This window comes from Myroides sp., assembly GCF_032073645.1.
Taxonomy (GTDB): Bacteria; Bacteroidota; Bacteroidia; order Flavobacteriales; family Flavobacteriaceae; genus Flavobacterium; species Flavobacterium odoratimimum.
Genome location: NZ_DAMANB010000021.1, coordinates 1 through 57,671, shown reverse-complemented (window position 1 = coordinate 57,671; position 57,671 = coordinate 1). Strand labels below are relative to the sequence as shown.

Below are 57,671 nucleotides of genomic sequence, written 5' to 3'. Positions count from 1 at the left end.
GTCTTGGATAACAGATCGGTTATTTGAGAATTCGCATGGGTATCTAAAGAAAGAGGATACACATATCTATGTCAGTTCTGGTGTAGGAATATGGGGAGGTAGATATAGAATAGGTACTGTGTCAGAATACGTCGTAATCAGAGTACAAGGAATATAATAAAATAAAGGCTATTTTTGTAAAAAATATTAGATTGTGAATTATTTATCGGTTGAGAATATAGCGAAATCATTTGGTGCGAGAACATTGTTCGAGGATGTATCATTTGGAATTAATAAAGATCAGAAAATTGCTTTCGTAGCAAAGAATGGAACAGGTAAAACAACCATTTTAAAAATCCTAACAGGAGAAGATTTTCCGGATGCAGGACAAGTAGTTATGCGCAAGGGAATCCGTATGGCCTTTTTGCCTCAGGAGCCTGTACTTCAGGATGAATTGACAATAGAAGAAAGTATTTTTGCCTCAGACAATGATACTTTAAAAATCATAGAAGAATACGAGAAGGCATTAGAGAATCCGGAAGATGCAGATGCTTATCAGAAGGCATTCGAGAAGATGGATGCTCATAATGCTTGGGATTTTGAGACGCAGTATAAACAGATCTTGTTTAAGCTGAAGTTAGAGGATCTAAAGGTAAAAGTAAAAACGCTATCTGGTGGACAACGCAAAAGGTTAGCATTGGCTATTATCTTAATTAATAGACCAGACTTGTTAATTCTAGATGAGCCTACCAACCACTTAGATCTAGAGATGATCGAATGGTTAGAGAATTACTTCGCTAAGGAAAATATTACGTTGTTTATGGTGACGCACGACCGTTTCTTTTTAGAAAGGGTTTGTAATGAAATTATTGAACTAGATAATGGTAAGATTTATCAGTATAAAGGAAACTACTCTTATTATCTAGAGAAAAAAGAGGAACGTCTAGCGATAGAGAATGCAAGTATAGACAAGGCGCAGAACTTGTTTGTAAAAGAGTTGTCTTGGATGAGAAGACAGCCTAAGGCACGTACGACTAAGTCTAAGTCTCGTATTGATGACTTCTATGTGATTAAAGAAAAAGCACATAGTAGAAGACGTGAACACCAAGTAGAGTTAGAAATCAATATGGAGCGTATCGGTAGTAAGATCGTGGAGCTTCATAAATTACATAAGAAGTTTAAGGATAAGGTCATCTTAAATGACTTTAGTTATAATTTCAATAAAGGTGAGCGTATTGGTATTATCGGAAAGAATGGTAGTGGAAAGTCTACTTTCTTAAATATCCTTACTCAAGGTATACTACCAGATGCTGGTAAAGTAGTGGTAGGAGAAACTATAAAAATAGGATACTATACACAAGGAGGGATTAATATAAAACCAGAACAGAAGGTAATCGATGTGATTAAAGAGTTCGGTGAGTATATTCCATTGGCGAAAGGTAGATCTATATCGGCAGGACAGCTTCTAGAGCGTTTTTTATTTGATAGAAAGAAACAACATGACTTCGTAGAGAAATTAAGTGGAGGGGAGCTAAAACGTCTTTATTTATGTACAGTATTGATTCAGAACCCTAATTTCTTGATTCTGGATGAGCCTACGAATGATTTGGATATCGTGACTTTAAATGTCTTAGAAAGCTTCTTATTAGACTATCCAGGTTGTTTAGTGGTAGTTTCTCACGATAGATACTTTATGGATAAGATCGTGGATCACTTATTTGTATTTAGAGGAGAGGGAGAAATAGAAGATTTCCCTGGTAACTATTCTGACTTTAGAACGTATGAAGATAGTATAGAACCAGTAAAAGAAGAGTCAGTAAAAGAGAAGGTAAACTGGAAAGAAAGTCAAGTTAAAAAAGGATTGACATTTCAGGAGCAAAAAGAGTTTCAAAAAATAGAAAGAGAGATTGCTAATCTGGAGCAAAAGAAAGTAGAAATAGAGAAATTATTTTCTGATGGAAAAGTAGGAGATGATGAGATCGAATCTAAAGCGAATGAACTACAGAAAGTGTTAGCAGAATTAGAGGATAGAGAAGAGAAATGGTTTGAACTTTCTTCTAAAATGGAAGAATAAAAAACACCATAATTAAGAAAAATAAGAAAGGTACAATATTGAGCAATATTGTACCTTTTTTTTCGTTTAATAGCCTATTTTAGTGATGTGAGCTCCTTTAATTTAGGATTTATTTATGAAACAGACAAGATTTTAAAAGTTAATTATTTATTTTGTAATTTGTTGTTTTTTAGGCAGTTGTGTTATTGATTAGTGTTAAAGATTGAAAAGTGATATTAAAAAAATAGGAGAATGTGAAAAATGAAGTAACTTTGCAAACAGAAATTTCAAGTGGTGACAGGGCTTGAGAAATTAGTTTTAATGAGAAAAAAATGTTCTTTTTTTATTGGTATTGTCCTATTAACAGGGGTAGGAGTTTCAGGTTTTAAACAGTATGAGACTATGCTTTTAGAGGAATATAAAATAGTTCCAGAAGGCCCCCTATCTTATGAATTTCCATATAGTGATTTAGCTATGGAGGAGTCAGGAGAGTTATTAGCAATACCATTTATCGGAAAGACTTATGTCGGTTTTAAACAGGCATTGGCAGTACGCGAATCTTATGGATTGTACAGAATAGTAAATTCATATGGTTACATGGGCAAATACCAGTTTGGTAAAGTGGCATTACGTTCAATAGGAGTAACGGATACGACTAATTTTTTACATGATCCACTAATGCAAGAGAAAGCTTTTGATGCTTTGGTTGCGAAAAACAAATGGATCTTGAGAAAAGAGATTGAAAAATTTGATGGTAAACGCATCGGAGGAATTGCAATTACAGAGTCAGGAATCTTAGCAGCAGCTCACTTAGGTGGAGCAGGTTCTATAAAGAAATTCTTGAACAGTAATGGAGCAAACGGTTTCCAAGATGGATACGGTACTTCGATACGTACATATCTAAAAAGTTTTAGTGGATACGATGTATCTGATATTACAGCAGAAAAAGATGCTGTAGTGATGCTATAACTCTTTAGAAAAGAAAAACTAAAGGATATCATTTAAAAAATGGTATCCTTTTTTTATTGTTTATTGAAAATAAGTTTTTACATTTGCAATTCAATAAGTTGAAAAACGAAATGAATTTAATTCTAACAAATACTTGGTGGTGGACTAAACTTACGTCGAATGTCGTGAGCAGTCCTTGCTATGTATATATGAATTAAGAGAAATAATATATAATACCTAGAAGAGGCTTGTCAAACGACAAGCCTCTTTTTTTTGTGCCTTATCGAAAGTAAAATTGAAAACAATATATAAAATGAAATATCAAGTTAATCAAGATGGCTATTATGGAAATTATGGAGGAGCATTTATTCCTGAAGCATTAGCTCCAATTATTGGCCAATTACAGAGCGAGTATATCTCTATTATTGAACAAGAGGATTTTCAACAAGAAATGAATCAGTTATTAGAAGATTATGTAGGTCGTCCTACTCCTTTATATTTTGCAAAGGGGTTATCAGAGAAGTATAATGCTAAAGTGTATTTAAAGAGAGAAGATCTATGTCATACAGGAGCTCATAAGATTAATAACACTATCGGTCAGATATTATTAGCAAAACGCTTAGGAAAGAATAAAATAGTAGCAGAGACAGGCGCAGGACAACATGGAGTAGCTACCGCTACAGTATGTGCTCTTATGGGCATGGAGTGTATCGTATATATGGGGGCTTTGGATATAGAAAGACAAGCACCTAACGTGGCACGTATGAAAATGCTAGGTGCTGAGGTGAGAGCAGCGAAGTCTGGTGCAAAGACATTAAAAGAGGCTGTAGATGAGGCTTTACTATACTGGATAGAGAATCCTGATGATACATTCTATTTGATAGGATCAGCAGTAGGCCCACACCCTTATCCTGATATGGTGAGTAGATTCCAATCTATTATATCTAAAGAAATTAGAAAGCAATTATTAGCAAAAGAAGGAAGAGAAGAACCTGATTATATAGTAGCTTGTGTTGGTGGAGGTAGTAATGCAGTAGGAGCTTTTTACCATTTCTTAGAAGATGAACAAGTGAAGTTAATTGTAGCAGAAGGTGGAGGAGAAGGAGCTGATAGTCCAAAAACAGCGGCTACTTCTTTTGTAGGAAAAGAAGGAGTGTTACACGGAAGTAAAACGTTGTTTATGCAAGATGAAAATGGAGAACCTCTAGAAGCATATTCAGTATCAGCAGGTTTAGATTATCCAGGTTTTGGACCTTTATATGCACATATGAAAGAATTGGGAAGAGCAGAGTTTTATGCGATTAAGGATGATGAGGCAATGGCAGCAGGGTTAGCCTTGTGTAAAGTAGAAGGAATTATTCCTGCGATAGAAAGTTCTCATGCTTTAGCGGTATTAGAACAACGTAAATTTAAACCAGAGGATATTGTTGTAATCAATTTATCAGGAAGAGGAGATAAAGATTTAGATAATTATCGCAGTTATTTTAACTTCTAAAATAGATAAGGTATGTATTTAAGAATTGTTATCTGAAGAGAACTGTTTAGAAGGTAAAAAGCCAATAACATATTATATGCTATTGGCTTTTCTATTTAAGGTTCAGTATGTTTTAATCTTCGATGTTACCGATCATTAACTTAGGATCAACCCACTTGTCAAAATCTTCAGGTGTAACATATCCTAAGCGAACAGCTTCTTCTTTTAGCGTTGTGCCATTAGCATGAGCAGTTTGCGCTATTTCGGCTGCTTTGTAATAACCAATTTTGGTATTTAAAGCAGTTACTAGCATTAATGAACTATCTAGTAATTCTTTAATACGTTTGTCGTTTGCTTCAATTCCTTGTGCACAATGCTCATCAAAAGAAATACAAGCTTCTCCTATCAGTCTAGCAGATTGTAAGAAGTTGGCTGCCATAACAGGTTTGAATACGTTTAGTTCGAAATGACCCTGAGTACCAGCAAAAGATATTGTTGTATCATTACCTATCACTTGTGCAGCTACCATAGTAAGTGCTTCACATTGTGTAGGGTTTACTTTACCAGGCATAATAGAAGACCCTGGTTCATTTGCAGGAATAATGATTTCGCCAATTCCAGAGCGTGGTCCAGAAGCTAGTAGTCTGATATCATTAGCTATTTTATAAAGAGAAACAGCAAGTTGTTTTAATGCTCCATGTGTTTCTACAATTGCATCATGAGCGGCTAGAGCTTCAAATTTGTTTGGAGCCGTTACAAAAGGTAGTTTCGTGAATTTAGCAATATACTCTGCTACTTTTACATCATATCCTTTAGGAGTATTTAAGCCTGTACCTACAGCAGTACCTCCTAGAGCTAATTCAGCAAGATGAGGTAAAGTGTGATTTAATGCTTTTAGTCCATAATCTAATTGTGCGACGTAACCTGATATTTCTTGACCTAGTGTAAGAGGGGTAGCATCCATAAGGTGTGTACGGCCTATCTTTACTACATCTTTTAGTTCTTTAGCTTTTTTGTCTAATGTGTTTCTCAATGCAGTCACACCTGGGATAGTATATTCTACGACAGCTTTATAAGCAGCAATGTGCATTGCAGTAGGGTAGGTATCATTAGAGGATTGAGATTTGTTTACATCATCATTTGCTTTAAGTACTGGTTCGCCTTCACCTATTTGAAGACCAGCTAATACTTGAGCTCTATTAGCAATTACTTCATTCACATTCATATTAGACTGTGTACCAGAACCTGTTTGCCAAATAACTAAAGGAAAATGAGCATCTAGTTTGCCTTCTAGTATTTCGTCACATACTTTAGCGATATGATCTCTTTTTTCTGAAGGTAAAACATTTAAATCAGCATTCGTAAAAGCTGCTGCTTTTTTAAGATAAGCAAAAGCTTCTATGATTTCGTGTGGCATAGATGCTTCAGGACCTATTTTAAAGTTGTTTTTAGAGCGTTCCGTTTGTGCTCCCCAATATTTGTCTTTAGCAACTTTTATTTCTCCTATAGTGTCTTTTTCTATTCTGTATTCCATTATTAATTTATTTAGAATGATTGTTCTCTAAAGATAAGGATAATTATTTAGTTTCATTCTAAAGAAAGATTAAAAGTTAGAGTAGGTTAGGTAGAAAAAATAAAAGTGAGTATATTTACGGCGTATATACAAAAATTAATCCGGAGAAAACATGTTTGAATTTCAACAGTATTTAGGTTTCATCGTTGCCATGACTGTAGTTACTATGGCATTTTGGCTTATGATGTTCTTAGTTGGTTTCGTATCTTACTGGGCAGTAGGTGGAGCTAGAGAACTAATCAAAGAGAAGAAAGCTAAAAGACAGCAATTAGAAGACAATCAGATCTAGTATTTGGTTTAAGAAATAAAGAGTCATAATATGTATTATGGCTCTTTTTTTATGCCTATTTATGAGGGTTGATAGATTCGAAAAATATGGGGATAAAAAAAGGGACTACCCAATGGTAGCCCCCTAACAAATAATAAATTTATAATAGTTTAGTAAAGGTTTCTTTGTTTGATTACATCATTTCTCCTTCTCCTTGTTCTTCGCCACCACCAGCATTTCTTTGTTGTTTCTGTCTATCCATTTTAGTTTGGTTAAAACGATAAGTAAATGATAAGTTTACTTGTCTTCCTCTCCACTGCATTTCACTATGTGAAATAGATGTTGGTAAATAAGTGTCTGTTTCTCTTTTTCTAGAGTCGAAGATATCACTAACATTTAATGTAATGGTAGCTTTGTCTTTTAAGATATCTTTACTTATAGAGGTATTAGCAGATAGGTTTCCTAATGCTTTTCCTTGTGATGTATCATAAGGTGCTCTGTACATTCCGTTTACTTGCCAATCTATTTTATAAGGCAATGATATCTTAGATGATAATCTAGTAAACCAAGCATAAGAGTTTTGGTCAAAGTTTTGCGTTTCTACTGTTCCATCTAGTTTAGTGAAAGTATAGTCTCCTTTTGTTTCTGTTCTAAAGAAGTTGAAGTTACCATTTAATTTCCACCATTTAAATGGAGTATAGTTTAAGGTAAAATCAAATCCATATCTGTATTCTGTAGCTAAGTTAATTGGTGAACTAACAATAATAGTTGTACCACTTGCATTTGTACCCGCTTCTCTTCTTACGAATTGGAATGTGTCATCCGTTTTATTTAAGTAAGCAGATGCACTAAGAGTGAATCCACTCCATCTCTTCAAATACCCTAAATCAAATGCATTTGTTTTAGCAGGGTTTAAATCAGGGTTTCCTTGAAAGAAGTTGATGTCACTCGTATAATTAGAGAAAGGGTTTAAGAAACGCCCTCTAGGACGCATAATACGTTTACTATAACTAATACTCACATTACTAGATTCATCCAATTCATAGTTTAAAAATAAACTAGGGAAGAAGTCATCATATTTCTTGTTGTTGTAATCGTTGCTAGTTAATTGATTTACGTCAATATTACTTTTTTCCCAACGGAACCCAACCATATAGTTAAGTTTGTCAGTTATTTTATCTCCATATTGAGCATAGAATGCATTAACTTGTTCTTTGTATTCTAGTACGTTAGAAACTCTAGTGTTGTTAATCCATTCATTATTAGTTAGATTATATAATCCAAAGTTATTAGTTGTCGATTTAAATGTACCTAAGTAACCTGCTTCAAAGTTTCCACTCTCTCCTAAAGGTAATGTGTAATCTACTTTTACTAGACCTGACTTATATTTGTCATCACTAAGAGTTCTTTCGTAAGTCATTAGGTTATGCTTATCATTAATGTCAGAGATATTAGCATCGTCATCACTAGTGTCTTTAGAGATACTAGCCTCTGCTGTTAACTTGTGATCTTCTTTAGCGAATTTCTTTTCAAATGATGTTGTATATTCTACACTGTTATAGTTTGACTTACGTCTTTCTTCTCTATATCTATTATAGTCTAAGTTGTGGTTACCATCGTAATATTGGTAATCAACAGAGTTAGGAGAGGTACCATTACTTCTACGTACATTCACACTATTAGACCAAGTTAGAGAAGGAGTAATATAGTAGTCTAGACCGAACATACCGTTGTAGCCTTGTCTTTCTCTATTGTTGTCTTTATATTCATCGATGTACTGTATAGGATTACCATCGTGATCTAGATATTGGTTGTTGTTAACGTTATATCCTTTTGTTTTAGTATCTCTATAAGATAAGGTCGTATAGAAGTTATATTTCTCTCCACGAATATTTACATTACCATTTAATTCATAGTTGCGAGGATCTCCTATTGTACCCGTGATATTTCCATTAATACCTTGTGCTTTACCTTTCTTAAGGACGATATTAATAATACCAGCACCTCCTTCAGCTTCATATCTAGCTGATGGATTAGTGATTACTTCTACTTTTTCGATTGATTCAGCAGATAGAATACGCATTGCTTCTTGGATATTATTAGCAAGACCAGTAGGTTTACCATCGATAAGTACTTTTACATTCTCGTTACCACGTAAACTAACAGCACCTTCACTATCTACAGTTACTGAAGGAACGTTGTCTAATACATCTCCTGCAGTACCTCCTTTTACAATCATATCTTCACCTACATTGTAAACTTTTTTGTCAAGCTTAATATCTACAGTAGATTTTTCTGCAATGACTAGTACTTCGTCTAGCATTTGAGCGTCATCTGTGACTTTCTTAATACCTATATTAGTATTTCCATTGACAGCTACTTTGCGTAGTTCAATAGTTTTAAAACCTAAGTATTCTATACGAATTAAGTATGACCCGTCAGGTACTTCAAAAGAGTATTGTCCTTTTGAGTCGGTCATACCTCCTGAGACAATATTAGCATTGTTCTCATTTTGTGCGAATACACTCGCATATTCTAAGGGAAGATTTGTAGCAGCTTCTACTACAGTACCTGTTACAGTACTTTTTTTAGAGTTCTGTGCTAATGCTGTTACCCCGAACATTAGAGTTAACAGCATTAGAAGAACTTTTGTAGTTTTTAATCTTTTCATTATAGTCGTTAGTTTTATATCTATTAGACTATAATTTGCGGTGAAGGTTTAAAAACAAAATGGTTAATAAATTGTTAATTAGTCTTACAGGATTTCATGAATCTTTTCTGTAGGTCTTGCAATAACAGCTTTAGGGCCATTAACAACAATAGGTCTTTCAATCAGCTTTGGGTTTAAAACCATAGCTTCGATTATCTCGTCATCGCTCAATGTATTACTTCCAAAAGTATCTTTCCAAAATGCATCTTTTGTACGAACTAAATCGATTGGATTGTAATTGAGTTTTGTTAGTATTGTCTTTACATCATTTTCAGTAAGGTCTGCATCCAAATATTTTATAATTTTGTATGCTACACCTTGCTCTTCCATGAAAGCAATACTTTCGCGTGATTTGCTACAACGCGGATTGTGATAAATTGTGATCATAAATAAGGAATTTTATACCAAATATAGTACATTTTTTGAGATATGGGAATTATTGAACAGCTATTGAGAATAAACAAAAGTCAGAAACTTTGGCATTATTTACCTTTTTCGTTATTTTTTTTAGGGATTATGTTCCTGAATTGGATTTCTTTAAGATATTCAGCCCTATCTACTAATGAAATCATAAAAATGAATATTGATAAATTTGGTAAAAATATCAATTTTTTGATAACTATAGGGCCATTAGTATTCATGTTTGTGTTTCTAATAGCTTGGGTATTAGTAGTTCATAAGCAGAGTCTGCTAAGCCTTACTACCTCTAGGGTTAAGGTAGATTGGAAGAGAGTATTATTTGCTTTTTCTTTATGGAGTTCTGTGATTATAGCGTTCTTTATCTATGGATATATAACTTCTCCAGAAGATTATGTGTTTTCGTTTAAACTGTGGCCTTTTTTAGTATTCTTTCTATTTGCGATTGTTTTAATCCCTTTACAGACTAGTTTTGAAGAATACTTTATGCGCTCTTATTTAATGCAAGGAATAGGTCTAGCTACGCGCAGTAGAGCAGTAGCTTTGTTTACAACATCTATTTTATTTGGTTTAATGCACTTAGCTAATCCTGAGGTAGAGAAGATAGGATTCTCTATTATGATTTATTATATCGGAACAGGACTCTTTCTAGGGATTATTACTTTAATGGATGATGGTGTAGAGTTAGCTTTAGGTTTCCATGCTGCGAATAACTTAATAGGAGTGCTATTAGTCACTTCTGATTGGACTGCCTTTCAGACGAACTCTATTTTTACCAATATTAATTCAGAAAGTGTTATTTCACCTTGGGAATATATTATACAGGTGGGAATAGTTTTGCCTTTAGTGATTTTAGTATTCGCTAGAAAGTATAAATGGAAGAATTGGAAACACCAGTTATTAGGTAGGGTAAGATAAAAGAACAAATTATGGAATTAAATTATATACATCCTAACTTTAGATTGAATGGTAACTCTTATACGATAGAGGAGTTGATTACATTGGCTAAAGAATGGGAACTAGGAACTCAAGAATATTTGGTCGATTTAGGAAGGCTTATTATAGAATGGTTTGATACGAATGATTATGTAAGTTTGACTACATCAGGTACTACAGGACCTCCTAAAATTATACATTTAAAGAAAGAAGCTATGATCTGTTCAGCAAAGGCTACTGCTTCTTTTTTTGAAATAACTACTGGTAGTACTGCTCTTTTATGTATGTCTACGAAGTTTGTAGGTGGTAAGTTGATGTTTATTAGATCTTTAATTGTTGGATGGTCTTTAGATGTTAAAGAACCTACAGCAAGACCTTTGGAGCAAAATACAAAGTTATATGACTTTGTAGCGATGGTACCTATGCAAGTAGAGAACTCGATAGAGGAGTTAAATAAAGTAAAGACTCTTATTATTGGAGGTGCTAAAGTGAATCAAGGTTTAGCAGATAAGTTAAAACAAGTTACTACTAAGGTATATGAGACTTATGGGATGACTGAAACAATCACTCATATAGCTGCTAAACGAGTAGGTGTAGCATCTTTCTCAGTGCTTTCTCATGCGACAGTTAGTCAAGATGATAGAGGGTGTTTAGTAATCTCTGCCCCGACTGTTAATCCAGAATTAGTTATTACTAATGATTTAGTAGAAATTATTAATAATAAGGAGTTTAAATGGCTTGGAAGGGTAGATAATGTCATTAATAGTGGTGGAGTAAAACTTTTTCCTGAGCAAATAGAAGAAAAGTTGTCAAAGAGGATTCCTTATCGTTTCTTTGTGGCGAGTAAAGAAGATACTTACTTAGGTAATAAACTAGTGTTAGTTATTGAAAGTGAGCAGTATACTTTACCTGATGATATATACGTGGAGCTTGGTAAATATGAGAAACCTCGTGAAGTACAGTTTGTTTCTAAGTTCGAAGAGACAGAAACAGGCAAAATAATAAGAAAGAAGAATATTCAATAAACTAGATTAATAACATGAAGAAGAATAGTGTAAGTAACATTATCCTAAGCTGGGTTGTAGCATGTTTAGTTTCTTTTGGAGGAACTGCTTATGCTAAGAAGATAATTAGAAATGGTGATAATACCAATCTAATTACCAATGAGATGTTAGAACGTATTTTAGAGAAAAATAGAATACATGTAGGAGAAGGAAAAGTCGCAGACTATATCCCCGAACTGAGCAAGGTTAATGCCAGCGCTATCGCATTCTCTGTAGTGAAGCAGAATGGAGAAGTTGTTAATGTAGGGGATGTATCACAGAAGTTTACGATTCAGAGTATTTCTAAAGTAATAGCTCTGATGGTAGCAGTAGAGGAGTTAGGAGAGAAAGAGGTGTTTTCTAAAGCAGGGTATTATGGAACAGATAAGCCTTTTAATCATTATGCTAACTTAGAGACTAAAGGAAAGCCTTTAAATCCTTTAATGAACGCTGGTGCTATACTTACGACTGCCTTGTTAGGTGGGGATAATGATGAAGCATTTCAGAAGATTTTAGACATGGTTCGTTATATCACGAAGAACGAAGCGATAGGTTATAGCCACTCTGTATATATGTCTGAGAGAGAAACAGGACATAGAAACAGAGGTATATTCCATTTATTAAAGAATAATGGTCTGATCGAAGGAGAAGAGAATAGATTAGACAATTATTTTAAACAATGTTCTATAGAGGTTACAGCAGAAGATTTAGCTAAGATTGGTTATTTCTTTGCTAATCAATGTACTCGTTTTGATGGAGATACGAAGTATAAAAACTCAGAGATGTCTAAGTTAGTACAGTCACAGATGTTAATCGCAGGGATGTATGAGTTTAGTGGAGAGTATGCTCGTACAGTAGGTTTGCCTAGTAAGTCTGGAGTAGGAGGAGGTATTGTTGTTTCTGTGCCGAATAGAATCGGAATAGGGACTTTCAGCCCAGGATTAGATACACAAGGTAACTCTGTAGTAGGGTATCACATGATCTTAGATCTAGTAAATGAATTAAACCTTAGTATCTTTTAATAGATAAGAATAAGTGCTTATAAATAGAAAAAGCCAACTGATATCAGTTGGCTTTCTTTTTGGGTGCAAATAATCTATTGCAAATTCTTAGAATTGCTCTCTTCCTGAGAAGTGGAAAGCAGACTCGATAGCAGCGTTCTCGTCGCTATCAGATCCGTGTACTGCGTTTTCACCGATTGATTTTGCATATTTTTTACGGATAGTACCTTCAGCAGCTTCAGCTGGGTTAGTAGCACCGATTAATTTTCTGAAATCTTCTACAGCGTTCTCTTTTTCTAAGATAGCTGCTACGATTGGACCTCTAGACATGAATTCAACTAATTCTCCGTAGAAAGGTCTTTCACTGTGTACTTCATAGAATTTTTGAGCGTCTCTTACAGTTAATTGAGTTAACTTCATTGAAACGATTTTAAATCCTCCTTCAGTAATCATGTTGATGATTCCACCGATGTTACCTGCTTCTACAGCATCAGGTTTAATCATTGTAAAAGTTCTGTTCGTTGCCATTATTCTTAAATTTAATTTATTGCAAAAATAGTCTTTTAAATATTACAAAAGTGATAATATTTATAAAAAAGTGTGGTTTAAATCACTTTTATTTAGAAACAGGAATCTCTAATAATCTCTGTGCTAATTCTATCATCTCAGGAGTTCCTGTGTGCTTTTTAGGCTCATCTGATAATTTCACTACATCCGTCCAATATCCTCCCTCTGGAAGAGCTTGAGACATCTTGATTACGATATTCATAGCGTCTAGCCCCACATCATTAGTAAAGTCTGTACCGATACCAAATGACATTCCTATTCTTCCTTTACAGTGATTAGCGATGCGCTCTACTTTTTCAGGGTTCAATCCATCAGAGAAGATAATAGTCTTCTGAGTAGGATCTATATTTAATGATTTGTAATGTGCGATGACTTGATCAGCGAAGTCTAGTGGATCCCCACTGTCATGTCTAACTCCGTCAAATAACTTAGCAAATTTTTTATCAAACTGTTCAAAGAAAACTTTACTTGTATACGTATCCGTTAGCGCGATTCCTAGATCTCCTCTATAAGTATCTACCCAATGTTCTAATCCCATTGAGTTTGCCATTTTGAAACCATACTTAGCTGCGTGGAACATAAACCATTCATGAGCATGTGTTCCAATAGGTTTAGTGTTATACTTCATCGCTAAGTGCACATTACTCGTCCCGATGAAGCTTCCGTCGCCATACTGCTTTAAGGTATCTACCACTAATTGGTGTACTGCATAAGAGTGTCTTCTTCTTGTACCAAATTCAGCAATAGTAATCCCTAATTCTTTGTATTTCTCTATTTTGTTACGCGTATTCGCAATCACCTTTTCTGAAGAGTCTCTTTCAGAATTAGTCATTTTATAATATAACTCACAGATAATAGACATTAGAGGTACCTCCCATAAGATAGTTCTATACCAATATCCTTTGATATGTACTTCTAGATCTGGTCCATCTTGTGATATTTCTATTTCTGATGGATCATAGTGATACCCTTGTAAGAAGTCTAGATAAGTAGGGTCTAAGTAAGGACAAGTCTTTTCTAAGAATATCTTCTCTGCTTTTGTTAACTTTAGTTTAGCCATTTCATCTACGGCAGAGCGCAGTACTTCAGCAAAACCTGGGGGGTATTTATGTTGTCCTCTATTGATAAAGATATAGGACGCTTTAGCATAAGGGAATTGTTTAATAGCAGCGTACTGCATCGTAAACTTATAGAAATCGTTATCTAATATAGATACGATAACTTGGTTAGTGTTCATTGCTTCCATAGTTTTTTAGATTAATATATCACTTTCTAAGTCAGATTTCTCCACATGAAATTTGAAGTTTAACTTATGCATTAACTCTAATACTAAGTTTTTATACCAATTCTCTGACTTAGGATGAATATAAATTTTTTCTATTAATTGTTCGATATCCACGTGTATTTTAATACCCTCATTGATTTCTATACCCAGAGGGCTTACATCTGAGATAATACGAACCTCTTTTTCGTATTGAAAACTTTGTCTTTTGAACAAGAAAGGGAAGAACTCATCGTCAAAAGGAATAAACTCTCTTTTGTAATCGATGTAGTTTACTTCTCCTATGTACTGGTCTATTCGGTTTTCTACAGAGACCGCTTTTTGCAGTCGTTCTAGCGTAGATTGAATAGCGATACCTTCTTTGTTTTTTGTGAATATCTGCCACATCGCGAAAGACTCACATTCATTAAGATGCCAACTACTGATGACTATATTCTTTCTTTTCTGTTTATAGTGCTGTAAGAAATCAGGATTGTCTTGACTGATTCTTTTTATCTCTTCAAAAGTTGGCTCGCTAAATGTCCCTTCATACTGATCTTCAAATTTGTCAGATCTAGACATGAATAGTTTATTAGACAGTAATAAATCTAAAAACTTAGATAAGTCTAAGTACTTCCATACAACAGTATTCGGATCGCTAGGGAGTGTTATATTTTTACCGTCTTTATACATTTATTCTAATGATTGTAGTGAAACTAATTTAGAGTAAGTACCATTTAACTGGATTAGCTCTTCATGAGTACCTTGTTCTACTATTTTACCTTTTTGCATGACTACGATTAAGTCTGCCTTTTGGATCGTAGATAGACGGTGAGCTATGATAATAGACGTTCTGTTTTGCATCATATTATCTAAGGCAACCTGTACTAGTTTTTCGCTTTCTGTATCTAATGCAGACGTCGCTTCGTCTAATATCATGATCGGAGGATTCTTAAGCACTGCTCTTGCGATAGACAGACGTTGTTTCTGTCCTCCAGATAATTTGTTTCCAGCATCACCGATATTGGTATCTATACCATGAGGTAGATCTTTGACGAACTCATACGCATTAGCTATTTTAAGTGCTTGCATGATTTCTTCATCTGTAGCATCTTCTTTACCTAGCTTAAGGTTGTTCTTGATTGTATCATTGAATAAGATACTATCCTGAGTTACTAGTCCGATAAGATCACGTAGATCGCTCAGCTCTAAGTTACGAATATCTTCGTTATCTATTTTAATTGCTCCTTCATTGATATCCCAGAATCGAGTCAATAAGTTTGCTATCGTACTCTTACCACTACCAGATTGACCTACTAGTGCTACAGATTTTCCTTTTGGTACTGTAAGTGTAAAGTCTTTTAATACGTACTCTTCTTCGTACTTAAACGAGATATTATCTACCTCTATTTTATCCTCGAAGCTAGACTTAGCTATTGCATTTTCTTTGCTTTCGATAGGGTTATTTTCTTCTAATACCTGTAACACACGCTCTGCAGCAGCATTACCACGTTTTAATGAGTACGAAGCCTTAGACATAGCCTTAGCAGGTGTAAGGATATTATAAGCCATACCGATATAGGCAATAAATGCAGCCCCTGTCAGTGTACCTTCACCTAGTACTAGATGACCACCGTATACTAATAATACAGCGATAGTCACGATACCTAAGAATTCACTAAGTGGAGAAGATAAGTTCTGACGGTTAAGGATAGTATTGTTTAGTTCATAGAAACTATGTGTAGAGTCTTGAAACTTTTTATTGAAGTTTTTTTCTGAATTAAAGCTTTTGATCACTTTTAGTCCAGATAGAGATTCTTCTATAATAGATAAGAAGTACCCTTGTTCTTCAGAAGCTTTTTGTGAACTTTTCTTTAAGGTCTTACCTACTTTAGAAATGATTACACCTGAGATAGGAACAAATATAAATACGAATAAAGTTAGCTCAGTACTGATTGCAAACATGGCTACAATAGTAAATACTATCGTCAATGGCTCTCTTACCACTACTTCTAAGATAGATAAGAAAGAGTGCTGTATCTCTAGTACATCAGAAGTGATTCGAGAGATCACATCCCCTTTTCTTTTTTCAGAGAAGAACGATAGAGGTAACTCTAATGACTTTTTATACATCGCATTACGAATATCTTTTAATACTCCATTTCTCAGGAAGGTAATAAAGTACATCGCCCAATAGTTAAATAAGTTTTTTAGTAAAAACAACGAGATAATTACAGCAGCCATTACCATCAAGGTATCTTGAGCTCCATGCTCTGCAGTATACTGCGTGATGAAGTAAGACATATAGTCTTCTAAGTAATTCTTAATATGTCCTATACCTGTATAGAGAGGTTTCTCTGTAACTTTTTTGGCATCACCAAAAAGTACTGTCAACATCGGGATCAATGCCACAAAAGATAGTGCACTGAATAAAGCGTATAGTATATTAAAAAAAACGTTTAAGTAAGCATAGGTCTTATATGGCTTACCAAAGTGAAGTATCTTCTTAAAGTATTCGTTCATATTTGTTATAATGTAAAAAGCAAAAATAAAGAAAAAAAGACTGGTAGTACTACCAGTCTTTCTTATATGTTCTAATTCAACTTCATTTCGTTGATGATATCTTGAATTTTTTGGTCTAATACTTTCTCCGTTGCCTTCACTTCAGCGATATCGTGTAATGGTTCGTTTACACTAAAGTAGAATTTAATCTTCGGTTCAGTACCACTAGGACGAGCAGCTATCTTCGTACCATCTTCTAGATAATAGATTAGTACATTAGATTTAGGCACTTGGATAGGTTCTATCTCATTAGTGAATAAGTTCTTCGCTTCACTAGACTGATAGTCTTCTACACATACTACTCTCTGCCCGATGATTTCAGTAAGTGGATTTTCTCTTAACTCGATCATCATTTGTTTAATCTCTTCAGCTCCAGAAATTCCTTTTTTCACTAGAGAAATAAGGTATTCTTTATAGAACTTATTGTCGATATATAGATTCATTAACTCTCTATAGAAAGAACTACCTGCTGCTTTAGCTACAGCTGCGATCTCACATACTAATAAAGCAGAAGCTACAGCATCTTTATCACGTACAGCATCACCTACCATATATCCAAAACTCTCTTCACCACCACCGATAAATTTCTGAGTAGGACATTCATTGATAAACTTAGCTATCCATTTAAATCCTGTCAATCCTACTTTACACTCTACACCATAACTTTCTGCTAAGTCTAGCATCATAGGAGTAGAAACGATAGTAGAACCAATAAATTCATTTCCTTTAAAACCGATATTGCGCTTGTACTGTTCTAGTAAGAAACCTGTCATCATCACCATCGTTTGGTTACCATTTAACAGAATCATATTACCATCTAAGTCACGTACACCTATACCGATACGGTCAGAATCAGGGTCAGTACCGATCACGATATCTGCACCTGTCTCATCTGCTAACTGAAGTGCCATAGTCAATGCTTCTGGTTCTTCAGGATTAGGAGATTTTACAGTAGGGAAGTCCCCATCTGGTTCTGCTTGTTCTTTTACGATGAATACATTCTTATATCCAGCAGCTTCGAAGGCTCTAGGGATAAGTTTGATAGAAGTACCGTGTAGAGAAGTATACGCTATTTTTAATTGATCTTTTACAGACTGTGGAGTATCAAAGCTTGCATTCTCTACAGTAGATTGGATAAACGCAGCATCTAGTTCTTCTCCTACATAAGTAATCAGGTTATCATCTCCTTTGAAGTTTACTTCGTTATAGGTTAACCTGTTGATTTCGTCTATAACAGCAGCATCATTAGGAGGAACGATTTGTCCACCATCTTGCCAGTACACTTTATATCCATTGTATTCTGGTGGGTTGTGAGAAGCTGTTAATACGATACCTGCATTACATCCGTAGTGTCTTACCGCGAAAGATAACTCAGGAGTAGGGCGCATCTCTGCGAATAAGTATACTTTAATACCGTTAGCAGTGAATACATCTGCTACTACTTTCGCTAACTCTTGACTGTTGTGACGACAGTCAAAGTTGATAGCTACTTTCCATTCTTGGTTAGGGAATGATTGTTTGATATAGTTTGATAATCCTTGTGTATTTTTACCTAGTGTATATTTGTTGATACGATTTGTACCAATTCCCATTATACCGCGCATACCTCCTGTACCGAACTCTAAGTTTTTATAAAAACTGTCTTTAAGAGTTGCAGGATCAGTATCCATCATTTTTTGAACAGAAGCCTGTGTTTCAGCATCAAAAGGTTCTTTTAACCATAATTCAGCTTTTGCTAAGATTTCTTTTTCTATTTGCATAATATTGATATTTAGTGTGGATTAAAAACCGCTTTGTTCAGCGATTTTATATCTACTAATGTTTGTCTTTGTTTTAAGTATAAGTTCTCCTAAGAATCCCGCTAAGAATAACTGTGTTCCGATGATCATCGTTGTCAGTGATATATAGAACCACGGATCTTGAGTCACTCGGATAGCAGGTAATCCATAATAAAGCTTATACAGCTTATTCGCTCCAATAAAGAAGGCAGCACAGAACCCAATCCCAAAGGTGATAACCCCAAGTGATCCGAATAAGTGCATCGGTCTTTTGCCAAATTTAGAGAGGAACCAAATGGTAATCAAATCTAGAAAACCGTAGATAAATCTACTCATCCCAAACTTGGTAGTACCGTATTTACGTGCTTGGTGGATGACTACTTTTTCACCTATTTTATCAAAGCCTTCATTTTTGGCTAGGACAGGGATGTAGCGGTGCATCTCACCAGATACCTCTATATTTTTAATGACCTCATTTTTATAGGCCTTCAGTCCACAGTTAAAGTCGTTTAGCTGAACACCAGAAGTCTTTCTCGCAGCCCAGTTAAATAGTTTAGAAGGAAGGTTTTTGGATACGACAGAGTCATATCGTTTCTTTTTCCAACCAGATACCATATCATACCCCTCTTTAGTGATCATATCATATAGTACCGGTATCTCATCAGGACTATCTTGAAGATCAGCATCCATAGTGATTACTACATCTCCTAGTGCCTGTGCAAATCCAGCATGTAAAGCCTGTGATTTACCAAAGTTGCGTTGGAAGCGTATTCCTTTAACCTGAGTATCTCTAGCAGCTAGTGCAGTGATTATATTCCACGATTTGTCTTTACTACCATCATCGATAAAGAGAATCTCATAGGTAAAGCCGTTCTCCTGCATAACTTTAGTTATCCACGTATGTAGTTCTGGCAGAGACTCTGCTTCGTTTAGCAGAGGAATTACTATTGATAGATTCATCTAGATTATTTATGATCTTTATTAAAATCAGTATCTACATCATGATTAATTTCAGGATGTGGGTTTACGAATTCTGATTTATTTTTAAATATAGCAGCTAATAATATCCCTAGTATTGAATTTCTAAGTACACTACCTGCCCATAAAAACAATTGTGATTTAGGAGCAAATTGGTTGATATTTCTAGCTTTTTCTAATTGTTCATTGATTTGTTCTTGTGGAAGTCCAGACCCGTCTAATGTTTTGATTAACATATCATAAAGAGATTTGCTAATTTCCTCCTTAGCAGAAGGATCCACGATATTAAAAAGAATATTATAAATGATAATATTCGCAGTCACTCCGATGATGACCATCAAGAAGAATGGAGTAAAACCTTCTCTGAATGTAACATATCCTCCTGCTTTTTTACGAGCAAAATAGATAGTCAGTATCCCTAAGATAACCATCACACCCATATTAAAAAAACCAGCGAAAGTATTGGCAAATAGGGCTTTGTCTGTAAAAAATATTACACTGTTAAATAGTGTGTAATAGATGGCTAATATGATTCCGAAAGTAATACCTACTTTATTTACTGGGTTCTTCATTGGTTATCTATAAATATGATTTACAAATATAATAAAATAACCCTTTTAGAACGGTATGTAATGGGAGTTTGTTAACAGAATGTGCACTAATTGTCTTATTTATCTATTCTTTTTATAAAACAATAAAGTTGTGAAGATACAGAAGGTCTTGTAGCGCTTTAGTTTATCTGTTCTTTCTAGACTAAAAAGAGATCTTATTGAATAGTTTATAAGCATATTGAAAGTGAGTATGTGGAGCGTCTTTTTATCAATGGGAATTAAAATTCATAGTTTGTTTTTTTTATTCTGATCTAAAATGTAGCTGTATACCCCCTTATTTGAGCTATAATCTTCTGTTTTTTTAAAATTTTCGGTTCGAAACGCTGTTTTTAACCCTTTTTATAAAAAAAGTATCCTATTTTTTTTAGAATGCTAAAAAGAGATATTTACTGCTAATCTCTTTATTTATAAGGGATAGAAGCTATATTGATACAAATAATGATATGATGTACCTAATATGATACCCCCTTGTAATCCCTTGCGTACACTGGTGTTGGTTCTTATTTGCTCGACAATTCATGGAGAATAAGCCGAGAATGGTGGAGTAGAGAGGTCATTAGTCGAAGAATGATTCTTGTATTGATAGGGGATCTACGACTAATCTAAAATTTGGGTTCTGTGTGGAGGGAGTTATAGGTTGAGTAATTTAATTTTGAGTAAAGGGGCACTTAAATAGAATGAAGTATAGGGGATGTATAGTAGGGTATAGGTTTGTTTGAAAAGCGTTTTTTTTTGATGTGTTTTTATATTGTATTTTAGTATTCTATTTTTATATAAAATGTTTATGCAAAAGAATAATATAGAGGGATGTGGAGCGTAAAAATGATGAAGTATGTTAGATTTAATTTCAGAGTATTTTCATACTCTTTTTAGAGAACATCCAGAGTATGGAGGTATAGGACTCGTATTGATAGGAGGTGTGCTTTTATTCTGTTCTATTAAAGCATATGAGCACATGTATGATCAGACAGGAGGACCTGTGTTTAATATGGCTTGGATACGAAATACCTTTGGAATTAAAGTAGCTAAGTTTTTGAATATCTGTTTTTCTATACTCTTTATTTTGATTGGTATAGGATTCTATCTCGCTTATAAAAAATAAAGAAGTGACTTATATAATATTTACCTATAAGGAGTGTTAGAAACCAAAAGCGCCTTTCTCTTTTCATTAGAGAAAGGCGCTTTTGGCTTTATTTCTTCAAGTTATTTTAGGGGTTTTAGTCCTGTCATTTTTTCTAACGTAGAGAAGAACTGCGTTCTCATCTCAGGAGTCATATTCTTCACACGCGCTTGTCCATGATCTTTTTTAGGAAGTACGTAAGCTTTAGAGTTGACCTTAGCACTAGGTACTACCATAGAGGCACTCCATGTATCTGTCTCGCCATATACATAGATAATGTTATTCGCATCATTCTCTAACCATGTTTTTACTTTTTGGATTAGTGCATCGTTAAAGTTGTTATATGTAGTTCCTTCAGGCATAAAGGTAGCTAACGGGTTAGACGTAAAGCTCACGTATTTCTTGAATGGAGTGATGTCATATCCGTAGTATCCTAGCTGTGTTCCTGACTGATAATAGTGAGATTCGTATCGCTTGATCGTTTGATCACTAAAGAAGTCTATATTACTCACACTAAGGAAGTGTTCTGTTAGTTCATCAATGTTTTTTGTATTTGGGAATGTAGCACATGAGTGACCACTTTGCCAGAATCCGAAGCTGTATTCTAATACTGCGTATTCAAAAGCTTTTTCTAAAGAACCTAAATAGTTAAAAGACAGTCTAGCTCCTTTAGCATACCATTTAAGCTTTTCTAGAATCTGTGTTTTATTTTCAAATAGTTTTACCTGGATATTGTAGATTTTGTCTCTACATGATTTGTCTCCCACATTTGCTAAAAATGGATATATACGAGGCTCTTCTAACGCTTGGTTAAAAGGAGCTACATACGGAATCGCTACATCTACATCATTAGGATAGAAGTATTTATAGTAGATGCTAGTCTGTCCACCTTTGCTAATACCTGTACTGATCCATTTATTGTTTGTATAGATTTCTCTGAATAGTTGGTTGATCTCATGTAAGTCAGCTGTTACTTGTTCCATAGTAAGATACTGCCATGGTTTGCCTTCAGGAATAGACTCTCCGAAGAATCTGTGTTCTATATTTAAATAGTTACTCTGTAGATAGTTTACCATTTCGCTAGCACGTACATATAGATCATAACCGTTAGTCTCCATAATCATAGGGTGATCAAAATCCTTGTGATAGAAGTGTACCTTTTGATAAAAATAACCTTCAGAAGGATCTGTGTGATCTACTTGTTGTCTTACTCTAAGTTCATACAATAGATATGAGTCATCTTTAGACTCTAGTTGTTTGAATGTTACATTCTTTAAGTTGTACAGAGCCTGTTCTACTTTTTTCTGATCAGGGTGTGCGACTGCCAGCACTGTAATCAATAAGAATACGAGTGTGATTAATTTTTTAAACATAATGTTTTAGTCTTAAATAGGGTTAGTGTTTTCAAAGATAGGATTGTTAAAGCTTCACTAAAATATAAAAATGTTAAAATGCGAAAATTTTTGTATATTTAGTTTCAAAATTAAAAGAGTTATGAGCGATCAAAGTATGAGTATTCGTGTTTTAGAGGTAGGCGGCTTTAAAGCTACTGGAGTGATTAATATGTCTTATGCTAACTTTAGCGACAAGGATAAATATCCTTATGCATTTGTTATAGAATTATCACTTGTAGAGACAGAGCGTGAGTACCCTACATGGGAAGAAAACGAACGATTAGAAGAAATAGAGAATAATATCATAGATATCTTAAGAAGAACTCAGTCAGATATACAATATATAGGTAAAATGACGCGCAGGGGTGTAAGAGATATCTTTTGTTATTTAGCGAGTGATGATGTAGATGGAGAGGCTATAGGAGGATATTGTGATACTATAGAAGATACTATAGATATACATATAGAGATAGAAGAGGATAAGGATTGGGAGATAGTGTCTAAGCTTATTAGTTGATAACGAATAGGATATTATAAGGGATTGATAAAATCAGTAAATAAAGTAAAATAGTTATTTGATTTTTCAAATTATATTGTACATTTGCAATCTGAAATAAAATACATAAGTATAACTAAAAAGTTATCGGAAGTTTACACCTTTCTTGAAAATAGAAAGCTTCGAAATGGAAGGTAGCTCACAATTTAAAATAGAATTTATCATGAGAAAAGGTATTCACCCAGAAAATTACAGATTAGTAGCATTTAAAGATATGTCAAATGATGACGTATTCATCACAAAATCAACAGTAGAGACTAAAGAAACAATCGAAGTTGACGGAGTAGAATACCCAGTGTACAAAATGGAGATCTCTCGTACATCTCACCCATTCTACACAGGTAAATCTAAACTTATCGATACTGCAGGACGTATTGACAAATTCAAAAACAAATACGCTAAATTTGGTAAATAATTTTAGCTTATCATATACGAAAGCCTCTCAATCACTTGAGAGGCTTTTTTTATAGTTTATATACATCTGATGTGGTGAGATATGCGTCTCTAGAGAGTGTGTATAATACTTGCTTTCCTTTGGTTTGTATAAAGGCAATGACATTATTGTTCTTGATCGGGAAGTGTATGTATAGTTCTTTTCCTTCTTCTATCATCCTGATACCGTAGGTCTCAATACTATTTATGGTGTGATGTTCAAATTCGGTGTAGTTATGTGTGCTGACTTGTCCATCTTCACTGGTGATAGTATATTTTCTTTTTTCGAATGTGATGGTGAAGTGTTTATTGTTTTCATCTGTAGCCTTCCATTCACCTTGATAAGTATCAGAGCCACTACAGCTAATTAATAGTGTACATAGGACGAGACCGAATAATAGCAATAGTTTTTTCATAATATTTTTTATTTTAAAGATAAAGGATTTATTTTGAAGTAGATAGGTTGTGGAGTGAATTTGTTATGTATGAATAGAGTATTATTTAATTGATCGTTATCACTGTTTTTTACTGTAGATTCGTTAACTTTAAACCTTTAAAATCTTGAATTATATACTATGAACTATATCTTATTCGATGGAGACGTAAGAACAGCCTTATTGCCGTTTACGTTTACTAGACCAGTAGCAGATATTCGTGTAGGAATATTGACTATCCGCGAAAAATGGGAAAATTACCTGCGTTATACAACTACAACTCTGACAGAGGAATATTTATCTACTAAATATCCAATGATAGAGGTGGAGAATAATGTAATGATTAATGCGGCTTATCTACCTAATCAAGAGGTAGCTGATTTAATTAAGGAATTACAACCTATGCAGGCTGTTATCTATAATGAAGATATAGTGGCGTTCTATACACAAGACTCTCAAGAAGAAGTGAACTTCGATGACTATGAGTTATTGGTATGTGAGAGTGAATTGATGAAGATAGAGCACAAATGGGATATATTCGAGAAGAACGACGCTGCTATTCGTGCAGATTTTGCTTTAATTACAGAAGATAGAATATCAGAAGACATTCCGAAGAGTGTAAATGTAATCGCTCCAGAGAATGTATTTATAGAAGAAGGAGCTAAGTTAGCATTTGTAACATTAAATGCTTCTACAGGGCCTATTTATATCGGTAAGAATGCTGAGATCATGGAAGGTTCGGTTATTAGAGGGCCATTTGCACTATGTGAAGAAGCGCAGGTGAAACTAGCAACTAAGATTTATGGAGCTACTACTGTAGGGCCTCACTGTAGAGTAGGTGGAGAAGTGAGTAACTCTGTGATGTTTGGATATTCTAATAAAGGGCATGACGGATTCTTAGGTAATTCTGTATTAGGAGAGTGGTGTAATCTAGGTGCAGATACAAATAACTCTAATCTAAAGAATAACTATAGTCCTGTGAAATTATGGAGCTATGAGACTCAATCGTATGAAAATACAGGTTTGCAGTTCTGTGGTTTAATGATGGGAGATCACAGTAAGAGTGGTATTAATACCATGTTCAATACAGGAACTGTAGTGGGGGTGGGATGTAGTATCTTCGGAGGAGGATTTCCTAAGACATTTTTACCAAGTTTTACTTGGGGAGGAGGAGAGTCTTCTGAAACATATAAAGTAGAGAAAGCTCTAGAAACGATGAAAATAGTGATGGCTAGACGACATGTAGAATTAACTCCTATAGATGAGGAAATCATGCATAATGTAGCAGCAGAAACAGAGATTTATAGATTTCAACAATATCTAAAGAATAGATAAAAATAATCCCCAAAGTAGACTAACTGCTTTGGGGATTTTATTAATAATACGATACGGTACGAGGCCTATCGTAGTTAAAGTCTGGTAGATTCATATTGTACTGTCTAGAGTTAGCTCTGATGACGCTAGATCCTGTATCAGGCATAGTAGGGTAGAAAACAAGAGAGAGTGCTACTTTACTAAAAACTAGATAATCATTATAAGCAACAAGTCCGATGCTGAATCTAGAATAGAATTTAGAATCAAATAAGTTTTCGCTCTTATTCGTAATAAAGGCACCTTCGAAACTGAAATAAGGGTTAAAACGGAATCCTTTCCACTCATAAGGCGCGTAAGACTGCCATTGGTAAGCGAAGGCTAGACGTTTTGATCCTGTTACTTTCTGGGCACGTATTCCTTGGATTACATTATCCAATCTAAGTTCATCTCCGATGTGATCATAACGATTATATCCATAGATAAACTGAGGAGTAAAGAAGTGTCTAAAACGCCAGTTTCCCATAATAAATAGCTTAGTGAAATAGGTTCCTTCTAATCGTAAAGCGCCTTGCTCTGAATTATTGCCATAGAAGTAGCTTCCCCATTCGACATTGCCAGAGAAATAGCCAAGTCTAGTATATCCTCCCATTGCTAGTTTGGCTCCATAGTAGGCTCTTCGCTTGCCGTACTGATCTCTCATGCCTCCTGTCAGTGCGAATACTTTACCGACTTGGACGTCCTCAATAATATTATAGTTAAAAATGTATTGATCTTGGACGTAGTTGATGGAACTTAAACTAACAGAAGCTAAATAGGTACTCTGATCTCTATAGAATCCATATGGATCATATTGTTCTTGTGGACTTTCTACATAGTTTTGTTTTATATATCGCAGTGAGGTTCTAAGATTGGTAATAACAGGTTTGTCCTTATAGCTTTTAAACAAAGGAATAGAATATCCTGCCCACGTATCTACTGTATTATACTTGCGTGATTCGTAACTGTAATTATTATTAATATCAGGTAGAGAATCTCTTCTAAAATGCTGAGATAAGGTCACGCCTCCTGCCCATTTAGCATAAGGAGAGTAAAAAGGTCTGTCTACTACAATACCTTTTACATAGTCTCCCCAAACTTGTTTATTATATAATAGATTAGCTCTTATGAAGGTATTCTGAATATTGTTAACCGTATAATCGAAGTATACCCCTTGTTTTTTTTCTTTGTATCTATTCGTATACTGAAGAATCACGTCATGTCCTAGACCAGCAAAGTTTCTGTCACGTAGTTTTATCCTATAAGATGAAGTAGAGATAGAGCCGGTTGGGTATATACTCCAAGAGTCTAACTCCCTTATGAGGACATCTACAGAATCTGGATGTGATGTAGGAATAGGATACATTGTTACTTTTCTGACAAAGCTCTGGGTACGCAAAAGACGCTCACTTTCTTTAATCTTTAAAGAGTCAAAACGCTCTCCTTCTTTGAAGATTAGAAAGTTCTTGATGGTAAAGCTTTTTGTTTTGAAGTGGAGCTTATTTCCTATTTCCTCTACTTTGTTTTTAGGTGTCTTTAGAGAGTCCGTATCAGAAAACCCAAAAGGGTCTAATGTCTTGATATAGATATTGCGTATAACTTTTCCTTCGCCTAATTCTAGGTGTTGGTTTGTTTTTATATCGGGAGCATTCGCTATAAGCTTCTTGTTATTCTTATAAACAAGTTTGTTGAAAAAACGTCCTACTTTTGTTTTTTTACTTTTTTGTTCGAAGTTTTTAAAAATTCGAGTGGTGTCTCTCTCTATTAACTTAGGTGCTTCATGTTCAGAGTAATGCACCTTAACATAAGACAAAGAATCTTTCTGATAAGGTTGATTTTCTTGTGCATTACTAGCTGTAAAGCATAGTGTAAATAAGATAATAAAAAAGCTTAGATAACGCATTCTTGTTTAGAAACTTAGATGTATAACGCTAAAATTACGTGTTTATTTCTAAATCTCTTATATAATCTTCGTGTTCGTAGAAAAATAATTCAAAAAGGTTCATTTTATCATTAAAGAAATCATAGATCTCATTCCAGGTTTTTCTGTTATTGATACAAACATTAGGTTGTTCTATCCAAATACGGCTGATTAATTTACCGTTTTCTAGGTAGAAGTTTCTTTCAAAAATAGCTTCAGGAAGATATTCTTCAAGTAAGATTGTTTTTAGAGATTCAATCTTTTCGAAATAGATTTTTCTTTTTTCTTCGTCTTTGTGTTCTATGTCTAATAAAACTTGTGCTTTTTTGTTATCAGCGTAGAATTTAAAAGAGAAATCTTTAATCTTAGTATTGTGTAATAACCATTTGCGAGGATATTCATCTGCAAAAGTTATCCAGAATTCTTTTTTTATTCGTTGTGCTTCTTCTTTGCTAAACATAGATAATAAAATTGTAATTTTAGTAGTTGTAATTTATACGTGTACAAAAATATGACTTTTGATTCTCTTTTACATAGAATACCTGAAATTAAAAGTGTTAATCTACTAGGAGTAGAAGCACAGCAACTGATGGTGCCTGAAGAAAGGCGCCCTTACTTAGCTGTAGATGATTTCATTAAGAAGGATCCGAGATATTCTGCTGTGATGATGCTTTTATACCCTAAAGGAGAGGATACTTCTATCTTATTAATCGAAAGAGCTAGCTGTGGTGGAGTGCATTCAGGACAAATAGGATTCCCAGGAGGGAAGTATGAGGAAGAAGACTTGTCATTAGAGAGGACAGCGCTAAGAGAAACGGATGAAGAAATAGGAGTGTCTCCTAGTAAAATACAAGTGCTAAAAGCGTTTACGAGGGTGTATATACCTCCTAGTAATTTTATCGTACAACCTTATTTAGGAGTGATAGACCATACGCCTAAAATGACATTAAGTGTAGATGAGGTAGCTAGTGTGATAGAGATGCCACTCAAGACTCTGTTAGACGACAGCATTGTCAAAGAGGTAGGGCTACAAACTAGTTATGCTAAGTTTATAGATGTGCCAGCGTATGTATACAAAGATTTTACGATTTGGGGAGCTACGGCGATGATGTTAAGTGAGTTAAAGGAGACAATTAAGCAGATATATAAGTAGGTTATAAAAAAAATATTGATTCTTTATCTGTTCTGTTATTCAGTATATTAGTGTTTATTTAATACTATTTAGTATTTAGAAGTATGACTTATTTCATTTAATTAACAAAGTAGAGGAGTAAAAGTTGTAATTTTGTAGTTCGAACCAATGTGTGTGAATTATGGGATTGTTTAAAAGAAATCCATTTGGTCATATTTTATTTTTAAAGAAGTGGATAATTAGGGTTTTTGGATTTGCAACGCATCAGCGTTTCCGTGGCTTTAATAGCTTACAAATAGAAGGCTCTGAAGTGCTTAGGCAATTGCCAGATAGGCATGTATTATTTATTTCAAATCACCAAACTTACTTTGCTGATGTGGTAGCAATGTACCATGTATTTAATGCAAGTCTTAAAGGACGTGAAGATTCTATCAAGAATATATTTTATATCTGGAAGCCAAAGTTAAATCTGTATTATGTAGCTGCATCTGAAACAATGAAGGCTGGATGGTTACCGCGTATATTAGCTTATGTAGGGGCTGTGACGGTAGATAGAACTTGGAGAAGCCAAGGAAAAGAGTTAGAAGAAAAGAGAGAAGTAAATCAAGATCAAGTAGAGAATATTAAAGTAGCTCTAGATGATGGATGGGTAATCACTTTCCCGCAAGGGACTACTAAGTCTTTTAAACCTATCAGAAAAGGAACTGCTCATATTATTAAGAATTATAAGCCTATTGTAGTTCCTATCGTAATAGATGGTTTTAGAAGGTCTTTTGATAAAAAGGGATTACACCTTAAGAAAAAAGGAATTCTACAGTCTATGGTTATTAAGGAGCCTTTAGATATTGACTACGAGAATGATACTATAGAGCAAATCGTAGAAAAAGTAGAGATGGCGATAGAGCAACACCCTTCTTTCTTAAAAGTGATTCCAGAAGAATTTATAGAAGAGGAGAAGGCATTAAATGAAAAAAGAACTTATAGATATTATAAAAAAGACGAACGATAGTTCGTCTTTTTTTGTTTAGGGTTTAGGGTAAAATGTTTAGGCGTCTTTTTAGGGAATAGGTTAAAGTATTATCTTTATCGTTTATTTATACAAAAAAGGAAAGATGTGCTTTATGGAGCAAAAAGATAAACGATTAGACGAAATAAAAGAATTATATGATCAGTTGGTGATGGGAGATGATTTGTCTAATGCCAATGAAGAGCAAAAAATAGAATTATATCATAAGAATCAGGAGGTATCCGAACAAATATTATCTATTATAGAAGAAATCTTAAGGGAAGATGCTTTAGATAAGGATGCGCTATTCTGGAAGATACGAATCTATAATGGGCCATACTATGACGATGTCTCTGTGATGATGTCTACAGCACAAGAGATTATAGATAAACTGCCTACTGATAAGAAGTCTGTGTTTAGTGCTTTTGATTGGTTATCTTGGATCTATGAGACTAAATTAGAGCTTAAAGAGAAAGCAATTGAGGTGCTACATGATAAGTTAATTGAAATATCGTTATTAAAAGACGATTATAGTCTGCAAGATAAAGAGTTCGGAGAGACTTATTATATGATAGCTTATCTATATCGTGAGTTAGAAGATTATAGTACAGCAGTATCTTTTTATAAGTTAGCTTATGATCACTTCCCAGATCACTATTATGCTACTTATCAAGGAGGACGATTATTTTTAGAAAGAGGGGAGTATAATGAGGCTTATGAACTATTAAACTCTTTCTATATCTTTCATGGAAATGAGTATAGTGTCAATTTTGGAAAAGAAATAGAAGAACTGTATAAAGCAGGTAAATTAGAGGGGTATTGGAATTTAATCTCTTTATTATATCATATCGGTATTGATTATCCTGAAGAATTCGGAGCGAAGAATACACGTGAATATGGAATGAGGTTCGCTGATATAATAGAGGAAGAGTTAAAAACTAACCCTGAGAATGAAATAGTACTTCGTATGAAAATACGTTACTATCTCGTAGTAGAAAAAAATTCAAAGAAGGCTTTCGAAACTTTAGGTAAGTATTATTCAGTGGTAAAGGAAGTGACTAGTTCTCTATTTTTTACTTATTATGAATTAGCAGAGAAATTTGGTGTGTCAATAGAGGATTATCCTATTCGATGTGATAGTTTTTATGGGTACAACTTGATGACTCGTTTTCTAGAAAAAGCTGGAGAACTAAAAGGAGAAGATAATGAAAGGGCATTAAAGTACTATGAACAGGCAAAAGAAATAGGAGGATTAGTCATCCCTCAACTTGATGCTTATTTTGATAGAGGAGAAGGCCCAAAGGTGAATAATAATAGTCATGGCTATGCGATGCTGTGTAATAACCTGGGAATAGCGATCAGAAATGTATCTAAATTAAAGGAAGATACTTATGAGACTGATGACTGTAGATATGCCTTAACCCTTCATCGCAAAGGGTATGAGTTGTCTCCATTTATAGAGAACTTAGACAATGGTTTGTTTTTAGCAGAAACATTAGAAGAGTTTAGAGAAGTTGAGTATTTCTCTCAAGAACTATTAACGTATCACGATGAGTTTAGCAGTGAGTGGATGTCTGTTCAAGGACGTATTTTAAAGAATCATATTAATGCTGATCAATATGAGGAGGCAGAGTTATTTTATTACAGCTTAAAAGAGCGATTTGAACAAAAAGAAATAGAGGATGAGGACATTGTATCAGAGATGATCTATATGGCAGCAGACTTCTTTACTTATGTGAGATATAAGAAGCACGATTTTTATAAAACTATTGAATTAACAGAAGAGTTCTTCAGTAACCCTATGTATTTTGATTTAGTAGATGAGGTAGCGAAGGTTAATTATTGGTTTAGTTTAGCTTGGTCTTATCATGGGTTAAATGATAGAAATAATGCAAGTAAGTATTTTGATATGATAGTCGATGCTTTTGATGGACATGGGCGCTATCAGAGTACAGTAGATGAAATTCCTCAAGAATACAAGTTACCTAGTGAGGAACGTGAAGCTGTTAATCGATTATGGCATTTGGCACAAGTAGAGGTTAATGTTACACAGAATTATTCTTTAATGGACCATACAGCGAATATTAAGTATTTGGCTGATATCGTTGATTATGTACAACAGGGACAAGAGACACCTGCTGAATATTGGGTAAGTGAAGAATACCATTTAAAAGTATGTCCTAAGAATTTAAGAGAAAATACTAAGGAGGTTATTTATGATACATCATTAGATTTTTATTTTAAAGAAGGAAATTATACTATTCGTTTTAATATAGATGAACGCGAAGAGAAAGTAAGGAAGCTATTAGGGTTAATCTCAAAAAAGATTTGGGCAAAAGAAGTTTATACTTATTATTACTTCTATGAAGATGATGAAGAGACTTCTAATGATTATGAAGTCTATGGCGGAGGGAAACGTCCTGATCTTGATAAGGTCGCTCAACAATTATGGAATACCTGGGTAGAGAAGATTAAAGCAGTAAAGTAAAGGAGGCTCCTAGTAAGGTATTAAATAAGTTAAAACGACGTATCAGTACGATGTTCTAATAAAATGAAACATGAGCAGTCATGTATAGTTAATATAGCTATATATGGCTGTTTTTTTTGTTTCATTAAATGTGAAGAAATAGGTTAAAAGGAAGCATAAATAAAGTATTTTAAAAAGAATATGTTTTTTATGACTATTGTGTTTTTTACTTGTTTTTGGTTGTTTTTATGATGGTAAGTTTGTTTTTTAAGTTAAAAAATATTGATTAATGATAGTTGTTTATGTTTGTGTGTATTGTGCTGTGTGACTGTATGCGAAATATTCTTGTTTCATGTTTTTAAATATGTGACTTTTTAGATGTCTTGTTGTCTTATTTACAGAAGTTAACCATTCATTTTTGTGTAAAGTATACTTATAAGGTATATAATATATCTAAAAAATAAAGTATGATATATATCATGTAACAAAAATAGGAGCTTGAATTACCTAATAATCGGATTTTGCGATAATATTTTTAGTAATATTTACAAAATAAGGGTAATTTGGTTTATTATTTTCTTTACTTAAACATGATTGGTAAATAAAGTTTAATAATTTATTGTGTAATGGTTGTTTTTTGTTCGTCATTTTAAGTTTATATATATGATTTTCACAAAACTGATCTTGCATTGTTAAAAAATGTTTTTAAGTAAGAAATAAGTAATAAATTTGCACTGCTTTAGAGAAAAATATGAATATGCGAATATTTATATTTAAGTCCCCACTTATCTAGGCATGTACCACATATTGTATCAATATGTGGCGTATGATCTTGTGCGTTGAGGGCAGCTTCCAAAGCATTGCATTAACACCACCTAACGCATGAAATTTTTGAGTAATCCTTATAACGCAAAAAGTGATAAAGCTATCTTCGAAAAGATAGTGCAGCTAACTATTGTATTAGTGGCTTTGCAGTTTTTATTATCGCTAATCAATATTAATATTACGTTTGGATACTTCATCCTACCTATCATATACGTTATGATAAAATATGACCGTACAGAGGTCAATATCTTTAATAAATTACAATTACATTTTGTAGGTACTTTAGGAGTACTATTATTAGCTTTTAGTGAAATGACAATGCTATATGAGATTGTTAACCTACTTTTTTTGGTAGGATATCTATTTGCTATTTGTAAAAATATAAACTCAGTACACGCAAAGAACTTAAGTTATAAGGCATTTAACTTTATTAGCTTTTTTAGTTTTTATGCTGTTGCTGGTACTGTAATTTGTTTTTTCTATTTCCTAATGGATTTATTTGATAAGAGCTATGGAGTAACAAGTTCTTTCTTATTTGGTGGAATAGATTTCTTTGCTATTTTGTTTTCGACACTTACTTTGATTGTTAGTCGTTCAGAAGAAACTGTTGAAAATGAAATTAAGGAGGTAACAAATAAAATTATAGATGCTCCAGTGTTGAATGTTGTTGTTACTGATGCATTAGAGAAAGAAATGAGTGGTCAAGTAGAGAGCATTATTCAATACTTTGAAAACTCAGAAGAGTATTTGGATACTAATTTCTCTTTAGATCATTTGGCTAAAGAAGTTGAGATGAGTAAACATCACTTGTCAGAAGTTATCAATCACGATATGAATACTAGTTTCTATCAGTTGTTAGCAAAGTATAGAATTAACCATGCGAAATTTTTAATAGAAAAGAAACAGAACTTGACTATTGAGGCGATAGTAGATGAGTGTGGATTCAGTAGTAAGTCAACTTTTAATAAATATTTTAAATATTTCGTTGGCCAGACACCATCAGGGTATAGAAGTTTGGTAGCGTAAGGATAAGTTATGGAAGAATATTTATACATACTTATTTTATCAGCAGCAATCGTTTTCGCATGTATATCTTACTTTATAAATAATAGATTAGTTAGTAAAAGAAGTTCTCAGAGAATTTTAAATTGGTTTTTACTATTTATGATTCTTCATTGTACAGTAACTATTCTAGTGAGATTCTTTTTTGAAGAAGAAACATTTGTTTATTTAGGGATGCCGTTTGGAATATTTTATGCACCATATTTTTACTGTTGTTTTAAAACATTTGCAAAAGAGGTTAAAGAAAATGCTGATACTGGTAAAAGTGCAGTAGCATTTTTTAAAGATGATTATATTCACTTTGTACCAGGGGTTCTTTTTTTTATAGGATATATCATTACCTTATTTAATTTAGGCAGTGTTGATGTAGAATTTTTGATTTACTACTATTTAGTTAATTATGTAGTATTAGGAAGTCAGCTAATTCTTTATGCCATTTTTGGTTATTTAGCAGTCAGTAAGTTAAATATATCTAATTCTGTACGCTTATTAGTATTGCGTGTTATTTGGATTATGGTTTTTGTGGGAATTGTTTCAATAGGATTAGTATTGTACAATGCAATTCCTAATAATGATGGTAATGTATTATATCTAGGGGTGCTGTGTTTAGCAATGACTATTTTTTTCTATTATGTAGAAAAATTGAAAAGCGATGAGGTTTATATTAACCAAAGGGAAGAGGAGAAGTCTGGAGATATAGTTGATGTAGAGCTAAACAAGTATGAGAAATCTAAGTTTGCAAATGAATTTGTAGATGAGTATAAAGAGAAAATAGAAAAAGTAATTCTTAAAGATCAATTGTTTTTAAAAACAAATTGTTCGTTGGATTTAGTAGAGAAATTAACACGTATACAGAGACATCATCTGTCACAGTTCTTCTCTACTGAATATGGTAAGAATTTCAATACTTATATCAATGAGTTGCGAGTAGAATATGCTAAAGAGACATTGAAAGCTAGAGAATACAATGTTTCTGTTAGTGAATTAGGTGAAGAATGCGGGTTTAACTCAAGAACATCTTTCTTTAGAGCATTTAAAAAATATGTGGGAGTATCTCCTTCAGAGTATATTGAGAATCAACAAGTCAGAACGACAAACAACAATAATTAATTATCTCGATTTTACATAGCCAATGTAGAATCAATCGCTACAAAAAAGTCACAACGTTTCGCCAATGTTGTGACTTTTTTTTGTTTTAGCAGATCTGATTTATTCTATAGAATGATATTTTACTTTCTATTTTGTGCGTTAAGAGTGGTGAAATAGTGTCATGATATCATAAAATGTAAGTGGGATTTGTGTTCTTATTTGATAAATATTAAGGGATATTCTAGTTGTAAAATTTACTTTTTTTATTGTAGTATTTATTATTCAAAAAGCTGTTTTTGTTGTTTCAAAAACGCTTTTTATAGGTCTTTTTCTATTTCTTTTTAACATAGCTGTGTTTTTTGGAGATAAATAAAAAAGTGTTTTGTAAGTATCTGTTAGCGTGGTGTTAATGGTTTTTTGTTTCGTGTTTCATTTTGTTGGTACGTCTTTCGAGCTAATGTTTTGGAACATTTTATCTCTTCTTTTAAGAGAAATTTGTAGCATAAATAATGCGCGTATAGAATTAAGGTGTATGCGTGTAAAATGATGCTAATTAAAAACAAAACTAGGCATTGTTAATAATTTAATTATAAAAGACTACTTGATCTAAGATTCATTTGACTAGAACTTTCTTCAGTAGCATTTTTTTAAAATAAGATATTAATCATTATTGTTATGAAAAAAAGATTACTTCCTGTTGCACTTTTATTAGGAACTTTTGCTACTAATGCCCAAGTAGGTATTGGTACAGCAACACCTAATAAATCTGCAGAATTATTAATCGAGTCAAGTAATAGGGGTTTATTGATTCCTAATGTTGCATTAACTAGTGCTACTGACAGAACAACTATCACAAATGGTAATGTTCAAAGCTTGATGGTTTATGCTACAAAAATTTCTGAGAAGAAAGATATTACTCCAGGGTACTACTATTGGGATATCAATAAGTGGGTGCGTTTAACAGCGGATAAAGATATACCTCAGATAGTAGTGAATAATTTCCAAGATATTGTGAATATGGATGGTGATAAAGTACAAACTATCATCAAGAACATCGTTAAGAATACAGAAGGTAATGTTATCTATGAAGGTGATAAGTTTTATACGTTCACTAAAGATGGTGACAAAGTTGTAAAACAAGAGATAAAAGATAAATTGACTTCTATCGTGTATGATGAAGTTACTGGAGACTATATTTATTACAATGAGAATGCTGTAGATCGCAATGGCAAAATCATTGGTGAAGGTATTCGCATTAAAGTAAAAGAGACAGTTATCAATAAGTTTGGTGATATTATCAATAATAAAACTGTTCAAGATCATATCACTAATTATTTAGATGGAACTTATGTAGGTGGTAATGTTTATTATGAAGGTGATAAGCTTACTTATGTAACTAAAGAAGGAGAAAGAAAAGAGGTTTCTATTAATCAAGTTATTACTGCTAATGAAAGTAAGACTGCTATTATCACTGTAAATAAAAAGCAATATTACGTTTCTGAAGAGTATCTAGTAGCTAATAAAGGTGTAGTGCCAACTACAGTAGATGCAGCTAATTTACCAAAAGGAATCTATGCTATTGACGTTGTTGGTGGTGTTGTAAATAACTTAGAAGAGATAGTAAATAAAGGACCTGTTACTGTTGATGGGCGCACATTCAAAACAGTGAATGATTATATTACTTATTTAACAGAGTCTAAAGGTGGATTTACTAAAATTGTTTATGATCAGTCTACAGGGGATGTTATATTCCAAGAATGGGATGAAACTACTCAAAAATATGTGAATGTAGATAACTCTAAGTTTAGTACTATCGTTAAAGGTAATGAGACTTTGACTACATTGTTAGATAAAGGAGATGGTACTTTAGAGTATACTGATGAGAAAGGGAAGACAGTATCATTTGATAGCAATAAAACAACTGTTGAAACACAGAATGGTGTTTATACATTCAAAGATGGTAAAGGTGAAGTGATTACTACTATTGATACCAATGCTAAAGCTATAGGGTATGATAATACTGATTCAGGATTGAGTTCTAAAGATGTACAAAGTGCTATCGATGAAATCGTGAAATCTTTAGGATCTGGTGCAGATGTGTCTATTAAAGATAATAATAACGGAAGTTTCTCAGTAGTATCAAAAGATGGTACTGTATTAGGAACAGTTAATAAAGCAGGATTAATAGATAACACTAATGGTACTTATACATTTACTAATGGTAATGGTAAAGATGTTACTATTGATGTTCCACAATCTGTAATTAACCAGTTTGATAAAATTATCAATGGAGGACCGATTACAGTTAATGGAAATACATATACTACAGTAGAGGAGTATTTAAAAGATTTTGTTGAGAAGAACGAAACTGTAACTACGCTAAAAAACAATAATAATGGTACCTATACTTACACAAGTGAGAATGGAACAGAAACTATTATTGATATTCCATCAAGTGTAGTTAAGCAATTTGAAACTATTGTTAAACAACCTGTAACAGTTGATGGACGTGCATTCACTAATGTTGATGAATATATTAAATATGTAACTGAAACAAAAGGTGGGTTTACTAAGATTGTTTATGATCAGTCTACTGGGGATGTTATATTCCAAGAATGGAATGAGGATAAGAAAGAATGGGTTAATGTAGACAACTCTAAGTTTAGCACTATCGTTAAAGAAAATGAGACTGTTACTACATTAGTTGAAAATGCAGATGGTACTTATACTTACTATAATGAGAAACAAATAGGTGCAGATGGACAACCATTAACAGGTGAGACAGGAGTAACTATTGATCCAAAAGAAGTATCTGTTGCTTTGAATACCACAAAGAATGTGTATGAGTTCAAAAACTCAAAGGGTGATGTAGTTGGTGAAATTGATGCGAATGCTGGTGGTATTGTATATAATGACAATTCAACTCAGTTAGGAGCAACAAATGTTCAAGGAGCGATAGAGAAATTATTAGAAAAAATTACTACAGTAGAAGGTACTAGTGGTGATTTAGTGGTATCAGGTGGTCTTGAATTTATTGCTAAAACAACTGGAGTTAAAGCATTATTAGCAGATGCTAATATCCAAGTAGCAAATAAAGGAATCTCTACTGAGAAATTAGACGATAAAGCAGTTACTAACGAAAAGTTAGATGATAAGTCAGTATCAGCGGATAAGATGACTTCTTTTACTTCAGAAAATGGAACTACTAATCCTGTAGCTGAAGGACAAATCCCTGTTGCTGATGGAAAAGGAGGAGTTACTTATAAAGAAATCTCAGGTGAGACTCTTAAAGGTAAAGCACTTACTTCAGGTTCTATCTCAGTATTTGGTGGAGAAAAAGCTCTTTTAGATGGAACTGTTATCGAAGTTCTAGGTGGAGAGAAAGATGGTCAAGTGTTAGTTACAAAAACAAAAGAAATAGTTGTTGGTAAAAATGCTGACGGTACAGATAAGAAAGAAACTCATAAAGTTACTGAATGGGTAGATCCTAAAGAATTTGTGTCAGGTACTGTAAATGCTAAGAATGGTATTACAGTTGTAAATAACGCAACAGATGGTAGTAGTGAGTTTAAATTAGGAGGTTACTTAACAGAACCAACTGTTATCGATACTAAAGAGAATTCGTTAGCTATTGCTAATATGGATTCAGTAGAGAAAGGAAAAGTATTAGAGAATAATCTAGTTATCGCTGATGCTAATGGTGTGTTAAAACAAACTTCTGCTAAGAACTTGATTGAGGATGCTGTTGAAGTAGGGGATTTAAAAGCAAAAGCTTTAACTACAGATGGAGTTATTGTGATAGGTACTGATAGTACATCAACTACTGTTTTAGCAGATAATTCATTATTAGCTGATGTAAAATTAAACATAGGAAAAGATAAAATAACTGCAGATCATATTGCTACAGGTGCTGTAACGTCTGACGAGATATTAGATGGTACGATTAAACCTGGAGATATGGAATCGGCTGGAGAATCTAAAGTATTAGTTACTGGAGCTGATGGTCAAGTACAGTGGATTGATCAATCTACTTTAAATAATAAAGATACTTTCACAGGAAATGCTCCAATTAGTATTGTAGAAGGTTCAACTAACACAACTGGAGGTAAAGATTATGTGATTCAAATTGCTGATGCGAATGGTACTACAGCTGGTGTTACTAAACAAGCAGAAGTAGATCCAACTATTTTATTTAAAGATGGTGTAGCGTCTGTTAATGTTGAAAATATAGCAAAAACACAAGGTAAGGCTCTTACTTCTCAATCTATTATCGTTAAAGGAGGAGATAATTCTTTATTAAAAGATACTAATCTTGAGATTAAAGGAGGTACATCTGAAGGACAAGTATTAGTGTCTACACCAGAACTTGATGCTAACGGACAACCTGTAGTTGATGAGAATGGTAAAGGAGCATATATCACTAAATGGGTAAATGCTGATAAGGTAGGTGTAGAAGTTACTAATGGTATTCAAAAGATTACTGGTGATGATGGAACTACTAAATTAGGTCTAGGTGGTACTTTAACAGAAGCTACTAAGATCAAAACTGATGTAACAAACACATTAGCAATAGAAGGATTAGCTAGTGTTGATAAACCTGTAACTGATAATAATATTGTTATTACTGATAAAGAAGGTGTGTTAAAACAAACTTCTGCTAAGAACTTAATTGAAGACGCTGTTGAAGCAGGTAATTTAGAAGCAAAGACATTAAAAGGAGCTGGAATTACGGTAACAGCTGGGGTTGAAGAAGGAACTGATACTTCAGTAGCTAGTTCTCTATTAAAAGATGTGACTTTAGGTATTGCTGATGGAGCAGTTACTTCTGATAAAATGAAAGCGACAGTAACAGACGGAAATGGAGGTTCTACTAATGCAGAAGCAGGTATGGTACCAGTTGCTAATGCAAATGGAACAGTAACTTATAATAAAGTTGACGCTAAAGATGTTACTTATACTAAACCTACAACAGATAACGGATTAACATCTAATACTGTAGAAGGTGCTATTAACGAGTTAGCAGGTAAAAAAGGAGATCTTAAAGTAGCAGGAGGAATGTTAACTATCAATGATGGTGGTAAAGATGCTCTTCGTCATGATGCTACTATTTCTTTGAACCTTGAAGGAATGAATGCTATTAAAGTAATTGATGGCGTTTATGGCATAGAAGATAAGGATGTAATCTTACTTGGAAATGCTGTTAATGGAGAAGTAATAGTAAATCTTCCTACAGCAACAGCAGCAAATAAAGGAAAGAAATACACTATCAAAAAGCACGATGCAGAAGAGGATAACTATGTAACTGTAAAAGGAAATATAGAAGGAGCAAGCGAATTATATACTGCTCTTCCTTACTCTGGATGGGATCTAGTATCTGATGGTACTCAATGGCAAATCGTTAACAAATTTTAATCACCTTACTTAATTAGAAATCAAAATGAAAAAATTAATATTATCAGCTACAGTAGCTTTCACAGTTTTAACAACTTCAAATATATATGCTCAACAAGGATTCGGAACTAATACACCAGATAGATCATCTGCTGTAGAGATCGTTTCGGGTAAACGTGGTTTATTGATTCCTAGATTGGATATTCCAAATTTAGACCAAGGTACTCCAGTAATTAATCCTGCTAATGCTTTAATGGTATATAATATTGGATCGAAAACACCAGCTGGTTTTTATTACTGGGATGCAAATTTTAAACACGAAGGTGGATCTAAAGGTAGATGGGTACGTTTCGTATCTTCTAACTCAGGTAGTTCAGTAACAGTTTCTGCAGGAGATAATGTGACAGTTACACCAAAACCAGATGTAAACGGACACGATATCGATTATAATGTAAATGTAAAAGCAGGAACTGCTCCTAATCAAGTGTTAGTGACAAAAGAAGTTACTGTAGAAGGAAAAACTACTTATGTTTCAGAATGGGTTAATCCTGAGGTGTTTTTAAAAGATGTAGTAGCAGGAACTAATGGTGTGAAAACAGAGGTTATTACAGATGATAAAGGAAATACTAAAACAGTTGTAAAACTAGGTGGGGATTTAACAGAGAAAACAATTTTAAATACAGGAGCAGGTAAAGAATTAGCGATAACAGGTCTTGATACATTAACAAAAGGTAATGTAGCTGGACATAATATCGTAGTAATGGGAGCTGATGGTATCTTAAAGAATGTATCTGCTAAAGATTTAATGGAAGATGCTATAGATAAGGGTGCTATAGATGGAAAAGCATTGACTTCTAAAGGGAATTCTATTCAAATAGAGGGTGCTGCAGCTGATACTGCTCTTTTAAAAAATGTGAATATCGAAGTTAAAGGAGGAGAGAAAGCAGGTCAAGTATTAGTTACTAAAGAAGTTAAAGATGGTGAAGGTAAAGTTACTTATGTAACAGAATGGGTTGATGCATCTGCTTTAGGTAATACAGTAAAGTCTGGTCAAGGTATTACAGTTAAAGATGACAACACTGTTAACTTAGGAGGTAAGATTAAAAATGATGGTACTACACCAGGAGCTATTATTGACTTAACTGATAATAATGGTGTTAAAGCTGGTGATATTGCTATTAAAGGATTAGATAATGTAGCTAAACCTGTAACTGATAATAACATTGTTATCGCTGATAAAGAAGGTGTGTTAAAACAAACATCAGCTAAGAACTTAATTGAAGATGCTGTTGATAAGGGTGGATTAGTTGCTAAAACATTAACTACTGATGGTAAAATTGTTATTGGTGATACTCAATCTTCTGAATTAAAAAATGCTGTTTTAGTAGATACTAAACTAAGTATTAAAGAAGGAAGTATTACATCTACAGAGATTCTTGATGGTACAATAGCAAATGTTGACTTAGGTAGCGGAGCTGTATCAGCAGATAAAATGACTTCTAATACTACAGATAATGGGACATCTTCTCCTGCAGGAGAAGGACAAATTCCAGTAGCAGATGGTATAGGTGGAGTTACTTATAAAGAAATCTCTGGTGAGACTCTTAAAGGTAAAGAATTAAAATCTAAATCAATTGTTGTAACAGGTGGAGCAAAAGCTTTATTAGATGAGACATCAATAGAAATAAAAGGAGGTACTACTGCAGGTCAAGTATTAGTTACTAAAGAAGTTAAAGATGCTGAAGGAACAGTTACAGGAACTACTACTGAATGGGTTGATGCTTCTGCTTTAGGAAATACAGTTAAGTCAGGACAGGGTATTACAGTTAAATCTGATAATACAGTTAATTTAGGTGGTGAAATAACAGAGCCAACTAAATTAGATCTAACAGGAAATGGTTCATTAGCTATTATAGGATTAGATGCTCCAGCTGATAAAAATACTGTTTTAGAAAACGTGAAAATAGGAGCAGATGGTAAGTTATATGCTGTAAACAAATCTGAATCTACAGGAAGTATTACTATAACTAAAGAAGGTGATATTAATATCGCAGGAGATACTAATTACTCTATTAATCAAGAGGAAGTGGTAATCGAAGTTACTTTAGGAGCTACAGATACTAATTTAAAATTACCAACTCCAAGCGGTGTAGAAGGACAAACTATTAGTGTGAAAATTGCTAATACAAATGAAAATCACAATGGTTATTTAAATATTGTTCAAGAGAATGATACAGTAAGTAATCGCTTAGCTTATGGAGCTATGCCATTCCAAGGGTGGATTATTAAGTCTAATGGAACGAAATGGATCGTTGTTGGACGTAACTAATAAAAAATAGAATACAAAAGATGAAAAAGACATACATAGGATTTGCCGGACTTAGTTTATTACTTTTATTAGGAACTCAAACAGTTCAAGCACAACAAGGATTCGGAACAGATAAACCAAATAAATCAGCAGCAGTAGATATACAATCCTCAAAAAGAGGATTGTTGATACCACGTGTAGAGTTAGTTGAAACAACTAATCAAGAGCCTATTACTAAACCTGAAACATCATTAATGGTATATAACCAAGCAACAGCTAATGATGTTACTCCAGGTTATTACTATTGGGATGGAACTAAATGGGCTCGTTTTGCTAAACAATCTGAAATTACAGAGATTACTTTAGATGGTGATGTAACTGGACCAACTAATGCTACTGTAGTAGGTAAAATACAAGGGGTAGAAGTATCTGATACTAACCCAACTGCTAATCAGGTATTGACTTTAGTAAATGGTGTATGGACACCGACAACTATTACATCAAGCTTAATTTCTGATGCAAAAGGAATTACAGGTACTGGGATTACTGTAGGAGGTACAGATAATGGAGCAGGATCAGTATTAAAAGAGGTAACTCTTTCGATTACACACGGTGCAGCTAATCAAGTGATGGTAACAAATGCTGATGGAAATGGAACTACTTGGGTAGATCAAAAAGATATCGTTAAAGCTAACGAAACAGTTACTACTATTAAAGAAGGAACAAATATTACTGTAACTAAAGCTGCAGATTCTCATGAGTACACTTTAGATGTTCCAACAGCTACTAAAGATGTAGCAGGTGTAATAAAAGCAGGTGAAGGATTAAATGTAGATGGTACTGGTAATTTAACAGTTAACTATGAAACTGCTAAAGAAAAATTAGCAACAGGTAATGTTACTTCTAATTCAATTGTTGTTAATGATGATAAAGGAAGTGTAGGTTCTACATTCAAAGATGTTTCTTTAGAAATAAAAGCGGGTACTAATGGGCAAGTAATGGTTACTAAAGAAGGTAAAGCTACTTGGGTAGCACAATCTGAAATAGTTCCTACAACTACTAATGCTTTAACTAAGAAAAATAATAATGGTACTGTAGATAGTAACACTATTGTTTCTACAGTGAATGGAAAAGAAGCTGAAGTTAAAGTAATTGATAATGTTACAAATACAGTTGATGGTACTACAATTGTTACTTCTGTTAATGGCGTAGAGTCAGGTTCAGTAGATTTAAAGGACGCTATCCAAGCAGGACAAAAAGTTACTACTGTTGTTAATGGATTAAATACAACAGTAAGTTCATCTGTTAATCCAGCAGGAAGTAATACGACAGAGTATAAAGTAAATGTTTCTAATGACGATATTCAAGCAGCACAGAAGTTAACTACAGTTTCTGAAGGAAATGGAGTGAAAGTAACACCTACTACAGCAACAGGAAGTACTACTACGGATTATAACGTAGCAATTAACACTGATGGAGGAAATGCAGGTGATGTATTAACAGTAGTAAAAGATGGTGATACAAATACTAAAGTAGAGTGGAAAAAACCTGAGGAATATAAGAATATTTATAACTCAGATGGTACTTTAACGAGTAACCGTATTGTTGATTTTGGAAAAAACACGTCTTTAATATTTGAGAAAGGTGGTCAATCTCATGGATTTACTTATGATTCAGATCATACTGGTTTAAATATGTATGGAGATAAAACGTCATCTATAGGTTTAATTTCAAAAGTTGAATCTACTAATGGTATTGAATCGAAATTAAAGTTAAATCATGATAATGATTGGTCACATATTAACTCAAGTGCAGATAAGGGATTTAAATTATCTACATATTATTCAAAAAACATCAGTTTTGAAACATATAAAACATACGATGGAAATAGTAGTGCTCTTATTAACCTTGTTATTCATGGAGACGGAGGAGTTCAAGTTAATAATATTAATAAACCTGAATTTACTGGAGAATCAACTAATAAAGTTGTGGTAGCGGATGCTGATGGTGTGTTAAAAACTGTAGAACGTGCTAAAGTAGCTCCTCAGTTCTTCTATATGCCAGCAGTTATTTTTGATACGAAGTCAAAAGGAACTGGCTTAGAAAGAGATTTATATAAAGAATATGTAGATCAGTTTACAGGAGGAAAAGCAGGAGTAGGAAATGCAGATTATCCTATTGCTCATGGTGCTGGTGGATATACAATGCCTTATACAGGCGGAATAGTGGGGAGTGATGGTGCTCCAGCAGATATAGCTGTATTTGATAAAGGAGAGCTTCATTACTATGTGACTTATTATGACACAAAAGTATTTAAAAATCTTAAGATAGATAAAGATGGTAAGCTTACTTATGACATCATTGGTAATGCGACACCTGCCTCTTATATGAATATCGTTTTTGTAATCAAATAACGAAAAAATAGTTAGGTATCTTTAGCTTAAGATACTTATTAAACTAAATTATAATTACAAATATAATATGATATATAAAATTATAAATAAGATAACAATCAAAGTAGTACTTACTCTAAGTTTAGTCTTAGGAGTAAGTACAACTATGTTGGCAGACGGTTCTAGAAATTTATATCCTAGTGGAGCAAGTGGGCATCGTGCTATGTTATTGGGAAATAAACATAGTTCTCCAGAAGCAATACCTTTTCCTAATGCTGGAGCACATTATGTATATGCTAAAGTAGGGGAAACTATTACGATGGCATCTTCAGCTCAGGGAACAACTAACTGGAGAGATGCTAAGGGAGGAATTACTTTGTATAATCCTTCCGGTAGTATAGTTGTTGATAATAATCAAACAGAAGGGCAAATTCCAAATCGTTCTGCTGAGTTAGCTGGACCTAGGTTAAAAAATGATAGCAAAGGAGGGTATACACCTATTTATTATACTGTTCCAGTAGGAGGTGAAGGAATTTATCGTGTAGAGTTTACTGGTCAAAGAACAGTTGGTAATAATCGCATAGGAGAAACAGGATATGTTCAATTAGCAGATACTCAGTGGAAAGAAGTTGAAGCTTTTAGTATTATAGCTTGGGATGTATCAGTTATTAATGAAAGTAACACAAAGTTTGTTAATGGTAGGGTTTATGCTACGAATTTAAACTTTTCTAATGGAAATTTTTCTAGTGGATCAAATTATCAAGATGTAAAATTTAAAGGGGAATTTTTTGTTCGTACTAATGATGGGTTTACATATAGAGTTACTCATAAGGGGTCTTCAGGTATTGTATGGGCATTTTTTGTGAATAACAATGGTTTCTATGACGCTAAAACAAAGAATTCTTTGTATAAGAGTATGAATAATGAAGCTAGTAAGGTTATTGACAAAATTCATAATCCTAATACTCCAGATGATGATAGTAATATTACCCATAAGATCTACTATACATTACCTGCAAAAGATATGCCTAATAAGGCAAAAGTTGCTATTAATAGTACCTCTTATGGTTTGACTACATGGTTAAATCCTACAGTAATAGAGCCAGAAGTATCTAATGTGAAGATAGTAGGTGCTGAAGGGACAGTAGGTATTTTTGGACATAAAGGTGGGTATATAGAGTTTGACGCCCCTGTAAGTGGACAGCAGTTTACGATTGATATCATAAGTAGTGGATCTGTATTTAAAAGATTAGAAGGAAATACAAAAGAAGGACACAATAAAATTTATTGGGATGGAGTAGGTGGAACAGATGGAAAAACGAAGCTAAAAGGTGTAGTTCCAGTTGATCTAAATGTACAATTACAAGGTGCTGAAGTTCACTTCCCTTTCTTTGATATGGAATATAATATAGGAGGTATAGCAATTGAATTGTTAGATTACCATAATTATAGTAATGTGCTATCAGATTTAGTATTTTGGGATGATAGTGATATACCATATGTAAGCAATGGGTCGATTGTTAATCCTAAAGTTAATACACACTTTACTCCTGGAAATAGAGGAATTAGTAGCAATACTAACGGACATATATGGGGGATTAATGGAAGAGGAGCTAGTAATACTTTTGGTGATAAAAAGTCAATGGATACTTGGACGTTCAGAGTTGGAAATAAAAAAGAGATTAAGACAGAGGTTGTTATAAAAGAGGCAGACCTTTATACGAATATTACTTATAAAGTAGGTGGTACTGGTAAAGGACATAAAGGAGATACAGTAGATTATGTAGTGACAGCAGGTAATAAAGGACCTTCTGATATTATAGCAGATGCTAGTAAAGGAATTCATGGTGCCCCTTTTACATTTACAGTTCCTCCTGGGGTGGATGTAATCAATCCAAAAGGAGTAAAAGCAACTTTTAAATGTGCAAATGGAAATGCTAAAGAATCAGTAGCACTTACTTATGATCCTCTAACGCGTACATTCCGTTCAGAATTACAAATACCTAATGGATGTACAGTTGAGTATAAAATCACGGGAGTGTTAAACGGTATGACGGGATCAATGATTGCAGAATCAACGATTATGAGACCTGCTGACGTTTCTGATCCAGATGCAACAAATGGAGATCCAAATGTGAAACCAACGAATCCACATTATGAATGTTATAATAATGATTCAGGTAATTTACCTGGAGGTAGTGGATCAATAGGATGTAACAATATCAATGAAGTTGTCTTTATGGCACTTGGTGAGTGTGTAGATAAGATATTGTATTTTGAAGATTTTGATCGTGGATATTGGAATGTAAATTCAGGAAGAACAGATTGGAGTCAACGAGCTTCTATTAGTATAGGAGTGAATGGAGAGATATTGACAGAAGAAGGGAAGGTACTAAGAGACGGACCTAGAGGAGGAGCAACAGCATCTTATCTTTTTGCACCAGGTGTTAACGATCGTCGTTATGCAGGTGCGAATAGAAATCCTCATAGTGAAACTATCTCTGTAGCACGTATCAAAAATGGATATTACTCTGTAAATCCTCCTGGGTATGTACAGATGGGAATCCCTACAACAGATTCTTGGCATGAAGGAATATGGGTAGAGAATGCACCAAGTAATGATCCAACTGAAGCAAATAGTAATTTTGACTGGACTCCAGCTTGGGATAATGCTAAAGCGATAAGAGATATGTCTGGAGCAGTAAATGGTTCAGCATTCTTAGTAAGAGGAGCTGCTTCAGCTGCGCAAAGCATTAAACCATTTTATGAGTTTGAATTAGCAGAAAAAATAGAGAAAGACAGAGTTTATACTTTAGATATCTATTCTTATGTGACTTACCATGATAAAGATTATATGATCATGGATGTGTTAGATAAAGAGACTGGTCATATCTATGCATCAGTTCCACTGAAGTATGGAGGTGTTGGATTGCCAGAAGGAGCTAAGCCAGAAGGATTTAGTTTAGGATGGGTACCGTTGACAGCTAGTTTTACATTTGCAGAAGCTGCATGTGATGATGTAGTAAGTAAAAATGTGAAGATTGCTATTCGAGGGAGTCAAGATAGAGCTTTAGAAACTGGAAAAGGTTTTGGACATACTCTGATAGATAATATCACATTCTCTAAGCGCATTCAAGATCCAAGTTGTGGAATCCATGTCTCTAATATTACTTGTGCAGATGAGTGTTATCAAGACATCGTAGGTAAAGGTTTTGGATGGTTTCATAGAGCTGGAGCTCAAAAAGAAGGTAGTAATGTGGTTGAGAAGTTTGAACAACCTGCTACAGATGGAGGATTTGTTGTAGATATTTATCGATTAGACAATTCTTTTAATATGGTTATTAATGGAGTACCTCTTTATAAAGAAGAATTAGAGTTTGAAACAGGCCATGCAAATAGAAATGTACGTTTTAAATCTGATGGAAAAAGATTTGGAGAGACAGGAACTAGTGCTGTTTGGAATGTGAATAAAAACCCTAATGATGATGAAAGTGATAATACACATATTGATCAGAATGATCGATTTAATAACCCTTCACCAGTTATTCGTGTTAATATTGATAAATGGGGGAATGTAACATTATGGGGAAAAAGAACTACGAATGCTTCATTAGAAGAATTGGAAGTGTATGATCGATATAATGGAAATGTAGCGGTACCGTTGCAAGTAGTACATTGGATTTCAGAAGGAACAGGTGCAAATATCAATAAAGTAGATGTAACTCAAAATGTAATTGGTCAAACGATGATGTATGGTTTTGGTTATGGTCAACAGCAAAAAGAGTGTGAAACTTGTACTATAGAGAAAGAAGGAGTGTTTACAGATGAGAGTAAAGATGGATATGCACAAGTAGGAGAAACAATCTTATATACTTTCGATGTGAAAAATGCTGGAGATATGGATATAGAGGATATTGAGATTATTGATCCATTGTTTGGATTTACTATTAAGCTAGATGAGCGCACTCATTTACCAATACAAGAGGGAGTGACTTTCTCAGGTGATAAAAATAATAATGGTATTTTAAATAGAAATGAGACTTGGACGTTCACAGTATCTTATAAAGTAACAGAAGCTGATATATTCGAAACGAAAGGAGTTTATAATCAAGCTACTGTAAAAGGAGTTGGTAAATTGCCTAAATCAGAACGTACTGTCGAAGTAAAATCAACAGATCCAACACCATATAAAGAAGGTGACGAAGGATGGGATGCTACTAAAGAATTTCATACTTATGTACCTTTAAAAGGGAATGGATTATTGATAACGAATCCTATGATTTATCAAAAAGTGAGATAATAGAATAATAACTGTGCTAGTTTCACACTAGCACAGTATTTAAAAACTGAAAACTATGCAATCAAAAAAAATATATAAATCAGTTGCCTTATTAGGTTTAGCATTGCCAGCTACAGTAGTAGCACAGCAAGCTAAGAAAGACCAAGTAATGGTAAACCAAGGAAAGATTTCAGTAGCAGAAGGTGGTGTAATGTCTACTATCTATGATTTTGACAATACAAAAGAAGGGTATGTAAAGAATGATGGAACGGTTTATTACTACAGCAACTTTAACAATGACAATATTTACGATCACAGCACGAACGCCAAAGGTTCTAAAGCTGTGTTCACTCCTTTTGAAGAAGCAAAAGGAGCTCAACATATCACAGGAAGCCAACCTTCTAATTTCTTTGACGTAGTACTAGATAACGCTACTAAAGACATGGCCTTCGACCTAAAGAACGAGGCTAACATAAGAGGTAGTGTAGACTTTAAAGATGGTATCATTAAGGTAGACTCACTAGCAGGGATGCTAACCTTCCACCAAGGAGCGAAAGCACTTAAGCCTACAGATAGAAGCCATGCAGAAGGATATGTAGAGAAGATAGGTAATGAGGAATTCCAATATCCTAAGGGAGATAAAGGACTATACCGTTATGCTAGAATCACTGCTCCAGACCATGTAAAGGATGCGTATGAAGGAAAGTATAACTTAGATGATAAGAACTTCTTTAGAGCGCGTAGTGCTAAGTCAGGAGTGATTAACTTACTAGATGAGCGCGAGTACTGGACAGTAGATAAAGGAAGTGATAATAGCAAAGGAGACATCATGCTGACGTTAAGTTGGGATGAGCGTACTACACCTAAAGAGTTATTAGTAAACCCAGAGAAAGAATTACACATCGTACGCTGGGATGCTAAGCAACAACTTTGGGTAGACGAAGGAGGAGTAGTAGATCTAGAGAAAAAAGAGATCACTACACCTACAAGTGTTAAGGGGTACGGATTCTTTACATTAGCTACTGTGAATACAGACCTAATCTTAGACGGAGATATCGTTATTTATAACCTTGTTTCTCCTGATGGAGACGGTAAGAATGATTACTTTATTATAGATAATATTAACAGATTCCCTAATAATACAGTAGAGATTTACAACCGTTGGGGAGTTAAGGTATATGATACGAAGAGTTATGACAGTGCAGGTAATGTGTTTAGAGGATACTCTGATGGACGTGTTACTGTAAATAAAGGGGAGAAATTACCTACAGGTACTTATTTCTACATCGTGAGTTATGAGTATAAAGACGCTAGCGGTTCGCGTATGATTAAGAAATCGGGTTACCTACATTTAGAAAGCAATAAGTAAGAGAATACATGAATATTCAACAAAACATAAAGAAAATCGGAATCAGCCTATTCGCCTTAGGCTGCTTTTCTCAAATGCAAGCTCAACAAGATCCACAGTATACACAGTATATGTATAATGCTAATATGATCAACCCAGCTTATGCAGGTAGTAGAGGAACACTGAACGTATTCGGGATGTACAGAACACAGTGGGTAGGACTAGATGGAGCACCTAAGACTGCGAATGTATCTGTATCTACGCCTCTTGGAGAAAGTGGATTAGGACTAGGAGTGAACTTTACGAATGATCGTATAGGAGCGATGGATGAGAATAATATCTCTGTAGATTTAGCTTATGCTATTGACTTAAACGCTGATTATAAATTAGCATTCGGGTTAAAAGCGACTGCTAATCTATTAAGTGTTGATTATACAAAGCTTAATATCCACAATCCTACAGATCCTGTAAGCCAAGAGAATCTAAATAACAAGTTTAACCCAAATATTGGAGCAGGGGTTTATTTATACTCTGACAAAGCTTATGTAGGATTATCGGTTCCGAACTTTTTGACTACAGATCGCTACGATGATAATGATATTACGACGATGCGTCAGAAGATGCACTTCTACTTAATGGGAGGGTATGTATTCGATGTGAGTGAGAACTTATTATTTAAGCCGGCCGCTTTAGTTAAGGCAGTAAGTGGTGCACCATTACAAGTAGACTTGACAGCTAACTTTTTGATGTATGACAAGTTTACATTAGGAGCTGCTTATCGTTGGGATGCTTCGGTTAGTGCATTGGCAGGGTTCCAGGTAAATGATAATTTATTTGTTGGATATTCTTATGACTTTGAGACTACTGCACTTAAACGTTATAACTCAGGTTCACACGAGATTTTCATGAGATTCGAATTATTTAACCGTCGTAGTACAATTAATGCTCCTCGTTTCTTCTAATAAGAGAGGAGTTAAGAAAACAAGTATGAAAAAACAGCTATTGAGAATAAGCTTATTGACGATGTTGCTTTTCGTAGGTATGAGTACCTATGGACAGAAGGTAGCAGAGAAGAAAGCGGATAAAGAATATCAAACCCAAGCTTACGTAGATGCGATTAAGATCTATGAACGCATCGCTAGCAAAGGGTATACTAATGCTGATATGCTGAAGAAGTTAGCGGATGCATATTACTTTAATGGAAAGTTAATAGAAGCAAATCAGTGGTATACTGAATTGTTCGAAGGTCAATACGAAGATAAAGGTAAAGAAGTGTTACCATCAGAATATTATTATCGTTACGCACAGACGCTAAAAGCTGTAGAGAACTATGATAAGTCAAAACTGATGATGGAAGAGTTCTCTAAATTAGAGGCAAACGATTCTAGAGCACAACTTTTTGAATCTACTAAAGACCGTTATCTAAAAGAGATAGAGAATAACTCTGATCGCTATGAGCTAAAGAATATAAGTGTGAACACTGCCTATTCAGATTATGGAGCAGCTTTATTAGGAAATCAGTTGATTTATACTTCTGCTCGTAATACAGAACATCAGTCAGGAAAGAGATTACACGAATGGACGAACGAGAGTTTTACAAGTTTATACAGTAGTGTGATTAATGCAGACGGTACTTTTGAAGAGCCCGTGAAGTTTGCACCTGAGTTAGACACTAAAGTAAATGAAGCAACAGCTGTATTTACTTCTGATGGGAAGACGATGTATTTTACACGTAATAATACAAGTGCAAAAGGAAAGAGAAGATTAAATAAAGAGCATTCGACTTTATTAAAAATATATAAAGCGACTTTATCAGAAGAAGGTAAATGGGAGAATGTAGAAGAGTTGCCGTTTAACTCGGATAACTATAATACAGCTCACCCAGCTTTAACACCTGATGACAAATGGTTATATTTCTCTTCAGATAGAGAAGGTACTTTAGGACAATCTGATATTTTCAGAGTAGCATTATATCCTACTGGAGAATATGGTAAAGTAGAGAATATAGGGAATAAAGTAAACACAGCAGGTAGAGAGACATTTCCATTTATATCTAAAGATCACTTCTTGTTCTTTAGTTCAGATGGACACCCAGGACTTGGTGGTTTAGATGTATTCGTGACGAAGATTAATGTAGATGGAAGTGTAGGTCAAGTGACGAATATGGGAACACCTATTAATAGTAGCACAGATGATTTTGCATTCTATATTGATAGTAAGACACGCAAAGGATTCGTTAGTTCTAATAGAGTGAATGGTGTAGGGGGAGATGATATTTACTTCTTTATGCAGAAAATATGTCACCAGAGCCTAGAAGGTATTGTGTTTGATAAAGATACTCAAGAGGTATTAGCCAATGCTAAAGTAACTGTGTATGATAACTCATATAAAGTGATAGGAGAAATAATCACTGATGATAAGGGATATTATAGAATAGATGAACTAGAGTGTAGAGGGAAGTATCGCTTAAAAGCAACAGCTGAGAAGTATAATACAGAAGAAGTAATCGTACAATTAGATGCTGTAGCTGGAGGAGTTAAAAAACAAGATATTCCTTTAGAGAAAACAGAGAAACCTATTACTAAAGATGATGATCTATTTAAGAAATTAAAACTGAATCCAATCTATTTTGATTTTGATAAATCAAATATTCGTAGAGATGCATCTATTGAATTAATGAAAGTGGTAGAAGTATTAAAAGAGTACCCTACTATGAAGATAGATGTACGTTCTCATACAGATAGTAGAGGGAATGATGATTATAACTTAAGATTGTCTGATCGCAGAGCGAAGTCTACAGTACAGTGGATTATCAGTCAAGGTATCGAGGCAAGCCGAGTGACAGGACAAGGATATGGTGAGACACAATTACAGAATAAGTGTAGTAATGGAGTGCCATGTACAGTAGAAGAACATCAGTTAAATAGACGTAGTGAATTTATTGTTACAGAATTGTAATATAATGACTTAAGTTTACGTTTATACTATATTATAATTGTTCTTAAAAACAACAAAACAATTTTTTTTTCGACCGATCCTGCTGTAGGATTTAAAACTAACAGCATTAGCCACTAAAAGCTCCCGTAAGGGAGCTTTTTTTATTTGTAGTATTTGGTATTGATTGCTATTATAGTTTTCATTTTAGATATTGTTATTTGTAGTATTAAAGGTTAATTAGGATGTATTAGAACATAAGTAGTATGGTAGCTGTCTATTATGAGATTTTGATAATGTAATTGATCATATTACATTTAATAGGATATTTATAGGTTGTTTATGGGGTAGTGGTCGCATACTTTTATCTCTTTTTTATGCGAGCAGTATCCCATAACTATGGGACCACTATGTGATCAGTCTAATTAGGGGTGTCTCGTCCTACTATAGCTGTACAGTTTTTTTAGGACGGATTACCCCTTCATTTTTTAACCTGATGTCTTATTAGGGAGTTTATTATTGGTAGCTTATTTGGTGTGAAAGACATAAAAAGATAAAGTATTCCATTAGTTAGAAACTTATGTGCTGTTTCCTTAGGGGGGGCATCTATATTTTGTTAGTCTTAGGTTTATGGATTTATACTGAGTAATGTTTTTTAGATTTTTAAGTGATTGATTGTTTGAATATTAATATACTAAACTGTATATAATGTCTTTTTTAGCTTTTTTATTTGGTTCAAGAGTTTAAAAAACAATGTTTTTCAAATATTTAAAATGTATTAAACGAGGGTTTTATGTAATTATAGAGGGTTTTCAGACTTAAGATGAGTATTGTTTTGATTTAAAATCATTAGAAGTAGAATTTTTTTGTTAATAATTGTTTAATAGATAGTGTGTTAAAAAATGTTTTTTAATTGATTATTAAATGTTAATTTTATTTTTAATTTTGTTATTTGTTATAATGTTTGCTTTTGGTATGTGTATATCTGTGAATTTTATATAAATAAGTGTAAAAAAAATGATATGAAAAAAGGGAATACATTGAAATTAATACCTGTGCTTATAACTTCTTGTGTGCTACATGCACAAGAGAAAGTAGAGCTTTATAATACAGGAGAAATGTTTGTATCTGCTAATGAAGTCTTGTTTGTAAGTGGAGAGTTTGTTAATAGTGCTCAAGGAAATTTTGTAAATTCTGGAGATATCTATTTTTTAGATGATTTTAGTAATACAGGTGCTTTTGTTTTTTCACGTTCAGTCAAGGCTAGTCAGGTATTCTTTGAACAATTGAGTGAAGCTAAAGCAAAACAAAAAATATCAGGAGGAGCAAATTCCACTTTGTTTGAAGATGTAATCTTTAATAGTAATGGAATTGATTTAGAGAATGAAATAAGTATTGCTGGTAAAGCTTATTTTGAGCGCGGTCATGTAGTTGTAAATACTCCATTATCAGGAAGTATTACCTTTTTAGAAAGCTCAAGTGTAGAGGGTGTAGGAGATGAAAGTCACGTAGTTGGTATGGCCGATCTAGATGCAAAAAAAGAAATGGAAATGCCAGTAGGAGATGGGACATATTATCGCCCAATTACCCTAGGAGAGAGTAGCGGATTACAAAATTTATTTCAAACCCAGTATAAACGTGTAAATCCTTTGGTGGGTCGAGCACATAATGTTAAAAATGCGATTATAGATATAAATAATGAGGAGTATTGGGAAGTAAAGAATGAAGCGAGTAATGGAGCTATTATATTAACTTTAAGTTGGAATGAGCAAACGACCCCTTCTTTTTTATTGGCTAATCCAGAGAAGAGTTTACACATTGTTCGTTGGGATGATAAGGGCTTAAAATGGGAAGACTTAGGAGGTATAGTAGATGTATCAACAAAGACTGTAAAGACGCCTATTGTAGTAGAAGCTCAAGGTGTTTTTACATTGGCATTAGTGGATTCAGATTATAATTCAGAATTAAAGATTTATAATGCAGTTTCGCCAGATGGGGATGGAAAGAACGATTATTTTATCATAGAGAATATAGATAAGTATCCAAATAATTCTGTTCAGATTGATTACTATGATAAAAGCAAATAATAATTCATAATATTTATTTCGTTTTTCTGATAATAATTCAATTATCTAAGACATAGACATGCCTGGAATAATGTATATTATCCTCTATGTTTATATCCGTTATGTATAGCTTTTGATTAAGCTACTTGTTTCATTACATACATTTTTCGGTTTTCAACGCACGCACATATACGTTGTACTAATTTGTTTCTTACATTGTTTAACACAAGCATTTTGTGCTTTCCGTCTCCCACTTTTCTCTCATAATAACTCTTGATCTCTGGATCATGCCTAATACTTGATAATGCACACATATGTAAAAGCTTTTTAAGCTTCTTATTTGGCATGAAGTGTACTTTAGGCTTTCCTTTTACGCATTTGCCTGATGTATACTCAAAAGGAACTACTCCACAGTATGATGCTAACTGTCTAGCATCATCAAATGAGGTAAATCTATTAGTATAACAGATCAAGAACATTGCTGTAATAGGCCCAATACCAACTACAGATGTAACACAGTCATAAATCTCTTTAATTTCTTGATGCTCTTTTAACAGAATATCTAATTGATTATCTATTGACTTAATCATCTCTTCTAAGGCTTTTAATGAAGCTTTTTCATTAGTACATAGTATTTTATACAAATCAACATTAAAGTCCTTTAATTCATTTGTTCTTGTACTCATTGCCGTTTTATGAGCTATACTCATTTCACGTTGACCTAATAATGCTTGCATCTTATCTATTACTTGATCAGATGCTTTAAACAAAGTTGCCTCTTCTTGATTCTTTTTAGCATATAACGCTATTCTTGCTGAATCTACCTTATCATTTTTCCCCCTTTGTATTCCACTACTTCTAATAATCTTGTAAGCCATCTCTACCCAGATATTACAGTTTTTAACTTGTAATTCTCTAACTAAAATATTCTTATAAATTCCTGTATGTTCCATACAGACTAATGTATTATCAATAGAACAACCTTCACTCTTCATCCATTTCATAAATTCTAAAACACCTTTCTTTGTATTAGCAAATTGGTTGTGCTTATACTTGTTTACTTCTACATAAATTGATGCATCAAAATACTCTTTTGAAATGTCGATTCCGATAAATTGTGTAAATTTGTCCATATGATAATTATTTAAGGCAACCTATTACTAAATATCATCTAAACCTTAATACTAGACCCGAACGTCTTAATTACTAGTCTGATACCTTTTAGTAGAATCAACAAAGTCCTACTCAGTTCTTAAGTCATTAACTTTGTCAACCGTTTGGTTCACTCTGTTGATTTGGTTGCTTTATTATACTTCTATAAAATTATCATTTTCTTATTCAACAAATCTAAAGGAGATTACTATGTAGCCGTTAAAGCTAAAGGATATAAATCTGAAGAAGTATCTGTAGAAGATGTTAATAAGGATGATTCTATAGAGGTTGACTTTGAATTAGAAAGAAGTAAGGCATTTTCATCTCTTAATTATCCAACTGATGATGATAACGACTATATGGAACCTAAAAGAAAGAATGAAGGTAATCCAAGAATTGGAGATGATTTAGGTAAGCTTACAGATTTAGCACCGATATACTTTAATAATGATAGTTCTGTTATTAGAAGTGATGCACAATTAGAATTGTCTAAAGTAGCATCTATTATGATGACTAATCCTTCATTAAAATTAGAAGTTCGTTCGTACACTTCTAGTGTTGGTCCTGATGAGTATAACTTAAGATTATCAGAGCGTCGTGCAGATCAAACAGTAGATTGGTTAGTACGTCAAGGAGTGAATAGATTGAGATTAAGAGGTGTAGGATATGGAGAAAGAGGAATTATCAATCGTTGTAAAAACAATGTTCCTTGTAGTGAGAGAGAACATCAAGAGAATAGAAGAAGTGAATTTATAATCACAGATTTATAAGAAGTAAAAAAGGTTGGACATGTCCAACCTTTTTTTTCTGAAAGTCTATAGGTATTATTAATCATCAGACAATAAAGTATTAA

41 protein-coding genes (1 of these 41 running past the window's edge) are annotated in these 57,671 nt (G+C 33.7%); 26 read left to right on the top strand and 15 right to left on the bottom strand.

Annotated elements, in window-relative coordinates; all coding sequences use genetic code 11:
• The 4 genes from RT228_RS14375 to trpB form a co-directional block, all read left to right on the top strand.
• On the top strand, positions 1–157 hold the 3' portion of the coding sequence (locus tag RT228_RS14375; protein ID WP_225600788.1) for a metallophosphoesterase. It extends 965 nt beyond the left edge of the window; the window shows 157 of its 1,122 coding nt (coding positions 966–1,122); its start codon lies beyond the left edge, outside the window; the stop codon is at positions 155–157.
• A gap of 36 nt (positions 158–193) precedes the next feature.
• Positions 194–2,053: a ribosomal protection-like ABC-F family protein gene (gene abc-f, locus RT228_RS14370; protein ID WP_006261836.1), complete on the top strand. Its 1,860-nt coding sequence runs from the start codon at positions 194–196 to the stop codon at positions 2,051–2,053.
• A gap of 300 nt (positions 2,054–2,353) precedes the next feature.
• A complete protein-coding gene (locus RT228_RS14365) occupies positions 2,354–3,001 on the top strand; it encodes a peptidoglycan-binding protein LysM (protein ID WP_313138722.1) in 648 nt (215 codons plus the stop codon).
• A 292-nt stretch (positions 3,002–3,293) separates the two neighbouring features.
• Positions 3,294–4,475, top strand: a complete 1,182-nt coding sequence (gene trpB / locus RT228_RS14360) for a tryptophan synthase subunit beta (RefSeq protein ID WP_286397658.1) — start codon at positions 3,294–3,296, stop codon at positions 4,473–4,475.
• Positions 4,476–4,587: 112 nt separating this feature from the next.
• On the opposite strand, the gene fumC is transcribed toward trpB, so the two are convergent.
• A complete protein-coding gene (fumC, locus tag RT228_RS14355; protein WP_006261833.1) occupies positions 4,588–5,988 on the bottom strand; it encodes a class II fumarate hydratase in 1,401 nt (466 codons plus the stop codon).
• Positions 5,989–6,139: 151 nt separating this feature from the next.
• Between fumC and RT228_RS14350 the strand changes: the two genes are divergently transcribed.
• On the top strand, positions 6,140–6,316 hold the full coding sequence (locus RT228_RS14350) for a hypothetical protein (protein WP_006258725.1): 177 nt from the start codon (positions 6,140–6,142) through the stop codon (positions 6,314–6,316).
• 172 nt (positions 6,317–6,488) lie between these two features.
• Here the strand turns inward: RT228_RS14350 and RT228_RS14345 are convergent, their stop codons facing one another.
• Complete coding sequence (locus tag RT228_RS14345; RefSeq protein ID WP_313138721.1) at positions 6,489–8,966, bottom strand: TonB-dependent receptor domain-containing protein; 2,478 nt, start codon at positions 8,964–8,966, stop codon at positions 6,489–6,491.
• A gap of 84 nt (positions 8,967–9,050) precedes the next feature.
• On the bottom strand, positions 9,051–9,392 hold the full coding sequence (gene arsC / locus RT228_RS14340) for an arsenate reductase (glutaredoxin) (protein WP_006258722.1): 342 nt from the start codon (positions 9,390–9,392) through the stop codon (positions 9,051–9,053).
• Between the two features lie 42 nt (positions 9,393–9,434).
• On the opposite strand from arsC, the gene RT228_RS14335 reads away from it, so the two are divergent.
• The 3 genes from RT228_RS14335 to glsA are packed head-to-tail and all read left to right on the top strand — an operon-like array spanning position 9,435 to position 12,423.
• Positions 9,435–10,340 carry a CPBP family intramembrane glutamic endopeptidase gene (locus RT228_RS14335; RefSeq protein WP_313138720.1) on the top strand — a complete coding sequence of 302 codons (906 nt, stop codon included), beginning with the start codon at positions 9,435–9,437 and terminating at the stop codon, positions 10,338–10,340.
• An 11-nt stretch (positions 10,341–10,351) separates the two neighbouring features.
• Entirely contained in the window at positions 10,352–11,383 is a 1,032-nt protein-coding gene (locus RT228_RS14330; RefSeq protein WP_313138719.1) for an AMP-binding protein, read from the top strand.
• 14 nt (positions 11,384–11,397) lie between these two features.
• Positions 11,398–12,423 carry a glutaminase A gene (gene glsA / locus RT228_RS14325; RefSeq protein ID WP_006258717.1) on the top strand — a complete coding sequence of 342 codons (1,026 nt, stop codon included), beginning with the start codon at positions 11,398–11,400 and terminating at the stop codon, positions 12,421–12,423.
• Positions 12,424–12,510: 87 nt separating this feature from the next.
• On the opposite strand, the gene RT228_RS14320 is transcribed toward glsA, so the two are convergent.
• The 7 genes from RT228_RS14320 to RT228_RS14290 form a co-directional block, all read right to left on the bottom strand.
• Entirely contained in the window at positions 12,511–12,930 is a 420-nt protein-coding gene (locus tag RT228_RS14320) for a nucleoside-diphosphate kinase (protein ID WP_006258715.1), read from the bottom strand.
• An 88-nt stretch (positions 12,931–13,018) separates the two neighbouring features.
• Positions 13,019–14,206 (bottom strand): nicotinate phosphoribosyltransferase, encoded by a 1,188-nt coding sequence (gene pncB / locus RT228_RS14315; RefSeq protein ID WP_006261828.1) that lies wholly within the window; start codon positions 14,204–14,206, stop codon positions 13,019–13,021.
• Between the two features lie 15 nt (positions 14,207–14,221).
• Positions 14,222–14,923, bottom strand: coding sequence for a hypothetical protein (locus tag RT228_RS14310; protein WP_313138718.1), 702 nt, complete (start codon positions 14,921–14,923; stop codon positions 14,222–14,224).
• Positions 14,924–16,753 (bottom strand): ABC transporter ATP-binding protein, encoded by a 1,830-nt coding sequence (locus RT228_RS14305; RefSeq protein ID WP_006261826.1) that lies wholly within the window; start codon positions 16,751–16,753, stop codon positions 14,924–14,926.
• Between the two features lie 71 nt (positions 16,754–16,824).
• Positions 16,825–18,552 carry a phospho-sugar mutase gene (locus RT228_RS14300; protein ID WP_286464077.1) on the bottom strand — a complete coding sequence of 576 codons (1,728 nt, stop codon included), beginning with the start codon at positions 18,550–18,552 and terminating at the stop codon, positions 16,825–16,827.
• 21 nt (positions 18,553–18,573) lie between these two features.
• A complete protein-coding gene (locus RT228_RS14295; protein WP_006261824.1) occupies positions 18,574–19,530 on the bottom strand; it encodes a glycosyltransferase family 2 protein in 957 nt (318 codons plus the stop codon).
• Between the two features lie 5 nt (positions 19,531–19,535).
• Positions 19,536–20,120, bottom strand: a complete 585-nt coding sequence (locus tag RT228_RS14290) for a DUF4199 domain-containing protein (RefSeq protein WP_006258705.1) — start codon at positions 20,118–20,120, stop codon at positions 19,536–19,538.
• 871 nt (positions 20,121–20,991) lie between these two features.
• Here RT228_RS14290 and RT228_RS14285 point away from each other — a divergent pair.
• Positions 20,992–21,261 carry a hypothetical protein gene (locus RT228_RS14285; RefSeq protein ID WP_006261823.1) on the top strand — a complete coding sequence of 90 codons (270 nt, stop codon included), beginning with the start codon at positions 20,992–20,994 and terminating at the stop codon, positions 21,259–21,261.
• A gap of 101 nt (positions 21,262–21,362) precedes the next feature.
• On the opposite strand, the gene RT228_RS14280 is transcribed toward RT228_RS14285, so the two are convergent.
• Positions 21,363–22,652, bottom strand: coding sequence for a S28 family serine protease (locus tag RT228_RS14280; RefSeq protein WP_006261822.1), 1,290 nt, complete (start codon positions 22,650–22,652; stop codon positions 21,363–21,365).
• Positions 22,653–22,773: 121 nt separating this feature from the next.
• Between RT228_RS14280 and RT228_RS14275 the strand changes: the two genes are divergently transcribed.
• Both RT228_RS14275 and RT228_RS14270 read left to right on the top strand, forming a co-directional pair.
• Entirely contained in the window at positions 22,774–23,190 is a 417-nt protein-coding gene (locus RT228_RS14275; protein WP_006261821.1) for a DUF695 domain-containing protein, read from the top strand.
• A 202-nt stretch (positions 23,191–23,392) separates the two neighbouring features.
• The gene (locus RT228_RS14270) at positions 23,393–23,644 is read left to right on the top strand and encodes a type B 50S ribosomal protein L31 (protein WP_025125308.1); all 252 of its coding nucleotides are present in this window, start codon (positions 23,393–23,395) and stop codon (positions 23,642–23,644) included.
• A 49-nt stretch (positions 23,645–23,693) separates the two neighbouring features.
• On the opposite strand, the gene RT228_RS14265 is transcribed toward RT228_RS14270, so the two are convergent.
• Positions 23,694–24,077 (bottom strand): hypothetical protein, encoded by a 384-nt coding sequence (locus RT228_RS14265; protein ID WP_006261820.1) that lies wholly within the window; start codon positions 24,075–24,077, stop codon positions 23,694–23,696.
• 159 nt (positions 24,078–24,236) lie between these two features.
• Between RT228_RS14265 and RT228_RS14260 the strand changes: the two genes are divergently transcribed.
• Positions 24,237–25,430 carry a GlmU family protein gene (locus tag RT228_RS14260; protein WP_006261819.1) on the top strand — a complete coding sequence of 398 codons (1,194 nt, stop codon included), beginning with the start codon at positions 24,237–24,239 and terminating at the stop codon, positions 25,428–25,430.
• 40 nt (positions 25,431–25,470) lie between these two features.
• On the opposite strand, the gene RT228_RS14255 is transcribed toward RT228_RS14260, so the two are convergent.
• Entirely contained in the window at positions 25,471–27,348 is a 1,878-nt protein-coding gene (locus RT228_RS14255) for a hypothetical protein (RefSeq protein ID WP_006261818.1), read from the bottom strand.
• 34 nt (positions 27,349–27,382) lie between these two features.
• On the bottom strand, positions 27,383–27,826 hold the full coding sequence (locus tag RT228_RS14250) for a DUF4268 domain-containing protein (RefSeq protein ID WP_006258697.1): 444 nt from the start codon (positions 27,824–27,826) through the stop codon (positions 27,383–27,385).
• A gap of 51 nt (positions 27,827–27,877) precedes the next feature.
• On the opposite strand from RT228_RS14250, the gene RT228_RS14245 reads away from it, so the two are divergent.
• From RT228_RS14245 to RT228_RS14185, 13 genes are all read left to right on the top strand, one after another.
• The gene (locus RT228_RS14245) at positions 27,878–28,519 is read left to right on the top strand and encodes an NUDIX hydrolase (protein WP_006258696.1); all 642 of its coding nucleotides are present in this window, start codon (positions 27,878–27,880) and stop codon (positions 28,517–28,519) included.
• A gap of 160 nt (positions 28,520–28,679) precedes the next feature.
• Positions 28,680–29,507, top strand: coding sequence for a lysophospholipid acyltransferase family protein (locus RT228_RS14240; RefSeq protein WP_006258695.1), 828 nt, complete (start codon positions 28,680–28,682; stop codon positions 29,505–29,507).
• 112 nt (positions 29,508–29,619) lie between these two features.
• Positions 29,620–31,992, top strand: a complete 2,373-nt coding sequence (locus RT228_RS14235; protein ID WP_230456747.1) for a tetratricopeptide repeat protein — start codon at positions 29,620–29,622, stop codon at positions 31,990–31,992.
• 861 nt (positions 31,993–32,853) lie between these two features.
• Entirely contained in the window at positions 32,854–33,822 is a 969-nt protein-coding gene (locus tag RT228_RS14230) for an AraC family transcriptional regulator (protein ID WP_006261814.1), read from the top strand.
• A 138-nt stretch (positions 33,823–33,960) separates the two neighbouring features.
• Positions 33,961–34,968 carry a helix-turn-helix domain-containing protein gene (locus tag RT228_RS14225; protein ID WP_230456746.1) on the top strand — a complete coding sequence of 336 codons (1,008 nt, stop codon included), beginning with the start codon at positions 33,961–33,963 and terminating at the stop codon, positions 34,966–34,968.
• A gap of 654 nt (positions 34,969–35,622) precedes the next feature.
• Complete coding sequence (locus RT228_RS14220; RefSeq protein WP_006261812.1) at positions 35,623–40,359, top strand: hypothetical protein; 4,737 nt, start codon at positions 35,623–35,625, stop codon at positions 40,357–40,359.
• Between the two features lie 25 nt (positions 40,360–40,384).
• Complete coding sequence (locus tag RT228_RS14215; RefSeq protein WP_006261811.1) at positions 40,385–42,667, top strand: hypothetical protein; 2,283 nt, start codon at positions 40,385–40,387, stop codon at positions 42,665–42,667.
• Positions 42,668–42,687: 20 nt separating this feature from the next.
• Complete coding sequence (locus tag RT228_RS14210; protein WP_006261810.1) at positions 42,688–45,060, top strand: hypothetical protein; 2,373 nt, start codon at positions 42,688–42,690, stop codon at positions 45,058–45,060.
• A 67-nt stretch (positions 45,061–45,127) separates the two neighbouring features.
• Positions 45,128–49,339, top strand: a complete 4,212-nt coding sequence (locus RT228_RS14205; protein ID WP_006261809.1) for a hypothetical protein — start codon at positions 45,128–45,130, stop codon at positions 49,337–49,339.
• 55 nt (positions 49,340–49,394) lie between these two features.
• Positions 49,395–50,687, top strand: a complete 1,293-nt coding sequence (locus tag RT228_RS14200; protein ID WP_006261808.1) for a gliding motility-associated C-terminal domain-containing protein — start codon at positions 49,395–49,397, stop codon at positions 50,685–50,687.
• Between the two features lie 8 nt (positions 50,688–50,695).
• Entirely contained in the window at positions 50,696–51,628 is a 933-nt protein-coding gene (locus RT228_RS14195; protein WP_006261807.1) for a type IX secretion system membrane protein PorP/SprF, read from the top strand.
• A gap of 25 nt (positions 51,629–51,653) precedes the next feature.
• Positions 51,654–53,624 (top strand): OmpA family protein, encoded by a 1,971-nt coding sequence (locus RT228_RS14190; protein ID WP_036496858.1) that lies wholly within the window; start codon positions 51,654–51,656, stop codon positions 53,622–53,624.
• A 998-nt stretch (positions 53,625–54,622) separates the two neighbouring features.
• Positions 54,623–55,687: a gliding motility-associated C-terminal domain-containing protein gene (locus RT228_RS14185; protein ID WP_006261805.1), complete on the top strand. Its 1,065-nt coding sequence runs from the start codon at positions 54,623–54,625 to the stop codon at positions 55,685–55,687.
• A gap of 116 nt (positions 55,688–55,803) precedes the next feature.
• Here the strand turns inward: RT228_RS14185 and RT228_RS14180 are convergent, their stop codons facing one another.
• Complete coding sequence (locus RT228_RS14180) at positions 55,804–56,799, bottom strand: IS110 family transposase (protein ID WP_313138717.1); 996 nt, start codon at positions 56,797–56,799, stop codon at positions 55,804–55,806.
• Between the two features lie 144 nt (positions 56,800–56,943).
• Here RT228_RS14180 and RT228_RS14175 point away from each other — a divergent pair, with 144 nt between their 5' ends.
• On the top strand, positions 56,944–57,588 hold the full coding sequence (locus tag RT228_RS14175; RefSeq protein ID WP_006258681.1) for an OmpA family protein: 645 nt from the start codon (positions 56,944–56,946) through the stop codon (positions 57,586–57,588).
• The last annotated feature ends 83 nt before the right edge of the window (positions 57,589–57,671 follow it).

Coding starts and splice junctions, on each gene's coding strand:
- RT228_RS14280 (WP_006261822.1), bottom strand. CDS start 22,652: ATGTTTAAAAAATTAATCACACTCGTATTCTTATTGATTACAGTGCTG.
- RT228_RS14205 (WP_006261809.1), top strand. CDS start 45,128: ATGATATATAAAATTATAAATAAGATAACAATCAAAGTAGTACTTACT.
- RT228_RS14300 (WP_286464077.1), bottom strand. CDS start 18,552: ATGCAAATAGAAAAAGAAATCTTAGCAAAAGCTGAATTATGGTTAAAA.
- RT228_RS14250 (WP_006258697.1), bottom strand. CDS start 27,826: ATGTTTAGCAAAGAAGAAGCACAACGAATAAAAAAAGAATTCTGGATA.
- RT228_RS14210 (WP_006261810.1), top strand. CDS start 42,688: ATGAAAAAGACATACATAGGATTTGCCGGACTTAGTTTATTACTTTTA.
- RT228_RS14235 (WP_230456747.1), top strand. CDS start 29,620: ATGGAGCAAAAAGATAAACGATTAGACGAAATAAAAGAATTATATGAT.
- RT228_RS14215 (WP_006261811.1), top strand. CDS start 40,385: ATGAAAAAATTAATATTATCAGCTACAGTAGCTTTCACAGTTTTAACA.
- glsA (WP_006258717.1), top strand. CDS start 11,398: ATGAAGAAGAATAGTGTAAGTAACATTATCCTAAGCTGGGTTGTAGCA.
- RT228_RS14270 (WP_025125308.1), top strand. CDS start 23,393: ATGAGAAAAGGTATTCACCCAGAAAATTACAGATTAGTAGCATTTAAA.
- RT228_RS14275 (WP_006261821.1), top strand. CDS start 22,774: ATGAGCGATCAAAGTATGAGTATTCGTGTTTTAGAGGTAGGCGGCTTT.
- RT228_RS14190 (WP_036496858.1), top strand. CDS start 51,654: ATGAAAAAACAGCTATTGAGAATAAGCTTATTGACGATGTTGCTTTTC.
- RT228_RS14230 (WP_006261814.1), top strand. CDS start 32,854: ATGAAATTTTTGAGTAATCCTTATAACGCAAAAAGTGATAAAGCTATC.
- RT228_RS14345 (WP_313138721.1), bottom strand. CDS start 8,966: ATGAAAAGATTAAAAACTACAAAAGTTCTTCTAATGCTGTTAACTCTA.
- RT228_RS14265 (WP_006261820.1), bottom strand. CDS start 24,077: ATGAAAAAACTATTGCTATTATTCGGTCTCGTCCTATGTACACTATTA.
- RT228_RS14320 (WP_006258715.1), bottom strand. CDS start 12,930: ATGGCAACGAACAGAACTTTTACAATGATTAAACCTGATGCTGTAGAA.
- RT228_RS14330 (WP_313138719.1), top strand. CDS start 10,352: ATGGAATTAAATTATATACATCCTAACTTTAGATTGAATGGTAACTCT.
- RT228_RS14225 (WP_230456746.1), top strand. CDS start 33,961: ATGATTCTTCATTGTACAGTAACTATTCTAGTGAGATTCTTTTTTGAA.
- RT228_RS14295 (WP_006261824.1), bottom strand. CDS start 19,530: ATGAATCTATCAATAGTAATTCCTCTGCTAAACGAAGCAGAGTCTCTG.
- arsC (WP_006258722.1), bottom strand. CDS start 9,392: ATGATCACAATTTATCACAATCCGCGTTGTAGCAAATCACGCGAAAGT.
- RT228_RS14310 (WP_313138718.1), bottom strand. CDS start 14,923: ATGTATAAAGACGGTAAAAATATAACACTCCCTAGCGATCCGAATACT.
- RT228_RS14240 (WP_006258695.1), top strand. CDS start 28,680: ATGGGATTGTTTAAAAGAAATCCATTTGGTCATATTTTATTTTTAAAG.
- RT228_RS14285 (WP_006261823.1), top strand. CDS start 20,992: ATGTTAGATTTAATTTCAGAGTATTTTCATACTCTTTTTAGAGAACAT.
- RT228_RS14180 (WP_313138717.1), bottom strand. CDS start 56,799: ATGGACAAATTTACACAATTTATCGGAATCGACATTTCAAAAGAGTAT.
- RT228_RS14220 (WP_006261812.1), top strand. CDS start 35,623: ATGAAAAAAAGATTACTTCCTGTTGCACTTTTATTAGGAACTTTTGCT.
- RT228_RS14350 (WP_006258725.1), top strand. CDS start 6,140: ATGTTTGAATTTCAACAGTATTTAGGTTTCATCGTTGCCATGACTGTA.
- RT228_RS14185 (WP_006261805.1), top strand. CDS start 54,623: ATGAAAAAAGGGAATACATTGAAATTAATACCTGTGCTTATAACTTCT.
- fumC (WP_006261833.1), bottom strand. CDS start 5,988: ATGGAATACAGAATAGAAAAAGACACTATAGGAGAAATAAAAGTTGCT.
- RT228_RS14255 (WP_006261818.1), bottom strand. CDS start 27,348: ATGCGTTATCTAAGCTTTTTTATTATCTTATTTACACTATGCTTTACA.
- RT228_RS14195 (WP_006261807.1), top strand. CDS start 50,696: ATGAATATTCAACAAAACATAAAGAAAATCGGAATCAGCCTATTCGCC.
- RT228_RS14200 (WP_006261808.1), top strand. CDS start 49,395: ATGCAATCAAAAAAAATATATAAATCAGTTGCCTTATTAGGTTTAGCA.
- RT228_RS14260 (WP_006261819.1), top strand. CDS start 24,237: ATGAACTATATCTTATTCGATGGAGACGTAAGAACAGCCTTATTGCCG.
- trpB (WP_286397658.1), top strand. CDS start 3,294: ATGAAATATCAAGTTAATCAAGATGGCTATTATGGAAATTATGGAGGA.
- RT228_RS14305 (WP_006261826.1), bottom strand. CDS start 16,753: ATGAACGAATACTTTAAGAAGATACTTCACTTTGGTAAGCCATATAAG.
- RT228_RS14335 (WP_313138720.1), top strand. CDS start 9,435: ATGGGAATTATTGAACAGCTATTGAGAATAAACAAAAGTCAGAAACTT.
- RT228_RS14245 (WP_006258696.1), top strand. CDS start 27,878: ATGACTTTTGATTCTCTTTTACATAGAATACCTGAAATTAAAAGTGTT.
- pncB (WP_006261828.1), bottom strand. CDS start 14,206: ATGAACACTAACCAAGTTATCGTATCTATATTAGATAACGATTTCTAT.
- RT228_RS14290 (WP_006258705.1), bottom strand. CDS start 20,120: ATGAAGAACCCAGTAAATAAAGTAGGTATTACTTTCGGAATCATATTA.
- RT228_RS14365 (WP_313138722.1), top strand. CDS start 2,354: ATGAGAAAAAAATGTTCTTTTTTTATTGGTATTGTCCTATTAACAGGG.